Here is a 56,660-nt window from a genome sequence, read left to right on the forward strand (position 1 = left end):
GGCAGGACGGCCGCGCTCCTGACACGACGGCTATCGCCTGACGCCCGCCGCCAGCTCGGCGCCCAGCTCGCGGACCGACGCCAGACCGGAGGCCTCGTCGGGGGCGTCCAGGAGGCGGCGGATGAACGCCGATCCCACGATGACGCCGTCGGCGTAGCCGGCCACCTCGGCGGCCTGCTTGCCGGTGCCGACGCCCAGTCCGACGCAGACCGGCAGGTCGGTCTGGAGGCGGGTCCGCTCGACCAGCCCGTGGGCGGCCTCGCCGACCGACTCGCGGGCGCCGGTGACGCCCATCAGCGAGGCGGCGTAGACGAAGCCGGTGCAGCAGTCGACGACGGCCTTGATGCGGCTCTCGGGGGAGCTCGGCGCGACCAGGAAGACGGTGTCGATCCCGGCGCCGGCGCTGGCGGCGCGCCAGGGCTCGGACTCCTCCGGGGTCAGGTCGGGCGTGATGGTGCCCACCCCGCCCGCGGAGGCCAGGTCACGGGCGAACCGGTCGGCGCCGTAGCGGTCGATCGGGTTCCAGTAGGTCATGACCAGCGTGGCCGCGCCCGTCCTGGCCACGCCCTCGACGGTGCGCAGGACGTCGGCGATGCGGGTGCCGTTGGTCAGCGACCGGTGCACGGCGTCCTGGATCGTCGGGCCGTCCATGAGCGGATCGGAGTAGGGCAAGCCGATCTCGATCACGTCGCAGCCCGCCTCCACCATGGCGGCCGCGGCCGCGATCGCGCCGTCCTTCGTGGGGAACCCGGCGGGAAGGTATCCGATGAGAGCGGCGCGATCGTCCGCCTTCGCCTTGGCGAACACCGTCTGAAGAGTCGTCATGGTTGTTCCGTTGCGGTTCGTGGCCTCCGTCCCCCCCGGCGCGCCGGAGGGGAAGCAAGTCGGTCGTCAGAGGTTGAAGTACTTCATGGCGGTGCCCATGTCCTTGTCGCCACGGCCCGAGAGGTTGACCAGGATGGTCGCCTCGGGGCCCAGCTCGCGGCCGAGCTTGAGGGCTCCGGCGAGCGCGTGGGAGGACTCGATCGCCGGGATGATGCCCTCGGTGCGGGCCAGCAGCGCGAAGGCGTCCATCGCCTCGGCGTCGGTGATGCCGTGGTAGGTGGCCCGGCCGGTGTCCTTCAGCCAGGCGTGCTCGGGGCCGACGCCCGGATAGTCGAGGCCCGCGGAGATCGAGTGCGACTCGATCGTCTGGCCCTCCTCGTCCTGCAGGACGTAGGTGCGCGCGCCGTGCAGGACCCCGATGGAGCCCTCGGTGAGCGTCAGGGCGTGCTCGCCGGTCTCCAGGCCCCGGCCGGCGGCCTCGTAGCCGTGGAGCCGGACGTCCTCGTCGTCGAGGAAGGCGTGGAAGATGCCGATCGCGTTGGAACCGCCGCCGACCGCGGCGGCGACGGCGTCCGGCAGCCTGCCGGTGAGCTCCAGCATCTGCCTGCGCGCCTCGACGCCGATGATGCGGGCGAAGTCGCGGACGATCTCCGGGAACGGGTGCGGGCCGGCGATCGTGCCGAACAGGTAGTGGGTGCGGTCGACGTTGGCGACCCAGTCGCGGAAGGCCTCGTTGATGGCGTCCTTGAGGGTCTGGCTGCCGTTGGTGACCGGGACGACGGTGGCGCCGAGCAGCTTCATGCGGGCGACGTTGAGCGCCTGGCGCTCGCAGTCGACGGCCCCCATGTAGATGACGCACTCCAGGCCGAGCAGGGCCGCGGCGGTGGCGGTGGCCACGCCGTGCTGGCCCGCGCCGGTCTCGGCGATCACCCTCGTCTTGCCCAGGCGCCTGGTGAGCAGGGCCTGGCCGAGCACATTGTTGATCTTGTGGGCGCCGGTGTGGGTCAGGTCCTCGCGCTTGAGGATGATCCGGGCGCCGCCCGCCTGCTCGGCGAACCGGGGCACCTCGGTGAGCGTGGTCGGCCGCCCGGCGTAGGTGCGCAGCAGGTGGTCGAACTCGCGCAGGAACGCGACGTCGTTCTTGGCCTTCTCGTATTCGGCGGCCACCTCGTCCAGCGCCGGGATGAGCGCCTCGGGCACGTAACGCCCGCCGAACACGCCGAACTTGCCGTGGACGTCCGGGTCGTCGCCGCGGGTGCCGTTGCCGGCCAGGTCGGCCCGGGTGAGGAGGATTCCGTCTGTCGCTGTCACTGCTTACTGCCCCTCAGGTCGAGATGCGGGGTGGGCGCCGGCGGTGACCAGGTCGACCACTGCGGCCCGCGGGTCCTTGCCGGTGACGAGGCTCTCCCCGACCAGGACGGCGTCGGCGCCGGCCCTGGCGTAGGCGAGCAGGTCGTGCGGGCCGCGCACGCCCGACTCGGCGATCTTGATGACGCCGTCGGGGATCTTCGGGGCCAGCTTCGCGAACACCTCGCGGTCCACCTCAAGGGTCTTGAGGTTGCGCGCGTTGATGCCGATGATCTTCGCTCCGGCGGCGAGCGCCCGCTCGAGCTCCTCCTCGGTGTGCACCTCGACCAGCGGGGCCAGCCCGATCGACTCGGCCCGCTCGATGAGCGAGACCAGCGCGTTCTGCTCCAGCGCGGCCACGATCAGCAGCACCAGGTCGGCACCGTAGGCCCGGGCCTCCCAGAGCTGGTAGGAGGTGACGACGAAGTCCTTGCGCAGCACCGGGATGTCGACCACGGCGCGCACGGCCGCCAGGTCGTCGAGGCTGCCGCCGAAGCGGCGCCGCTCGGTCAGCACGCTGATGACGTGGGCGCCGCCCGACTCGTAGTCGCCGGCGAGCGCGGCGGGGTCGGCGATCGCGGCCAGCGCGCCCTTGGACGGGCTGGAACGCTTCACCTCGGCGATGACCGCCACCTGGTCGCCGCCCAGCGCCGCGTAGGCGTCACGGGGGGCGGGCGCCCGCCCGGCCCGCTCCTTGAGCTCGGCCAGCGACACCGCCTCCTGCCGCTCGGCCAGATCGGCGCGGACCCCTTCGAGGATTTCCTCCAGCACGCTCACTTGCCCTCCTCGCGAAACTCGGAGGTCAAGTTCGCGAACGCTGCCGTATCCCTGGTCCGCTCGCTCCACTCGCTCACGAGTAAGGCCCCTCCCGATCGATTGCTTGTCCCAGCCGATGCTATCGGCCTCGCCGAGGTCACCCCGCCACCGGGTGACGGCTAAAGGTGACTATGGGGCCAAGAATTCCCCAAAGGGCATATTTCGCACTATCCAAAAAACGATCATTAAAGCAAGAAATGCCCATACATAGACAGGACGTATGGATATCCCATCAGATGGCGCACCGCGCCAGGAACGCAGCGCCCAGCGTCCCCACAGGAAGGCCAGGACCGGGATCAGGGCCACGACGAGGGGATTGAGCCCCAGGGCCGTGGCAGGGTCGCCGTGGGCGAGCGCGTGGACGGCCCGCAGACCGCCGCAGCCCGGGCAGTAAAGTCCGGTGAGCACGAGGAACGGGCACGCGGGATAATGTCCCGGCTCGTTCGGGTCCACCGCGCGCACGTAGCCGAGCGCGGCCCCGGCGGCCAGCGCGGCGCCGAGCGGGGCCAGCACGGCCCGCGCCCGCCTCCCCCGCACACCCGCGGCCCTTCCCGTCAGCATCGGCCCGCCCGCACCTCTCCCACCGGTGACCGTCTTCACCGGCCACGATACTCAAAGCGGGCGCGGAATCCCGTCAGTAACCCGACAGCGAGGCGGAACCGGCCAGGACCCCGATCGCGACCAGCCAGATCACCAGCACGACCAGCCAGCACGCGACACCGAAGTAGGACAGGACCAGGCCGGCGATGCCCATCCCCCGGCCCTCCTCGCCCGTCCGCTTGATCTGGCCCAGCGAGATGTGGCCGAGCACGATGCCGACGATCGAGGTGACGCCGCAGCTGAACAGCCCGACGATGCCCAGGATCAGCGCGGCGATGGCCATGCCGTTGTTGCCGCGGGGCGGCTGCGCACCGTAGCCGTAGGGGTCGTAACCGCCGCCGGGGGGCGGCCCGTACCCGCCCGGGGAGCCGTACCCGCCACCCGGCGGCGGCCCGTAACCACCGGACTGATTGTCGTAGCTCATGGATGACTCCCCTTTGTGCGAGTTGCGGCGAAATCCTAGCGAAACCCGCGTCTCCCACGAGGGACAGCGCCTGCTCCGTGGGCAATTTGTGACCGGGTGGCCAGGTGACACGGACGGCGCCGCCGATCACCGCCGCGACCCCGGCGGTCAGCGCTCCCCGTCGTCCCGGCCCGCCGCCGGGTTCTCCTCCCACCCGGCCTCCCGCCTGGTCTCCCGGTCGATCTCCCGCCCGGCCGCCGGACCGTCGTCCGGCCCGACCGTCGGATCGGCGCCGAGATCGATCGCGTCCCACAGCGCCCGCTCGCTCGGGGCGCCGCCGGCGGCGGCCGCGCCGCCGGGGCCCGACCCGTGACGGTCGTAGCGGTCGGACATGCCGGGCCAGCCGGCGCCCTTGAGGACGGCCACGATCCCCGCGCCCACCAGCAGCAGCCCGCCCGCGCCGGCGGCCAGCGGCCAGGCGACGGCCGGGGCGAGGTCCAGGTCACCGGTCCGGGCCATCGGGATCTGCTGGGCCGCGACCTCCAGCGCCGCGCCGGCGCGGCTGCCCTGCCAGGCCCAGACGACCGCGCCCACGCCGCAGAGCGCCATCGCCACCCCGACGGCCCTGCGCCACACCCCGCGGGTGGCGAGCACGGCGACCACCGCGGCGAGCGCCGCCCAGGCCGCCGGGCCGAGCGCGGGCGCCAGCTCCGCGGCGGAGACCGCCACCTTGCGCGCGCCGTACGTCGCGGTGAACCAGTCGCGGCCGGCCGCCAGCAGCACGAGGGCGGTGCCCGCCACGCAGACGGCCACCCAGGTCCACAGCGCCCGCCCGGCCGTCACTCCGCCTCCACCGCCAGCTCGCCAGCGTCGAAGCAGGTCCGGTCACCGGTGTGGCAGGCGGCGCCCACCTGGTCGACCTTGAGCAGGATCGTGTCGCCGTCGCAGTCGAGGGCGGCGGACTTGACGTGCTGGACGTGACCGGAGGTGTCGCCCTTCACCCAGTAGGCGCCGCGGCTGCGCGACCAGTAGGTGGCGCGGCCGGTGGTGAGCGTGCGGTGCAGGGCCTCGTCGTCCATCCAGGCGAGCATCAGCACCTCGCCCGTGTCGTACTGCTGGACGATCGCGGGCACCAGCCCGTCACCGGTGCGCTTCAGCCGTGCCGCGACGGCGGGGTCAAGGGACATGCGGCAATTGTGCCGCAACCAGGGAGAGGGGTGACGTCCGGCATGGCCGGAGGGACATGCCGGGGGCGCCGCGGAAGACCGACCCGGCCAGCCATCTGGCGGTGGTGGAGGCCACCACCCGGCCGGAGGCGTTGACCAGGAAGGCCGGCCCCCCGATCCCGCGGAGCACCGGCGCGACGGCCACCTCGAAGCGGCGCACGAGCACGTCCGCCGCCGCCACCCCGATGAACTCCCCGCCCCTGAGCACGGGCACCGACAGGGTGAGGGAGTATTCGTCGGTGCACAGGAAGTCGACGTAGGGGCCGGCGAGCGTGTGCCCGGCGCCGGAGCGCGGACCGGCGAACCAGTCCCAGTGCGTGTAGTCGTAGAACGCGCTGCTGGCGGGGTCCATGTCCCTTATCAGCCGCACCGGCTCGCCCGAGGCGCTCTCCTGCCACCACTCCAGGTGCCACGGCGCGTCGGCCAGCAGGCCGGGCGCGGCGATGAACCCGATGCCGGAGACCAGGCCGCCCAGCAGCGGGAAGAGTACCGGGCGCAGCGCGGCCAGGTCGGCGCTGACCGGCGCCTGGCCCACGGCGCGGACCGCGGCCTCACGCACCCGGTGGAGCCGGGCGAAGACGCCCTCCACGATCTCGTCCACCGCCTCGGCCGCGGCGCCGGACGCCAGCAGCGTCCCCTGTTCGCTCACGTCGCCCCACCGCCCTAGACACGCTGACCGTCACGGCTGCCGCAGACGCAGTTCGATGAGGTGTTCCACCGCGTCGAGGACGTGCCGCTCGGCCAGGCTCCTGGCCTGGCCGTCGTCGCCCCGACTGATGGCCTCGGCGATGGCGTGGTGCCGAGCCGACGGCCCATCCTCTCCCACGTGGGCGAGCCAGAGCAACGGTCCGATGTCAGCCTGTAACCGGATCTCCTCCTGAGTGAGTCTCGCCGACTGCGACACGGCCGCCACCTCGATGTGGAAACGGCCGTGCAGCCTGCGCAGCTGCGCCTCGTCCCGAGCCTCGGACATCTCCCGCAGCGTCCGCCGCAGCGGCGCGAGGTCCTCCGGCAGCGCCCGCTGGGCGGCCAGCCTGGCCGCCGCCCCGGCGATGGCCGCGTAGTGGTCGCCCAGGTCGCGCAGCTCCTCCACCGTGAAGGCGCGCAGCCGCCCGGCCAGTCCGGGCGCCTCCTTGGGCACCCGCACGAAGCTGCCGCCGCCGCGCCCCCGCCGCGTCTCGACCATGCCCTGCTGCCGCAGGGCCATCAGGGCCTCGCGCAGCGTCACCGTGGAGACGCCGAGCTGGGCGGCGAGCTCGGCCTCGCTCGGGAGCTGCTCGCCGTCGGCGAGCAGGCCCAGGGCGATGGCGTCGGTGAGCCGTCTGACCACGGCGTCCACCCGCGCGGTGCTGTCCACCGGCGCGAACGCGGCCAGCCGGGCGCCCCCCGAGATGTCGGCCACGGTCGCACCCTCCGCCCCTCGACGGTCACGCGATCCCCGCCCGGGTGCAGGGACTGTCGCAAACGCCGCTTTTTTCTGGCGCTCGCACCAGTGATACCGGATCGGGCCTTGCAACAAAACATTTAACCCCATATGTTTTCGGCCATGTCAGACCCAGCTGTGAGGCTGAGCGGCCTCCGCAAGAGCTTCGGCGCCGTGGACGCGGTCACCGGTGTCGACCTCGACATCGCCGACGGCGAGTTCTTCGCCATGCTCGGGCCCTCGGGTTCGGGGAAGACGACCGTGCTGCGGATGATCGCCGGCTTCGAGTCCCCCACCGCGGGCACGGTCGAGCTCGGTGGCGTCGACGTCACCCGGCTCGCCCCCTTCGAGCGGGACGTCAACACCGTCTTCCAGGACTACGCGCTGTTCCCGCACATGAACGTGGTGGACAACGTCGAGTACGGCCTGCGCGTCAAGCGGGTCCCCAGGGCCGAGCGGCGCGAGCGGGCCCTGGCCGCGCTGGCCTCGGTCCGGCTGGAGGGCCTGGAGCGGCGCAGGCCCGGCCAGCTGTCGGGCGGCCAGCGCCAGCGGGTCGCCCTGGCCCGCGCCCTGGTCAACCGCCCCCGCGTGCTGCTGCTGGACGAGCCGCTCGGCGCGCTGGACCTCAAGCTCCGCGAGGAGATGCAGGTCGAGCTCAAGTCCATCCAGCGCGAGGTCGGCATCACCTTCCTGTTCGTCACCCACGACCAGGAGGAGGCGCTGACCATGAGCGACCGGGTGGCGGTGTTCGACCGGGGCCGGATCGAGCAGGTCGGCACCCCGGCCGAGATCTACGAGCAGCCGGCCAGCACGTTCGTCGCGGGGTTCGTCGGCACCTCCAACCTGATCTCCGGCGAGGCCGCGCGCGCCGTGCTCGGCAGAGAGGGCACCTTCAGCGTACGGCCGGAGAAACTACGCGTGGCCGGGCTCAGTGACGAGGTCGGCGACGCCGAGCACAGCGCGACGGGCACCGTCGGCGAGGTCGTCTACGCCGGGCCCGCCACCCGCTTCGTGGTCGATCTCGACGCGGGCGGACGGCTCATCGCGCTCCAGCAGAATCTGCAGGTCTCGTCCATGGACGTGATGGGCCTGCGCGGCACCAGGGTCCGGCTCGTCTGGAACCGCAGACACGAGTTCGCGATCGTCCCGTAAGAAAGGTCGTCATCACATGCGTCCCCGGATTCTCGTCAGGAACGGCGCGGTCGCCCTGTCCGCGCTCACCCTCGCCGCCGCCACCGCCTGCGGCGGCTCCTCCGCCCCGGAGCCCGGCACCGCCGCCGCGCCGGGCCGGAGCGGTTTCACCCCGCCCAAACTCGACGCGCCGAAGTCGCTCGGCGCGGGCGAGGGCCAGGTCAACCTGGTCCACTGGGCCGGCTACGCCGAAGACGGCACCAACGACCCCAAGGTCGACTGGGTCACCCCGTTCGAGAAGGCCACCGGCTGCCAGGTCAACTCCAAGACCGCCGGCACGTCCGACGAGATGGTCAACCTGATGAAGACCGGCGAGTACGACGCCGTCTCCGCCTCCGGTGACGCCTCGCTGCGCCTGATCGCCTCCGGGACGGTCGCGCCGGTCAACACCTCGCTGATCCCCAACTACGCCGGCGTCTTCGAGGGCCTGAAGAACAAGGCGTGGAACTCGGTCGGCGGGGTCGCCTACGGCGTGCCGCACGGCCGCGGGGCCAACCTGCTGATGTGGCGGACCGACACGGTCAAACCCGCGCCCGACTCCTGGAGCGTGGTGTTCGCCCCCGCCTCGCCGTACGCGGGGAAGGTCACCGCCTACGACTCGCCCATCTACATCGCCGACGCGGCCCTGTACCTGATGGCGACCAAGCCCGACCTCGGCATCAAGAACCCCTACGCGCTGGACGACGGGCAGTTCCAGGCCGCGGTGGACCTGCTCAAGCAGCAGCGCAAGATCGTCGGCGAATACTGGTCCGACTACACCAAGGAGGTCCAGGCCTTCAAGAGCGGCGACTCGGTGGTCGGCACCACCTGGCAGGTCATCGCCAACGTGGCCAAGGCCGACAAGGCGCCGGTCGAGGTGACCCTGCCCAAGGAGGGCGCGACCGGCTGGTCGGACACCTGGATGGTCGCCGCCGCGGCCAAGCACCCGAACTGCGCCTACAAGTGGATGGACTGGATCATCTCCCCCAAGGCCAACGCCCAGGTCGCCGAATACTTCGGGGAGGCTCCCGCCAACTCCGCCTCCTGTGAGCTGACCGCCGACCCCAAGCACTGCGAGACCTTCCACGCCACCGACGAGGCCTACTTCTCCAAGGTCTGGTTCTGGACCACGCCGATCGCCCAGTGCCTGGACGGCCGCACGGACGTCAAGTGCAAGGACTACTCCGAGTGGACCAGGGCCTGGACCGAGATCAAGGGCTGATCCCGGCGGCGGGCGTCCCGGCGCCCGCCGCACCGGCCGCCTCCCCCCACATGGCAAGGAGCCCACGCTGAACACCACCGCAACGGCGGGCCGCGCGCCGCGACGCAGGCTCGCCGCCTTCCTGCACCGGCACGCGGGCGTACGGCTGTCGCTGCTGCTGTCGGCCCCGATGCTCTGGCTCGGCGTCGCCTACCTCGGCGCCCTGGCCGCCCTGTTCGTCACGGCCTTCTGGAGCACCGACACCTTCACCGGCGACCTGGTCAAGGAGTTCACCTGGGCCAACTTCCAGGACCTGTTCACCGGCGAGGTATACCGGACGATCGCCCTGCGCTCGGTGGGGGTGGCCGCCGCGGTGACACTGATCGACCTGGTGATCGCGTTCCCGATGGCGTTCGCGATGGCCAAGCTGGCCTCCCCACGCGCGCAGCGCTGGCTGGTGATCGCGGTGCTGACCCCGCTGTGGGCCTCCTACCTGGTGAAGGCCTACGCCTGGCGGATCATGCTCTCCTCCGACGGCGTCCTCGGCTGGGGATACGGCCTGACCGCCACGGTCCTGACCCTGTCCTACCTGTGGCTGCCGTACATGATCCTGCCGATCTACGCCGGTCTCGAACGGCTGCCCGGCTCGCTGCTGGAGGCGGCGGGCGACCTGGGGGCGCGCGGCTGGCGGACGTTCCGGACGGTGGTGTGGCCGCTCACCTTCCCGGCCGCGGTCGCGGGCTCGGTCTTCACCTTCTCCCTGTCGCTCGGCGACTACATCGCCGTGAAGATCGTGGGCGGCAAGTCACAGCTCATCGGCAACGTCGTCTACGACAACATCGGCGCCGCCAACAACCTGCCGTTCGCCGCGGCGGTCGCCACCGTCCCCGTGATGATCATGCTGGTCTACCTCACCGCGGTCCGCCGCACCGGCGCCCTGGAGAACCTGTGAACCTGTCCCGCCCGGCCCGCGTGGCACTGTGGACCGCGCTGGCCGCCGGTCTCGGCGTCGTCTACGTGCCGCTGCTGATCGTGCTGCTCAACTCCTTCAACGCCGACCGCACCTTCGGCTGGCCGCCCACCGGGTTCACCGTCCGGTGGTGGGAGGCGGCCTGGAACTCCGCCGGCGTGCGCGAGGCGCTGTGGACCTCGGTCCAGGCGGGGGTGGGGGCCACCGCGATCGCCCTGGTGCTGGGCACGATGGTCGCCTTCGCGATCCAGCGTTACGCCTTCTTCGGCCGGAACACGGTCTCGCTGCTGATCGTGCTGCCGATCGCCCTGCCCGGCATCGTCACCGGCATCGCGCTGAACAACGCCTTCCGGACGGTGCTGGAGCCCTTCGGCGTGGGCCTGGGCCTGTTCACCGTGATCGTCGGGCACGCCACCTTCTGCGTGGTGACGGTCTACAACAACATGCTGGCCCGCCTGGGCCGCCTGGGCGCCTCCGTCGAGGAGGCCTCGGCCGACCTGGGGGCCGACACCTTCACCACCTTCCGGCTGGTCACCTTCCCGATGGTGCGCTCGGCGCTGCTCGCGGGCGGCCTGCTGTCCTTCGCCCTGTCCTTCGACGAGATCATCGTGACCACGTTCACCGCGGGGGCCGGGGTCAGGACCCTCCCGCTGTGGATCTTCGAGAACCTCTTCCGCCCGAACCAGGCCCCCGTGGTCAACGTGGTCGCCGCCGCACTGATCATCCTGTCGGTCGTCCCCATCTACCTCGCCCAGCGCCTGTCCGGCGGCGGTGCCGGGACCCGCTGACCGGGCGGCGGCCCCGGCGCCGCCGCTTCAGCGCGTGCGGTCGTCGTCGAACAGGTCGGCGGCCTGGACGACGATCCTGGGGTCGGGCTCGCCCACGACCTCGTGGTCCTTGTTGTCATACTCGAACTGGCTGAGCAGGTGGCGCATGGCCTCGATCCTGGCGCGCTTCTTGTCGTTGCTCTTGATCACCGTCCACGGCGCGTGCTCGGTGTCGGTGTAGAGGAACATGTCCTCCTTGGCCTCGGTGTAGTTCTCCCACTTGTCCAGCGACTGCAGGTCCATGGGCGACAGCTTCCACTGCCGCACCGGATCGACCTGACGGATCACGAACCGGGTGCGCTGCTCGGAGCGGGAGACCGAGAACCAGAACTTCACCAGCCGGATGCCGTCGCGCACGAGCATGCGCTCGAACTCGGGGGCCTGCTCCATGAACTCCAGATACTCCTCGGGCGAGCAGAAGCCCATCACCCGCTCCACCCCCGCGCGGTTGTACCAGGAGCGGTCGAAGAAGACCATCTCCCCCGCGGCCGGCAGGTGCGAGACGTAGCGCTGGAAGTACCACTGGGTGCTCTCGCGCTCGCTCGGCTTCTCCAGCGCGACCACGCTGGCCCCGCGCGGGTTGAGGTGCTCCATGAACCGCTTGATGGTGCCGCCCTTGCCCGCCGCGTCACGCCCCTCGAACAGGACGACCAGCCGCCCGCCGGTGTCCTTGATCCAGTACTGCAGCTTGAGCAGCTCGATCTGGAGCAGCCGCTTGAGCCGGTCGTACTCCGAGCGGTCCATCCGCTCGCCGTAGGGATATTTCTCCCGCCAGGTGTCCACCGGTGTGCCGTCCAGCCGTACCAGGACGGGATCGTCGTCGTCATCGTCCAGGACCCGCAGGTTCGGCAGTTCCTCCAGCAGATCGCTGCGGGCCACGGCCGTGCGCACGTCGAGCACGGGGAACCGCCCCTCTGCGGGCTCCTCGCCCAGCACGCCTGTCATGAATCCCCACCCCCGGAAAGGTCCGTGCCTCACTCCTGCCACCTACCTCCGCGTGCGGGCGCTAATCCTCCCGCCGAGCAGGCTCTTCGATCCTCTCTCCCGGCGCGGCGCGACCCTCCGGCGGCCCTCTCCCAGCGCCCGGCGGGGGGTGGTCCCGGGGGGCACACTAAAAACCCACTAAACAAGTAGGTCTTGACGGAATTGAATGCCTGTGTTGGAGTGAAGGCCATGCAGGCCGGGCTCCGACCGGCGGCCCGCGTCGCATCGGCCCGCGCCACCTGTGCCGCACCGCGGCGCCGCCGGCCCTCCCGGCGCCCGCCGCCCCCAACCCCCCAGACGACCTGCGGAGAGGCTTCGACCATGGCTGTGGAGTTCCTGGACGTAGGTGACACGCACGACGGAGCGCGACCGGCGCCCGCCCCCGGCCGGCGGGCGGGACCCGCGGGCGACGGCGCCCCCGCGCCGAAGGTGGTCACCACCAGGCATCCGGGACGATGGGCGGCCGCCGTGGCGGTGGCCGTGCTGCTGGCCATGGCGGCCAGCGCACTGATCACCAACCCCGCGTGGGAGTGGGAGGTGGTCGGGGAGTTCCTCTTCGCCCCCTCCGTGCTGCGCTCGGTGCTGTTCACCCTGGAGCTGACCGCGCTCGGGATCGTCTTCGGCTTCCTGCTGGGCACCGTGCTGGCGCTGATGCGCATGTCGGGCAACCCGCTGCTGTCGTCGGTGGCCTGGGGCTACATCGCGCTGTTCCGGTCGATCCCGCTCATCCTGCAGCTGCTGTTCTGGTACAACCTGGCACTGCTGTACCCGCGGCTCTCCTTCGGCGTCCCGTTCGGCCCGGCGTTCTTCGACATCGGCACCATGGACCTGATCGGCCCGGTCACCGCCGCCGCGCTCGGCCTCGCCCTCCACCAGGCCGCCTACGCCGCGGAGATCGTCAGGGCGGGGCTGCTGTCGGTGGACCACGGCCAGCGGGAGGCGGCCGCCGCGCTGGGCATCCCCAGGACCAGGCAGCTGATGCGGATCATCCTGCCGCAGGCCATGCGCTCGATCGTGCCCACCGCCGGCAACGAGATCATCGGCCTGGTCAAGGGCACCTCGGTGGTCTACATCATGGCCCTGCCCGAGCTCTTCTACCAGGTCCAGGTGATCTACAACCGCAACGGCCGGGTCATCGCGCTGCTGCTGGTCGCGACCATCTGGTACCTGGTGATGACCACGGTCATGTCCGTCGTCCAGCACTACCTCGAGCGCCACTACGGGAAGGGCCGCGCATGAGCAGCGCGATGGTCGACCTGCGGGAGGTGCACAAGAGCTTCGGACCGCTGGAGGTGCTGCGCGGGGTGGACCTCCAGGTCGCCGCCGGCGAGGTCACGGTGATCATCGGCCCCTCCGGGTCGGGCAAGTCGACCCTGCTGCGCACCGTCAACCACCTGGAGAAGGTGGACAGCGGGTCGGTCAGCGTGGACGGAGAGCTCGTCGGCTACCGCCGGGTCGGCGACCGACTGCACGAGCTGCCCGAGCGCGAGATCCTCCGGCAGCGGACCAAGATCGGCTTCGTCTTCCAGAACTTCAACCTGTTCCCGCATCTGACGGTGCGGCAGAACGTCACCGAGGCTCCCCTGGCCGCCCAGCGCAGGCCGAGGGCCGAGGTCGACGCGCTGGCCGGCCGGCTGCTGGAGCGCGTCGGGCTGGCCGACAAGGCCGGCGCCTACCCCCGGCAGCTGTCCGGCGGCCAGCAACAGCGGGTCGCCATCGCCCGGGCCCTGGCCCTGGAGCCCAAGGTCATCCTCTTCGACGAGCCGACCTCCGCCCTGGACCCCGAACTCGTCGGGGAGGTGCTCGACGTGGTGAAGGACCTCGCGCGGAGCGGCACCACCATGATCGTTGTCACCCACGAGATCGGCTTCGCCCGCGAGGTCGCCGACACGGTCGTGTTCATGGACGGGGGCCGCGTCGTCGAGCGGGGCACCCCCGCGCAGGTGCTGGACGCCCCCCGGCACGGGCGCACCCGACTGTTCCTCAGCAAAGTCCTCTGACCCCTTCCACGGAGCCTCCCGTCACCGGACGGGGCTCCCGTCACCATGCAAGGAACGACATGTCCCTGTTATCAAGGTTCGCCCCCGTCGCAGCCTCGCTCCCCCTCCTGCTGGCCGTGGCCTGCGGCGCCTCCGGGACCGCCGCCGGGACCGAGGCCGGGACCGAGGCCGCACCCGCCGCCGCCCCGTCCGGGAGCGGCGGGCTGAGGATCAACATCTCCGCCGAGCAGAACCGGATCCGCGCCGACAAGGTCGACTCCATCGCCACGCAGGTCCCCGCGGCGATCCGCGCCAAGGGCGAGCTCACCGCCGGCTTCGACGGCGAGGGCACTCCGCCGCTGGTCTCCCTGGCCGACGACGACGCCACGCTGATCGGCGTCGAGACCGACATCGCCCATCTCGTCGCCGACGTCCTGGGCCTGAAGCTCAAGGAGGAGAACACCTCCTGGGAGAACCTGTTCCTGGCGGTGAGGTCCGGCAAGTACGACCTGGTCTTCAACAACGTCACGGTGACCGAGGAGCGCAAGGACATCTACGACTTCGCCACCTACCGGGTGGACCAGCTGGCCTGGCAGACGGCCAGGAACAGCCCGATCACCAAGATCGAGAAAGCCGCCGACATCGCCGGCCTGAACGTGTCGGTCGGGTCGGGCACCAACCAGGAGAAGATCCTGCTGGAGTGGGACGCCCAGAACCGGAAGGCCGGACTCAAGGCCGCCCGGATCCAGTACTACCAGAAGTACGGCGACGTCCTGCTCGCCCTGAAGTCCGGCCGCGTCCAGGCCTACCTCGGCCCCAACCCGCCCATCGCCTACCAGGTGGCCGTCGGCGGCGACAGCAGGATCGTCGGAACGCTCTCGGGCGGCGGCTCGGTCGGGGGCCTGATCGCGGCCATGACCCTCAAGGGGAACGGCCTCGTCAAGCCGGTCAACGAGGCGCTGAACACGCTGATCGACAACGGCAAGTACGCCGAGGCGCTCAAGCGCTGGGGTCTTGGGAACGAGGCCGTGACCGAGTCCCGGATCAACCCGCCCGGCCTGCCCCGGCAGGCCAAGTGAGCGTCGGAGCCGTCGAGGTGCGGCACGTCTCGGTCCGCGATCCCGAGGTCAGGCCGCTCCTGGAGGACCTGCACCACGAGTACACCAGCCGCTACGGCCCCAACCAGGAGCTCAGCCGCTATCCCGACGAGCAGTTCGCCCCGGCGCAGGGGGGCGCCTTCCTGGTCCTCGTCGAGGGCGGCCGGACCGTCGCCGGAGGCGCGTTCCGCCGCTACGACGAGGAGACCGCCGAGCTCAAGCGGATCTGGACCCACCCCGACCACCGGCGGCGCGGTCTCGGCCTGGCCGTGGTGCGCGAGCTGGAGCGGGAGGCCGGGCGGCAGGGCTACCGCAGGATCTACCTGACCACCGGCCCCCGCCAGCCCGAGGCCGCCGGACTCTACCTGGCGGGCGGGTACGTCCCCCTCTACGACCTGGGGGCCGACCCCGAGACGGTCGGCCCCCACCCCTTCGAGAAGATCCTCCGGGACCCGCCCGGGAGGGCCCTCCAGGTCTGTTCCGCCGGCCGCCGGCCGCCGGGCGCGGCCGGGTCCGCGGAGCGGAGCTAGGAGCGGGCCGCCGAGACCCAGGAGGCGTGCAGGTCGGCGTAGACGCCGGGCTCCTCGACGAGCTCGGCGTGCGGGCCCCGCTGCACGATCCGGCCCCGGTCGAAGACGAGCACCTCGTCGGCGGCCTCGGCGGTGGACAGCCGGTGGGCGATGGAGATGGCGGTGCGGCCCCGGGTGACGCCCTCCAGCGCGCGGGCCAGCCGTACCTCTGTCGCCGGGTCCACCGCGGAGGTGGCCTCGTCCAGCAGGAGCAGATCGGGGTCGGCCAGGTAGGCGCGGGCCAGCGCCACGAGCTGGCGCTCGCCCGCCGACAGCGACTCCCCGCGCTGGCCGACCTGGGTGGACAGGCCCGCGGGCAGGCCCTCCAGCCAGTCGGCGAGCCCCAGCTCGGTCATGGCCAGCCGGATCTCCGCCTCGGTCGCCGACGGGCGGCCGAAGCGGATGTTGTCCTCCAGGGTGCCGTCGAACAGGAAGCCGTCCTGCGGCACCATGACGATCCGCTCGCGCAGCGAGGAGAAGCGGACCGTGCGCAGGTCCGCACCGTCCACGGTGACCCGGCCGGAGACGGGGTCCATCAGCCGGGTGAGCAGCTTGGCGAAGGTCGTCTTGCCCGAACCCGTCTCGCCCACCACCGCGATCCGCGAGCGCGGCGGGATGTCCACCGACACCTCCCGGAGCACCGGGGCCCCGCCGGGGTAGGCGAAGCCGACCTCCTCGAAGGAGACCGAGATGGGGCCGCGCGGCAGCTCGACGCCATCCTGGCCGGGGTCGGCGACGTCGGGCGGGGTGTCGAGGACGCCGAGGACGCGCCGCCAGCCGGCGACCGCGTTCTGCGCCTCGTTGAGCACCTCGGTGGCGATCTGCAGGGGCGAGACGAACAGCGTGATCAGGAACAGGAAGGCGATCAGGCGCCCGGCGGTGATCTCGCCTCCGATGCCCAGCCGCACGCCGAGCAGCACCACCCCGGCGATGGCCACCGACGCGACGATCTCGGTCAGCGGGAACACCGTCGCGACGATCCGCTGCGTGCGGGCCTGCGCGGCCCGGTTGGCGTCGATCGCGCTGTCCAGCCGCCCCGCCGTACGGGACTCCGAGCCGTGGGCCCGGATCACCGCCGCGCCCACGACCGACTCGCTGACGGCGGCGAGCATGTCGCCGGTGCGCTCGCGGACCAGCGTGTAGGCGCCCGACAGCCAACGCTGGAAGCGTGGCAGCACGACGATGAGCGGCAGGAAGCAGAGCCAGACCAGCAGGGCGAGCTGCCAGGAGTAGACGAACATCAGCACGGTGGCGACCAGGAGCTGCCCCAGGGCGATGATGATCATCAGTCCGCCCCACTGCATGAACACGCTGATCTGGTCCACGTCGCCGGTGACCCGGGAGACCAGGGCGCCGCGCCGCTCGGAGTTCTGGGTGAGCACCGACAGGTCGTGCACGTGCCGGAAACCGCGCACCCGCAGCCCGGCCAGGGAGGTCTCGGTGGCCTTGTAGAGGCGGACGTTCATCAGGTACGCGCACAGCGCGGTGAGCACCACGGCCGCGGCGCACAGCAGCACGGCGGCGCGGATGTAGGGCAGGTCCGGGACCGTCCCCTTGAGTCCCCGGTCGATGGTCTGCTGGACGGCGATCGGCACGATCACCTTGCCCAGCGTGGCCAGCACGGCCAGCACGAGCGTCCCGGCCAGTCCTTTACGGAACTCCGGCGTGAGCGACAGCCCGTGCCGGACGGTGGCCAGCGCCGACCGTTCGATCCCCTGCAGCGAGCTCACGCGCGCACCTCGCCCAGCGGCCCGCCGCCCCGGGGGCCCTGCGGACCGCTGTGTTGACCGACTAGCTCGCTCACGCGCTGACCTCTTCCTCTTCCTCTGCCCCGAGCGCCTCGCGCTCGGCCTCTTCGCGTTCGTAGGCGGTGACCAGGTTGCGGTAGCCCTCGCAGCGGGCGAGCAGCAGGTCGTGGGGTCCCCGGTCGACGACGCTGCCGTGCTCCAGGTAGACGACCTCGTCGGCCAGGGCGATGGTGGCCATCCGGTAGGCCACGACCACCACGGTCGAGGCCTGGGCCGCGTCCCGCAGGCCGTACAGGATCTTGGCCTCGACCTGCGGGTCCACGCTGGAGGTGGCGTCGTCCAGGATGAGCAGCCGGGGGCGGCGGACCAGCGCGCGGGCCAGGGCCAGGCGCTGCCGCTGGCCGCCGGACAGGGTGGTGCCGCGCTCGCCGACCTTGGTGTCGAGCCCGGAGGGGAGGGCGCTGACGAAGCCGTCGGCCTGGGCCAGGCGCAGCGCCGCCCAGACGTCCTCGTCGCCCACCGGCAGGCCGAGGGTGACGTTGCCGCGCACGGTGTCGTCGAACAGGAACGTCTGCTGGGGCACCAGCGCCACCGTGTCGCTGACCCCGCCCCGGGCGACCTCGCGCAGGTCCACCCCGTCCACGGACACGGCCCCCGCCGCCGGGTCGACCAGCCGGACGAAGGTCTGGGTGAGCGTGGACTTGCCGGAGCCGGTGGGCCCGACCAGCGCGACCGTGCGGCCCGGCTCGGCGGTGAGGCTCACCCCGCGCAGGACCGGGAAGTCGTCGTAGGCGTAGTCGAGGTCGCGCACCTCCAGCCTGGCCGGGGACGCGCCGGACAGCGTGGCGGTGCCGTAGTCCATCGAGCCCGTCGCGGCGAGCACGGCCTGGACCCGCTCGTAGCCGACGACGGCGCGGGGCAGCTCGGCGAGCACCCAGCCGAGCGCGCGGATCGGGAAGGCCAGCAGGGTGAACAGGTAGGCGACCTGGACCAGGACGCCCGAGGCGATCGCGCCGCTCTCCAGCCGCGCCGCGCCGACCAGCAGCACGGCGAGCACGCCCAGGGTGGGCAGGGCCTCCAGCATCGGGTCGAACAGGCCGCGGATGCGGCCGACGGCGACGTTGGCGTCGCGCAGCTCCTGGGCCTTGGCCTGGAACCTGAGGGTCTCCTCGTCCTCGCGGCCGAGGGTCTTGACGACGAGGGCGCCGTCGAAGCTCTCGTGCGCGATCTCGCTGACCTCGGCGCGCAGCTGCTGGGCCCGGGTGGCCAGCGGGCTGAGCTTGCGCTGGTAGACGAGGTTCAGGACGGCGATCGCCGGGAAGATCAGGAAGCCGACCAGGGCCAGGACGGGGTCGGTCAGCACCAGCGCGACCGCCGCGGTGACCAGCATGACGACCACGCCGACCGCCATCGGCAGCGGCGCGAGCGGGGCCCAGGCGGCCTCGGCGTCGGAGCTGGCGTTGGACAGCAGCTGGCCGGTCGGGTGCCGGTGGTGCCAGGCCAGGGGGAGCTTGAGGTACTGCCGGGTGACCTCCCGGCGCGACCGGGCCTGCATCCGGTACTGCATGACTCCGGCGAAGAAGCGCCGCCCGGCCACGCCCAGCGCCTTGAGCAGCGCCACGCCGAGGATCAGCAGCGTCCCGGCGACGAGCGCGCCGGTGGTCACCTCCCCCTTCTCGAACGCGGGCAGCACGAGGTGCTCGGTGGCCCAGCCGAGCGCCCACGCCGATCCGACCGTCATGACGCCGTACAGCCCGCTGGACAGGGTGGCGGCGGCGAAGACCGCCTTCTCGGCCCGGATGGCCACCCCGAGCACGCGGAGTCCCTTACGCATGACGGCGGAAGTCACCTTGCTCGCCACTCGGGGGGTGTCCTTTCAGAGAGGAACATTGCTACTTAAGTCCCTATCACGCTGGATCATGTCCTTATTCCCCCGACTCTCCGGCGGAACAGTTTCCCCAGGTCAGGAAGGATCAGGGTCATGATCCGTTGAGAAACCGTGACTCTCGCCGCGTCGCGCCCAGGTGGTTGACCAAATAATCGGCCTCCCTCGCGTAGGCCAGCGACGACGGCAAGGAGCCCCCTCGCATGTCCGAGAACACGGTGGTCCCGTTCACCAGACCCGACCGTCCCCGCCGCACCCGCCGTCCTCTTCGGAGGGCGGCGGGGCGTTTTCGCGTTGTCCTCCGGCAGGATGATCTTCCCGCATCACCCCTCCGTGAAGGACAGCCCCCATGAGACGATGGCTCGCCCTCGCGGCCGCCACGCTGATCGCCTCCGTCGCCGCTGCGGTCCCTGCCGGCGCGCAGACCGGCCCGCCCGACCCGGCGCAGGCGGTCAAACGGCAACTGCGGGCGGAAACCAACGAACTGTTGGCCGACCTGACAAGCCCGGCTTATATGACCGTCGTCGGCGGGTACCTATACGCCTCCGGCCTCTACTCGCTACCTCAAGGCAAGACCTGGGCGAGGTCGGCGGCGCCGAGGCCCGACGCCCAGTACGCCACCGAGGCCGCCACCCAGCAGACGGCGGTCAACTCGTCGGACCGGCGGGGTGTTTTTGCACGTCAGGGTGGATCTACTCACAGTTGATCCAGTCGGCCCGGGTCGAGTTGCAGGAGCAGGAGTCGATCAGCCGCGCGGAGGAGTTGCGGATGTAGGCGGTGTCCGTGTCGTTGTTCCAGACGTAGGCCCTCCGGCCCCGGAACACGGAACTGGTGCCGTCGTTGCCCTGTCCGCTGCGGATGGTGAGCTTCTTGCCGGCGCCGAGGAGGACGTCGTCGTTGAAGGTGTAGGTGTAGCCGGTCTTGTCCCTCAGCGTCCAGCCGGCCAGGTCGATCGCGCGCTGCGTGGATGGCGCTGCAGAAAGCCGCCAAAACCCGAGACCGGTCGTCGACGGCCCCCGCGACCACCCGCAGCCAAACATTTAAGTTTATAAGATCGGCCATGAGGAGATTTGTGGTCGACATGGCAAACCTCATGGAATCAGCTGCCACGGGTAACGAGAAATTACATGGGAAAGATTTTAGGCGGGCAGGGCAGCATACTCGCCCGGCGTTTCGGGTATCAGCGAGAATGTTGTCGCCCGCCTGCGTGCGCAAGCGGGTCCGATGTAATTTTCGAGGGGGCACCGCATGGCGGTCACGAACATCACCATCCTGGACGGAAATAACCAGCCTCCGCCACCCGGCTGGGAAAAGGACCCCACCGACCTCAACATGGGGGCCGGCGGCGACTATCTGTATCTGGCGTACGAGCTGAACGGACAGAGCCTTCCGGTCACGGACATCTACTTCCTGCTGAGCAAGGACGACTCCCCGCCGCCGGGATACACGAAGATCGACGTCGACCTGAACAAGGGGGCGGGTGGGAAATACATCTACCTGTGCTTCACCCGCAACAGCGGGGACCCCTACCAGGATCTGAAGGTGATTGCCAGCTCCGACCCCGGGGCCAACCCGCCGAGCGGATACAAGAGGATCGACGTCGACCTGAACATGGGGGCCGGCGGAAAGTACATCTACCTCTGCTACCGCACCTGAGAACAATCGTGGGCCGGAACGCCGGTTCATGGCCTGGCGCCCACGCCAGGCCATGAACGTGGCGACGCGTTCCGGCCCTCGATCCCAGGGGCCTTAATGTCCCGACGCCCCGGAGTCGCGCGGCGGCACCGGTCAACGACCGAGACAAAAAATTCACGAATCACGGCGGGCGATCAAAAGAACGACATTTCTTAAGAGTTTCCGGCCGTACCGCAGGCTTGACCTCTTCTCCTCTCCGAACCGACGCCTTTCTCTCCCCACCGAGACTCCGAACTCGGCGCGTAGGAGCGATGCCACCTGCTGTTTTCCTCGTCCTAACTGGCTCACCCCAGCGTCGGGTCAGCCGAACGTCTCGTGGAACGCGCACTGGGGACGGTGCCTGCCTGTACACGGAGGGCGGGCCGTTTCTGCGTTGTCATAGGTCAGCCTGCGCGGTACTCCACCCACGCCCGGCCGGCAGCAGCAGCATGGGCGCGCGAGGCCCTGATGCGCTCGGGGCCGTTGCGGGCCACGTACTCGCGGGACAGGCTCCACACCGCGGCGAGGCCGGTGACTGCGGCCTCTGGTGCGGCCTTCCAGGCGGGCACCTGCTCGGCCAGCCGCTCGGCCTCAGCCGGAGTATGGTCGGCGAGGATCAGCCGGGGGATCAGGAGGGCGGTCTCGACCCAGGCGGCGCCCTGGCAGGCGAGACCCCAGTCGATGAGCCGCACACCGCTGGTGGTGGCGAGGAGGTCGCCTTCATGGAAATCGGCGTGTAGCAGCGTGTCGCCGGCCAGACTGTCGAGGTTCAGGCCCGCGCGGGCGGCCCGGTAGGCGGGCAGGCTCTGCAGGTCGGCGGGCGGGGCGGCGAGGAGCGCGTCGGCGCGGCGGGCCAGGAACGTCACGTTGTCGGTGACGGGCGGCACCTCGCCGGCCGGGTTCGGGGAGAGTGTCTCGCCCAGGATCTGGGCGATGTCGATGACGTCGGCCACGTCCGGCGAGCCGGGCGAGAGGTCCACGGGCCGCTGGGTGGCAACGTGCTCGAACGCCAACCAGAGCCAGCCTGCGGTGTGCCCGCTCCACAGCATGCGCGGAGCGGGCACACCCTCAGGTAGTACAGCGCCTACGAGGCGCTCGCGCTGGCAGAGCGGCGCGGACGGTGAATCCGCGGGCAGGGCTTTGACGAACACCGGCCCGCGGGTCGTGTCCAGGCGGACGGCGGCGCCGGCGGTGAGACCGCCCAGCAGCGAGGTGGTGTGTCGGATCGGGCCACACTCGGCTGCGATCGCGTCGTGCACCTCGGCGGGGAGGTCGTCCCATCGGTATCCGGTCACGTCTCGCACTGTACGCCGCTCCTACCTGGGTGACCTGCTACTTGGCCGGGCTGTCGGTGCATCCCTGGTGGCACTGGGAGCAACTGCCGGTGCCGCTGCCGGTGCAGTCGGCGGGGTAGGCCCACAGGTCGTTGGTGACGGGCAGTCCGCGGCGGATGCCTCAGCACGGGTCGCGGCCCGGTCAGTGCGTCCCAGGGCCAGCCACGCCTCGGAACGGAGCAGGCGCTTGCGTTCCTCACCGCGTGCGCCGCTCGGCCGGACGCCCGCCTCAGTGCGGGATCTGCATGAGCGTGTGCGGACTCTTCCGCCGCCCATCGACATTCACGGCCGCAGTACTGCCTGAGTGACCCCGTTTAGCCCTGGTTCCCCTCGCCGGAGTTGGGGTTGTTTCGCGTTGTACGGCTACTGCTCGGACTACTCGCCGTCGCGCTGCATCACGTAGATCCCCATGCCGCTCACCGTCTCAACGAGTCCCTCATCCTTCAATACCTGAACGGCTGAATGGCGTTCGCGATTTGCCGGTACGGCGGGACCGGTCCCTCTCTGTCAAGCATGCCCAGAGGCTATGTGACCAGCGTAAACGGGCCATGGCTACCCCAGGGGACAGACGGGGGTAGTACACCTCACGTACGGCACCGTCAGAGGCAACTAAAAGTGACGGGCTCGCCACGATGCTGTGAACGTCGAGACGAGCCCTTGATCAGGAATCGAGGTCCTGACCCATGACGCAGCCTACGGCCGGTGATATCGCCGACGCCACGCCCCCAACGTTACCCGGCACCTGATCGGCCGGTGGCCCCGCTCGTGAAGGGCGAACGGGGCCACCGGCGTTTTCCGGGCCTTGCGTCCGCCGGTAGCGCAGTGGCCGTACCGTACGGAACACGTACGCCCGCCTTACGGCCCGTACGGGCCCCTCTTCCTCCGTACAGGCCCGTACGGTCCTCCCCCGGGGCAATCCCGTACCGGCGCTCCCACGCCGCCGTCCAAGCGCCCTCAGCCGTACGGTGAGCTCCCACAGGCCGACGCCGAGCAGGGACGCCGGGGCGAGCACGGCGCCGCGCTGCGGCCCGCTGGCCGAGGTGGCGCCGTGCCAGAAGTTCATGGCGGCTGTGGTGGCGGCGAGCACCCACGCCCACGCCCGGTAGATGCCGGTGGGCAGTCCGAGCTGGGCGACCCGACGATCCGGGCCGCCGACGACCGCACGGGTATCGGCTGTTCCCGAACCTCGCCGGTCCGCGTCAGTATCCGTCTGACCAGGCGGTCCATGCCGCTCCGTCATTCCCACGTGATTCCGCTTTTTTACATGGGTAGCAGCCGACCAGGACGGACTATGATTCGCGCACTGGTGAGCGCGGTAAGTCACTATCACGCTGGATCATGTCCTTATTCCCCCAAGATTCCCCCAAGCCCCTTCCTCGGAGTGTCGTTTCCCGCCCCGATCCGCCGTGACATGCCTCGATTGTCCGGACAACAATGTTGTTAGGATCATCAGATGACTCACGCCCGCGCCGAACGCCTCGCGCTCAGCGACCTGTTCGTCCAGCTCGGCCCGGACGCTCCCACGCTCTGCGAGGGCTGGACCACCTTCGACCTCGCCGCCCACCTCGTCCTGCGCGAGCGCCGCCCCGACGCCGCCGGCGGCATCGCGCTCCGGCCGCTGGCCCGCCACACCGCCTCGGTGCAGGAGTCCCTGAAGGCCAGGCACGGCTACGCGAGCCTCGTCGAGCTGATCCGCTCCGGCCCGGCCGGGATCTACGGTCTGGTGCCCGGCATGGACCAGGCGGTCAACACCCTGGAGTTCTTCGTCCACCACGAGGACGTACGGCGCGCGCAGCGGGTCTGGGAGCCGCGCGAGCTCCCGGCCGACCTGGAGGAGACCTTCTGGAAGCGGGTCCGCACCGGCCGGCGCCTGTTCCTGCGCAGGTCACCGGTGGGCGTCGTGCTGCACCGCATCGGCGGCGGCGTCGCCCTCGGCGGCGCCAAGAACTCGCCCAGGGTCGAGGTGACCGGCCCGGCGAGCGAGCTGCTGCTGTTCTGCTTCGGCCGCCAGTCCCACGCACGGGCCGAGGTCACCGGCCCCGACGAGGCCGTGGCCCGGCTGATGGACGCCCCGCTGGGCGTCTGAGGCGGCCGGGGTCGGCGTGCCCTCCTGGGCGCATGGCCGGCGGACGGGCGGGCGGGATCAGGACAGCGTGGGCGGGTCTGGCCATATGGGGCCCCTCGGGTCGTTCTGATCTCTTGTCCGGAGCCGCCGGGGATCCGGATGCCCTCCTTGCCGAGAGCCCTCGGTTTCCCTGGGGAAGGCCGCCGGAGCCTCCCGGGCCGGCCGTCCACCCGGCCCCGTGCCCCCTCCCGGCCCCCTCCCGGCCCCCTCCCGCGCGGGCCGCCCCCGGCGGGGCGGCGACTCCGACAGTGCGGCGATCGCCCGGGGCGCCGGCCCCGGCAGGGCGGTGACCTGGCCGCCTCCCTAGCCCCGGCGGTACATCTGGCAGTAGGGGTTGGACAGGAGCCCGCATCCCCCGCACGATGGCGTGGGGGGACTCATGCCAATCCGCGGTCTGGCCATGGATCGCCCCGGCCGGACAGGTATGATCATCAAAATCCGGGAGCCACCCGGGCCGAAGATGCCAAAGATCCTTAAAATCCGGGTATATAAGGCTGGGACTGGAACTGCAGGAGGCCCCCATGCAGGTCAAGAAGGTCGCTACCTACGTAGCGGTGGCGTTCGTGGCCTTTTATCTGTTCACCAAACCCGCGGAGGCGGCGAACGCGGTGAACGGAGTCTTCGACGGGATCGTGAGGGGAGCGGACCAACTGGCCCTGTTCTTCACACGTGTGCTGAGCTGACCGCCGGCGGGGCCGGCCCCCGCCCATGACCTTTTGCCGTTCTCTCACCCGGCGCTCCCGTCCGATCCACGCGGGAGCGCGGGACCACCGCATCCCCGTGACGCCGAGCCCCGCGCGATGTGCTTCCACTGTCCCCGAGGACGTGTTACGCAGAGAGCATGGGAGATCGTCACAACGTCACCGGGGTTCATCGGCTCGACCCGGCGGGTCTTCGCGTCGTCGAACACGCCGAGACGGAGCACGTGGAGCTGGTCCGTTTCCTCTACGCCGACCACGGCGGGGTGATCCGGGGCAAGGCCACCTCGCGCTCCCGGCTGGCCGAACGGCTCGTCTCCGGCATCGGGCACACCGTGGCGATGATGGCGATGAACATGCTCGACCAGCTCCAGGAGGTCGAGCATCTCGGCCCGGTCGGTGAGGTCCGCCTCGTCCCCGACCCGGCCACCTTCGTCACCCTCCCCTACGCCCCCGGCGCCGCGGCCATGCTGTCGGACCTGCGCCAGATCGACGGCTCCCCCTGGGCCGCCTGTCCCCGCACCTTCCTGCGCGAGGCGATCGCCGCCCTGGCCGACGAGGGCCATGTCGCCGTCGCCGCCTACGAGCCCGAGTTCACCCTCGGCCGCCGGGTGCCCGGCCCCGACGGGGGACTGGACCGGCTGGTCCCGGTCGACGACAGCCTCTGCTACGCCACCACCGGCTTCGACCAGGCCCACGACTACACGATGCGCCTGGTCCACGCCCTGGAGACGCAGGGGCTGCGGGTCGAGCACTACCACCCCGAGCTCGGCCACGGCCAGCAGGAGCTGTCCATCCGCCACGCCTCCGCCATGCGGGCCGCCGACAACCAGATGATCTACCGCGAGACCGTCCGCGGCGTCGCCTCCCGCATGTCGCTGTGGGCCTCCCTCGCCCCCAAGCCGCTGGCCGACCAGGCCGGCAACGGCGCCCACCTCCATCTGTCCCTGTGGGACCCCGCGCTGCGGGTCAACGCCTTCGGCGACGCCTCCGACCGCTACGGCCTGTCGGCCACGGCCTACTGCTTCATCGGCGGCCTGATCGCCCATCTCCCGGCGCTCACCGCGCTGACCTGCGGCTCGGTGAACAGCTTCCGGCGGCTGGCGCCGAGGATGTGGTCGAGCGCCTACGCCTGCTACGGCATGGACAACCGGGAGGCGGCGGTGCGGATCTGCTCCCCGGTGGGAGAGGACGCCGAGGCGTCGGCCAACCTGGAGATCAAGCCCTCCGACTCCTCGGCGAACCCCTACCTGTCGCTCGGCGCCGTCATCCACGCGGGCCTGGACGGCATCCGCCGCGGGCTCGACCCCGGCGAGGCCGTCAACGTCGACCCCGCCACCCTCACCGAGAGCCGGCTGGCCGCCCTGGGCGTGCGCCGCCTGCCCGCGACCCTGGACGAGGCCCTGGGCGCCCTGGAGGCCGACGATGTCCTCATGGACGCCCTCGGCCCCCTCCGCTCCTCCGCCTACCTGGCCGTCAAACGCTCCGAGGCCCGGGCCTTCGCCGCCGAGGACGCCTCCTACGAGCTGTTCCACCACTTCCGCGTCTTCTAGGACCTCGGCCGGGCGCCCCACCTGTCCGGCCCCGTCCGAGCCCACGGCACCGGCGCCGGGGCGGTGAGCTGGGAGCCACCTGGGCGGGTGGGGTCCTGATCGGTTGTAGCGGCCAGTGACCTCCTCTAGGGTCACACCATGAAGATCGGGCAAGCGCGAGCGGTGGCGGCGCGCTGGGTGGCGGGCCACCAGGTCCCCGGTTTCGCCGGCGCCTACGTCAGCGGCTCGGCCGCCTGGCTCCCGGCCGAGGCGGAGCTCCCGACCTCCTCCGACGTGGATCTGGTCATCATGGTGGACGGCGAGGTCCCGCCCAAGCTGGGCAAGTTCCGGCATGAGGGCGTGCTGCTCGAGGTCAGCTACGCGCCGTTGCAGCCCGCGGAGACCATACTCGCCTCGCCGGCCCTGGCACCCGGGTTGAGCAGAGGCGTCCTCCTGGCCGACCCGGACGGATCGCTGGCCGCACTGCAGACCGCCGTGGCAAGGGAGTTCGCCCGCCCGCATTGGGTCCGCACCCGATGCGCGGCGCTGGAGGACCGCATCGCCACCCTGACCCAGCTCGATGTCAGCCGACCGCTCGCCGAGCGGGTCCTCTCCTGGGCGTTCCCGGCGAGCCTGCCCACGCTGGTGATCCTCACGGCCGCCCGCGCCAACCCAACTGTCCGCCGCCGCTACGTGGCGGCCCGAGAGGTCCTCCTGAGGTGCGGCGGAGCCGACTTCCACGAGGAACTGCTCGACTGGCTCGGGTGCGCCCACTTCTCCAGGTCCCAGGTCGCCGCGCACCTGCGGCGGCTGACCGACGTCTACGACCGCGTGCCGTACGACCCGGCAAGGCCGTACGGGACCGATCTCACCCCCGAGGCCCGGCAGATCTCCATCGACGGCACCCACGACCTCATCGAGCAGGGCCTGCACCGGGAGGCGACCTGGTGGATAGTGGTCACCTTCGCGCGATGTCTGACATTCGACCCCTACGGCACCGCCGCCCTGCAGGAATTGCTCGATGATCTGGGCGTCGGCACACCGGCGGCGATGCAGCGGAAGGCCAGGACGGTGGTGGCCGGCTTCCCCAGACTCCGGCAGGCGTCCGAGGCGCTCATAGCCGCACACGATGCCCCGGAAACGATGGACGGACACACGTGATCTTGGTTCTTCGCATTTCATGACCGCCACCCGCACCGTGCCACTGCTCCGCAGTGATCGCGGAAAATCCACCGGACATACCCCTGGACCGCTCCGATGGAGGACACCGCGGGGGTGGCGTGCCGGCCGTGCGGTTCCTCGCGGTCCGTCCACGTGGGCATAAGATCGGCGGCATGACGTTGCGGCTTGTTCAGATCGCGATGAATGCTCAGGATGACTCCGTGGTCGGCCGGTTCTGGGCGGAGGCGCTCGGCTGGGGTGTCTCCAGCGAGGGACCCGGCGTGACCAACCTCGAACCCGTGGGCTTCACCTATCCCGACCCCGTCGCCGTCTGTATCGACGTCCTTCGCGTCCCGGAACCCAAAACGGTGAAGAACCGGGTGCACGTCGACCTCGCCACCACCTCCGCGGCCCATCAGGCGGACCTGGTCGCGCGCCTCCAGGATCTCGGCGCGACGCCCGCCGACGTGGGCCAGGGCGACGTCCCGTGGACGGTCCTCGCCGACCCGGAGGGCAACGAGTTCTGTGTGCTGGAGCCCCGGGAGATCCACCGGGACACCGGGCCGATCGCCACGCTGGTGGTCGACTGCGCGGACCCGCGGGCCATGGCCCGGTTCTGGGGCGAGGCGATGGACTGGACCCTGCACGAGGTGACCGACGATCACGCGGTGCTGCGCTCCGCCAAGGGCGTCGGCCCGTATCTCGAGTTCCTCCGCACGCCCGGCGCGGAGACCGCGAAGACCGTGAAGAACCGCATTCATCTCGACCTCCGGCCGTACCCCGGTGACGATCAAGCGGCGGAGGTTGCCCGGCTGAAGGCCCTCGGCGCGACGCCCGCCGACGTGGGCCAGGGCGACGTCCCGTGGACGGTCCTCGCCGACCCGGAGGGCAACGAGTTCTGCGTCCTCACCCCGGCCTGACGCGGAGCCTCCCCGCCTGTGTGCCGGACAGCGGCAAGCCGCCTGCCAGGTGCTCGATCTCCAGGCGCTGAAAGAGTCGTGAACAGTTACGGGACAACAAGTACTTCAAGTTGAGCTCCTCCGAGAACCGCGAAGTATCGCAGGTCACGCAGGCGGATGCCCATAACGGACGGTTATCACAGCGGATATTGGACACGCCAGATATCGGTGCAGCATGATCCTCGTGCCCGGTGGGAGCACCGGTGACCGATTATCCGAGGAGTGAATCATGAGCCGCGTCGAGGACCGCCTGGCGATCATCGAGGTCTGTACCCGGATGGGCTGGCACGCCGACCAACGCGAGTGGGACCGGCTGAGGACGATCTTCTCTGACACGGTGACGCTGGACTACACCAGTCTCAACGGCGGCGAGCCCGCGACGCTCACCCCCGAGCAGATCGTCGGCGCCTGGTCGGTGGTGCTGGGCGGCTTCGACGCCACCCAGCATCTGATCACCAACCATCTGGTGGCCGTGGACGGCGACACCGCGGTCTGCACCGCGTCCTTCCAGGCCACCCACCGCCTGGCGAACCCTTTCGGGTCACCCTTGTGGACGCTGGGCGGCACCTACCGCTTCGACCTGGTCCGCGCCGACGGTGATTGGCGGATCAGCGGTGTGGTGATGACCGCCACCTGGGCCGACGGCAACAAGGACCTGATGGCCCTGGCCGCGGGCACATCGTGATCGTGCTGGTGACCGGTGCGAACCGGGGCATCGGGCGGGAGGTCTGCCGGCAGCTCGCCGCCCTCGGCCACACCGTGCTGCTCACCGCCCGATCGGCGGAGGCGGCCACCGCCGCGGCCGCGGAGCTCGGACCGGAGGTGCATCCCGTGCGGCTCGACGTCACCTCCGAGGACGACGCCGTACGGGTGGCCGGAGAGGTCGCCGGACGGTTCGGACGGCTGGACGTGCTGGTCAACAACGCCGCCATCACCTACGACACCTGGCAGCGCGCCTCGACCGCGGACCTGGACGTCGTACGGCGGGCGGCCGAGACCAACCTGTACGGCCCGTGGCGGCTGACCCAGGCGCTGCTGCCGCTGCTGCGCGAGAGCGCCCATCCCCGGATCGTCAACGTCTCCAGCGAGGCCGCGTCGCTGACCAACATGGGCGGCGGCACCCCCGCCTACACCTCGTCCAAGGTCGCCCTCAACGCCCTGACCCGGATGCTCGCCGCCGAGCTGCGCTCCGACCGGATCCTGGTCAACGCCGTCTGCCCGGGATGGGTCGCCACCGACATGGGCGGGCCCGGCGGCCGCCCCGTCCCCGAGGGCGCCGCGAGCGTCGTGTGGGCCGCCACCCTGCCCGACGGCGGCCCCACCGGCGGTTTCTTCCGCGACGGCCGTCCGCTCCCCTGGTGAGCGCCGCTCCACGGAGCGGAATTCAATGATCTCGGTAATGGGCGGCACGGGGAACGTGGGCGCCGAGCCGGTCCGAGCGGCCCGACGCCCCGCCCCGGACGCCGCACTCGTCAGCGGACGGGGTGACCCGCCGCGCGCAGCGTTTCCTTGACCTCGCCGATCTTGAGCTGGCCGAAGTGGAACACCGACGCGGCCAGGACCGCGTCCGCCCCCGCCTCGACGGCCGGGGGGAAGTCCTCCAGCGCCCCGGCGCCGCCGCTGGCGATCACCGGGACCGACACCGCGGCCCGGACGGCGCGGATCATCTCCAGGTCGTAGCCGTGCCGGGTGCCGTCGCCGTCCATGGAGTTGAGCAGGATCTCCCCCGCGCCCAGCTCCTCGCCACGGCGGGCCCACTCGACCGCGTCGATGCCGGTGCCGCGGCGGCCGCCGTGGGTGGTCACCTCGTAGCCGGAGGGGGTCGGCGGGCCGTCGACCACCCGGCGGGCGTCCACCGACAGCACGACGCACTGCGCGCCGTAGCGCTGCGACGCCTCGGTCAGCAGCTCCGGCCGGGCGATCGCGGCGGTGTTCAGGCCCACCTTGTCCGCCCCCGCGCGCAGCAGCAGGTTGACGTCCTCGACCGAGCGCACTCCCCCGCCCACGGTCAGCGGGATGAACACCTGCTCGGCCGTCCGGCGGACCATGTCGTAGGTCGTCGACCGGTCGGAGCTGGAGGCCGTGATGTCGAGGAACGTCAGCTCGTCGGCCCCCTCCGCGTCGTAGCGGCGGGCCAGCTCGACCGGGTCGCCGGCGTCACGGAGGTTCTCGAAGTTGACACCCTTGACGACCCGCCCGGCGTCCACGTCCAGGCAGGGGATCACTCTTACCGCGACACTCATCTTCTACAGCTCCTCATTCACGGTAGGCCTCGACCTCGGCCTCGACAAGCATGCGCGGGTCGATCAGGCCCGCCACCCGGACCCCGGTGCAGGTGGGACGGACCTCGCCGAACAGCTCGGCGTGCGCGCGGCCCACCTCGTCGTAATGCTCGTCGTCGACCACGAAGTAACGGACCCGGACCACGTCGTGGCGGGACAGGCCGGCCTTCTCGATGGCGTCCAGCGCGACGCCGAAGGCGGTCAGCGACTGCCGGTAGGCGTCGCCGACGTGCTGGACCTCACCTCCGACGGTGGCGGTGCACCCCGAGACGATCACCCATGGCCCCGCCACCACCGCGCGGGCGTAGCCGTAGCGCTCCTCCCAGACGCCACCGCTGAACACCCGGGTGCCCGAGCGGTGGCTCACCGCGTCTCCTCTCACCGGCCGCAACCTACGAGCTCACCGCGGCCAGGGCCTCTTCGAGGGTGAAGGCCTGCGCGTAGAGGGCCTTGCCGACGATCGCGCCCTCGACCCCGATCGGGACCAGCTCCGCCAGGGCGCGCAGGTCGTCGAGGGAGGACACACCGCCGCTGGCGACCACCGGCCGGTCGGTGCGGGCGCAGACCTCACGGAGCAGGTCGAGGTTGGGGCCGCGCAGCGTGCCGTCCTTGGTGACGTCGGTGACGACGTAACGGGAGCAGCCGTCGGCCTCAAGGCGCTCCAGCACCTCCCACAGGTCGCCGCCCTCCTTCGTCCAGCCGCGGGCGGCGAGGGTGGTGCCGCGGACGTCGAGGCCGATCGCGACCCGGTCGCCGTACTCAGCGATGATCTTGGAGCACCAGGCGGGGTTCTCCAGGGCGGCGGTGCCGATGTTCACCCGGCGGCAGCCGGTGGCCAGCGCGGCCTCCAGGGAGGCGTCGTCGCGGATACCGCCGGACATCTCCACCTTGACGTCGAGGGCCTCCACGACGGAGGCCAGCAGCTCGCGGTTGGAGCCGCGGCCGAAGGCGGCGTCGAGGTCGACCAGGTGGATCCACTCGGCGCCGGCCTCCTGCCAGGCGAGCGCCGCGGACAGGGGGTCGCCGTAGGAGGTCTCGGTGCCGGCCGCCCCCTGGACCAGGCGGACCGCCTGGCCGTCGGCGACGTCCACGGCGGGCAGCAACTCTAGCGACATCTGATCAGGACCTCCGGTCGAAGACGAGGGTGACGAAAAGCGGCACGAAGAGCACCGAGAGAACGAACACGCCGAACCGCGCGGCCCACGAGGACCACAGCAGCCAGGCGATCACCTGGACGATGAAGAACAGGACGGCCACGAGGCCGTTCTGCGCACGGCGACGGCGGGCGACGATGCCGCCCTGGACGGCGATCCGGACCGGCCTGCGGGGCAGCAGCGCGGTGACCCGCCCGACCCGCTCGCGCCGCCGGGCCAGCCGGGCCTCGCGCTCGGCGCGCAGGGCCGCCTGACGCGCCCGCTCGGCCTCACGCTCGGCCCTGCGCCTGGCACGTTCCTTGCTCACCGGCGGCTCACTTGAGGGTGCCGAGCCAGTTGGCGAGCAGCCGAGCTCCGGCGTCACCCGACTTCTCCGGGTGGAACTGGGTCGCCATGAGCGGGCCGTTCTCCACCGCCGCGACGAACGGGACGCCGTGCTCGGACCAGGTGACCAGGGGGTCTCTGAAGCCCGGCCCGGCGTCCAGCTCCCACTTCCGCACGCCGTAGGAGTGGACGAAGTAGAAGCGCGTGTCGGGGTCGATCCCGTCGAACAGCACGCTGCCCTCGGGCGCGCTGACCGTGTTCCAGCCCATGTGGGGCAGGACCGGCGCGTCGAGACGCTCGACCGTGCCGGGCCACTCGCCGCATCCCTCGGTCGTGACGCCGTGCTCGACGCCCGTGCCGAACAGGATCTGCATGCCGACGCAGATGCCCAGGACCGGCCGGCCGGCCGCCAGGCGCCGGTCGATGATGCGCTCCCCGCGCACGGCGCGCAGCCCGGCCATGCAGGCGGCGAACGCGCCGACGCCGGGGACGACGAGGCCGTCGGCCTCCATCGCCGCCGTGTAGTCGGAGGTCACCGTGACCTCGGCCCCGACCCTGGCCAGGGCGCGCTCCGCCGAGCGGAGGTTGCCGGATCCGTAGTCAAGAACGGTTACGTTCACCACCAGAGCACCGCCGCGGTAGTCGCCAGGGCCGCCAGGACGGCCAGCAGCAGCGCGCCGACCTTCAGCCCCTGTTTGAAGAAGGAGATGATCCCGCCGACCAGGAAGAGTGCCACGAAGGCCATGGCGACGGCGGTCCAGTTGTCGCTCACGTCTGTCTCCGGCCCGGGCGGACGGGCAGGCCGCCGCGCCCGCTCACAGGACACCCTTGGTGCTCGGCACGCCGGTGGCGCGGGGGTCGAGCTCGGAGGCCTCGCGCAGCGCCCGGGCCAGGGCCTTGAACTGGGCCTCGACGATGTGGTGGGCGTTGCGGCCGTAGGGGACGTGGACGTGCAGGCAGATGGCGGCCTGGGCGACGAACGACTCCAGGATGTGCCTGGTCATCGTCGTGTCGTATTCGGCGCCGATCATCGGGGCCATGCCCTCGGGCTCGGTGTGCACCAGGTAGGGCCGGCCGGACAGGTCGACCGTGACCTGGGCGAGGGCCTCGTCGAGCGGGCAGGACGCGCTGCCGAACCGGCGGATGCCCGACTTGTCACCCAGGGCCTCGCGGAACGCCGCCCCCAGCGCGAGCGAGGTGTCCTCGATCGTGTGGTGGGAGTCGATGTGGAGGTCGCCCTCGGTCTTGACGGTCAGGTCGAACAGGCCGTGCTTGCCGAGCTGGTTCAGCATGTGGTCGTAGAACCCGACGCCCGTGGACACCTCGACCTGCCCGGTGCCGTCGAGGTCGACCTCGACCAGCACCGAGGTCTCCTTGGTGACGCGCTCGACGCGGCCCAAGCGCTTGGCGGGCCCGTCTCCGGCGGGACTGCTCACAGGATTCCCTCCAGGGCGGCGCGGAAGGCCGCCATCTCCTCGGTCGTTCCGATCGAAACTCTCAGCCACTCCGGCGGCCCCACCTCGCGGATCAGCACCCCGCGGTCGAGGACGGCCTGCCAGACCGCGTGCCGGTCGGCGAACCGGCCGAACAGCACGAAGTTGGCGTCGGAGTCGGCGACCTGCAGCCCCTTGCCGCGCAGCCACTCCACCGTGGCGTCCCGCTCGGCCCGCAGCGTGTCGACGGTGCCGAGCAGCTCGGCCCGGTGGGCGAGCGCGACGCGCGCCGCCGCCTGGGTGAGCGTGGACAGGTGGTACGGCAGGCGGACCAGGAGCAGTGCCTCGATCACCGACGGGTGGGCGGCGAGATAGCCGAGCCGGGTGCCCGCCATGGCGAACGCCTTGGACATGGTCCGCGTGACGATGAGCCGGGGGTTGTCCGGCAGCAGGGTCAGCGCGGACGGGGTGCCGGTGCGGGCGAACTCGAAGTATGCCTCGTCCACGACGACCATGCCGGGCGCGGCCTCGACGATCCGGGCGATCACGGCCGGGTCGAGCGCGGTGCCGGTGGGGTTGTTGGGCGAGGTCAGGAACACGACGTCGGGCCGGTGCTCCTCGATCGCGGCGATGGCCTTACCGGGGTCGAGCCCGAAGTCCTCCTCGCGCGCCCCGGAGATCCACTCGGTCGAGGCGCCGGTGGTGATGATCGGGTGCATGGAGTAGGACGGCTCGAAGCCGAGCGCGCTGCGGCCGGGGCCGCCGAAGACCTGCAGGATCTGCTGGAGCACCTCGTTGGAGCCGTTGGCCGCCCAGACCTGCTCGACGGTCAGGCCGTGGCCCAGATAGGAGGCCAGGTCACGGCGGAGGGCCAGGGCGTCGCGGTCGGGGTAGCGGTTGAGGCCGGCCGCGCCGTGCCGTACGGCCTCGGCGAGGTCGGCGACCAGGGACGCCGAGGGCCCGTAGGGGTTCTCGTTGGTGTTGAGCCGGACCGGGACGTCGATCTGGGGCGCGCCGTAGGGCGACCGTCCCCGGAGGTCGTCGCGGATCGGCAGGTCCTCAAGCCTCATCGAGATCTCTCCCGGTCGGAACGGTCACGGGTCGCCGCGCGCCCGGTGAGCACGGGCCGGCAGGTCCTCATGAGGGGACCTCCCAGTCGAATCTCGCGCGGATCGCCGCGCCGTGCGCCGGCAGGTCCTCGGCGTCGGCCAGGACGCACACGTGGGCGGCGGCGCCGGCGAGGGCCTCGCGGCTGTAGTCGACGACGTGGATGCCGCGCAGGAAGGTCTGCACCGACAGCCCGGAGGAGTGGCAGGCGCAGCCGCCGGTGGGCAGCACGTGGTTGGACCCGGCGAGGTAGTCGCCGAGCGAGACCGGCGCGTAGGTGCCGACGAAGATGGCTCCGGCGTTGCGGACCCGGGCCGCCAGCGCGGGCGCGTCGGCGGTGTGGATCTCCAGGTGCTCGGCGGCGTAGACGTCGACGACGCGCAGGCCGGCCTCCATGTCGTCGACGAGGATGATGCCGGACTGGCGGCCGGACAGGGCCTCGGCGATGCGCTCACTGTGCTTGGTGGCGGCGACCTGGCGGGGCAGCTCCCGCTCGACGGCCTCGGCCAGCTCGACGGAGTCGGTGACGAGGACGGCGGCGGCGATCGTGTCGTGCTCGGCCTGGCTGATCAGGTCGGCGGCGACGTGCACGGGGTCGGCCGTGGAGTCGGCGAGGATCGCGATCTCGGTGGGCCCGGCCTCGGAGTCGATGCCGATGCGGCCCTTGAGCAGCCGCTTGGCGGCGGCGACCCAGATGTTGCCGGGGCCGGTGACCATGGTGACCGGCGCGCACTCCTCGGTGCCGTAGGCGAACATGGCCACGGCCTGGGCGCCGCCGACGGCGTAGACCTCCTCCACGCCGAGCAGCGCGCACGCGGCCAGGATGGTGGGGTGCGGCAGTCCGCCGAACTCCTTCTGCGCGGGTGAGGTGACGGCCAGCGAGGCCACCCCCGCCTCCTGGGCGGGGACGACGTTCATGACCACGCTGGAGGGGTAGACCGCGCGGCCGCCGGGGACGTAGAGGCCCACCCGGTCGACGGGGACCCAGCGCTCGGTGACGGTGCCGCCGGGCACGACCTGGGTGGTGACGTCGGTGCGCCGCTGGTCGCGGTGGACGAGGCGGGCGCGGCGGATCGACTCCTCCAGCGCCGCCCGGATCCTGGGGTCGAGCTCCTCCAGCGCGCCGGCGACGGCCTCGGCGGGGACGCGGGTGGACTCCAGCTCGACGCCGTCGAACCTGGCGGTCAGCTCCCGCACCGCCTCGACCCCGCGATGATGCACGTCCTCGCAGATCGGCCGCACTTTCTCCAGGGCGGCTTCGACGTCGAGTTCGGCACGGGGCAGCACGTGGCGCAGGTCCTCGGGGAGGGCTCCGCGCAGGTCGGTACGGGAAATCACCCGTCCAGTCTACGGAGGTCCGGCACCCGGTCACGTTCCGTCCGCCATCCGGACATGCCCTTTACAAAGTAGATTTTAACCGGCCACTAAGCTTCCCCTGTGAGCAAGAGCAAGAACAAGGGTGGTCAGGGGACACCGGCGACGGTGGCGCTTACCCAGGCGAAGGTGGATTTCACTCTCCACCCCTACACACACGACGCCGGCTCCCAGGCCTACGGCGAGGAGGCCGCCGACGCGCTCGGCGTGCCGTACGGGCAGATCTTCAAGACCCTCGTGGCCGAGGTGGAGGGCGGGCTGGCCGTCGCGGTGGTGCCGGTGGCGGGCAAGCTCGACCTGAAGGCGTTCGCGGCGGCGCTCAGCAGCAAGCGGGCGGCGATGGCCGACGCGGCGAAGGTGGAGCGGGTCACCGGCTACGTGGTGGGCGGGATCAGCCCGCTGGGTCAGCGCAGGCGGCTGCCGACCGTGATCGACGCCTCCGCGCTGGACCACCCGACGATCTACTTCTCGGCCGGGCGGCGCGGGCTGCAGATCGAGACCGCCCCGGCGGAGCTGATCAGGCTGACGCAGGCGATCACCGCCCCCATCGGCAAGACAGGCTGATCTCCCCGGCCATCCTGTTGTCGAAGGTTGCCGACGCGGCCGGCGGCGGCCTTCGGCGAGACTCGGCGCAGGCCGTAACCTCGATCGGGGGGAGCAGATGTTTTACCTGACCGCTACCGAGATGCTCGAACTCCTGCGCACCAGGCAGGTCAGCGCGGTCGAGCTGCTGGAGGCGCACCTGCGCCGGATCGAGGAGATCAACCCGCGGGTCAACGCGATCGTCACCCTGGTGGCCGAGCGCGCCCGGCGGGAGGCCGAGGAGGCGGACCGCGACCTGGCCAGGGGGCGGTGGCGGGGGCCCCTGCACGGCCTGCCGGTCGCGCACAAGGACCTGGCCGACACCGCCGGGATCCGCACCACCTACGGCTCGCCGCTCTTCGCCGACCACGTCCCCGGCGCCGACTCCCCGATCGTGCGGCGGATGCGCGAGGCCGGGGCGATCATGGTCGGCAAGACCAACACCCCGGAGTTCGGCACCGGCTCGCACACCGTCAACGAGCTGTTCGGCGCCACCCGCAACCCCTACGACCTGTCGAAGTCGGCCGGCGGCAGCAGTGGCGGGGCCGCGGCGGCGCTGGCGTCCGGGATGGTGGCCCTGGCCGACGGCTCGGACATGGGCGGGTCGCTGCGCAACCCGGCCTCCTTCTGCAACGTGGTCGGGCTGCGGCCGACCCCGGGACGGGTGCCCTCGCCGTCCGCGACGGCGGCGTGGTTCACCCTCGGCGTGCCGGGCCCGATGGCCCGCACCGTGGAGGACCTGGCGCTGCTGATGAGCGTGATCTCCGGGTTCGACGCCGCCTCCCCCCTGTCGATCGCCGAGGGCGGGGCGGTCTTCGCCGCGCCGCTGGAGCTGGACCTGACCGGGCTGCGCATCGCGTGGAGCCCCGACCTGGGCGGGCTGCCGGTGGACGCGGAGACGGCGAAGGTCACCGCCGACGCCCCCGCGGTGCTCGCGGGGCTGGGCGCGCGGGTGGAGCGGGTCGAACTGGACCTGTCGGACGCCGAGGACGCCTTCCGGATCTACCGGGCGTGGTACTACGCGCTGTCCTACGGCGACCTCCCCCAGGACCGCCTGGGGGAGAACGTGCGCTGGAACGTCGAGCGGGGACGCGCGGTGACCGGGGCGGACCTGGCCAGGGCGGAGCGGCTGCGCAGCGGCCTCTACCAGCGGATGGCCGGGTTCTTCGGCACCTACGACTTCCTGATCGCGCCGGTCAGCCAGGTGCCGCCGTTCCCGGTGGACGCGCCGCACGTCTCGGAGATCAACGGGCAGGCGCTGCCCGACTACCTGGCCTGGATGCGCTCGGCCTACTGGATCAGCGTGCTGCACGCCCCCGCGGCGTCGGTGCCGTGCGGCTTCACCTCCGGCGGGCTGCCGGTGGGCGTGCAGATCGTCGGGCGCCCCTTCGGCGACCTGGACGTGCTGCGGCTGGCCCACGCCTTCGAGCGGGCCACCGGGCACGGCACCCGCAGACCTACCTGCCGCTGATGTCGTAGGTCGACAGCGGCCCGTAGGGGTCCTGCCCGCCGAACGGGCGGCGCAGCGGCGAGTCGCGGTAGCCGGCGACGCCCTCCAGGGCGAAGAACAGGCCGACGGCGAGCAGCGGCCAGGCGCACATCACCCCCTGCGCGGTCAGGCCCAGCGGGCCGGGGATCAGGGTCACGGCCGTGCCGGCGGCGGTGACGCTCTGCGTGCCGAGATTGACCGCCCGGCCGACCTCCAGCGTGAGGTAGGCGCCGAGCAGGCCGCCGGCGGCCAGGCCCAGCACCACCGCGAGCGGGCGCCCCCGGCGCGACAGGGTGTAGCCGACGGCGCCGCAGGCCAGCCCGAGCACACCGGTGACGACGGCGAACCAGCCGTCGGCCGCGATGAGCGTCTGGGTGGAGGGGTCGGCGAGCAGCGGGCCCTGCTTGGTCATGACGTACGGCGGGCGCGGCGCGAGGAGCGACCACAGGACACCGGCGACCACTCCCAGGAGGCCGAGCACGAGCACTGTGACGGTGAAGTCGCGCGCATGCCGCAATGTGTTTCCCCTCACCCTCTGTACTGATGTGCCCGATGTTACCGATCCCCCGGCCCGTGCTCCCCGAGACTTCGACCGAATCCCGTTAGTCTGTCCGGGTGAACGAAGAGGTATGGCTGATCGAACCCTCCGGGCCGCTACGCGGCGACGTCGAGGTCCGCGGCTCCAAGAACGGCGTCTCCAAGCACATGGTCGCCGCGATGCTGGGCACCGGCGAGAGCACTATCCACAACGCCCCCGACGTGGGCGAGGTCGGGATCACCGCGCAGATGCTGCGGGCGCTCGGCATCGACGTGGAGATCACGCCCCGCGAGATCAGCATCGCCCAGGGACCGCAGATCAACCCGCACGTGCCGGCGGCGTTCACCGGTCTCAACCGGATCCCCATCCTGATGCTGGGCCCGCTGCTGCACCTGGCGGGCGAGGCGTTCGTGCCGCTGGTGGGCGGCGACCCGATCGGACGCCGGCCCGTCGACTTCCACGTCGAGGCCCTGCGCGCCATGGGGGCCGAGGTCGAGGTGAGCGACACCGGCGTCTACGCCAAGGCCAAGCGGCTGCGCGGGACCCGGCTGGAGCTGCCCTACCCGAGCGTGGGCGCGACCGAGACGATCCTGATGTCGGCGGTGCTGGCCGAGGGCAAGACCGTGCTCAAGGGCGCGGCCATGGAGCCCGAGGTGGTGGAGCTCGCCCTGTTCCTGCAGCGCATGGGCGCGCGCATCGAGCTCAGCCCCGACCGGCGCATCGTGATCGAGGGCGTGGAGCGGCTGCGCGGCGCCTCCACCTGGCTCAACGGCGACCGGATCGAGGCGTTCTCCTACCTGGCGGCGGGCCTGATCACCGGCGGCGAGGTGCGGGTGCACGGCTGCCCGCAGGACCGGCTGGTCACCGCGATCACCACCCTGGCCCGGATGGGCGCCGAGATGGACATCACCGACGACTACGTGTCGGCGTCCGCGCCGGACGGGCTGCGGGCGGCGGCGGTGCAGACCGACACCCACCCGGGCTTCATGACCGACTGGCAGACCCCGCTGATGGTGCTGTTCACGCAGGCCCAGGGCATGTCCGTGCTGCACGAGACGGTCTTCGAGAACCGGCTGGTCTACGTGCCCGCCCTGCAGCGGATGGGGTGCGAGATCGAGGTCTTCGACGTGTGCCTCGGCGGCCCGGCCTGCCGCTACCACGACACCAACGCCAAGCACTCGGCGGTCGTGCGGGGAGTTTCGAAGCTGCGCGGCGCCGACGTGACGCTGCCCGACATCCGCGCCGGCTTCTCCGCCGTGCTCGCGGCCGCGGCCGCGGAGGGCACCTCCACACTGCGCGGGGTGCACCACATCGAGCGGGGCTACCACCGTCCCTTCGAGCAGTTCGCCTCGCTGGGCCTGAAGATCAGCAGGGAGATCGTCGGACCGGAGGGCCAGTAGCGGACAGGCTCCCGAAAGTAAAAAATCCCGCCCGGACGTTTGTGCCTGATCGTCCGGTCGCACCTTACTATCTGTGACATCGCGACGACATGAGGTGAGACGTGGCCCCGCCGCGTGCCTGCGCGGGCTGATGGCCTGCGGTGTGCTCGGCGGGCTGCTGGCCGCGGTCGCGGCCCTGCCGCTGGCCGGCACCGCCGGGATCACCGCCCACAACGTCGCGCGCACGGTGACCGACCTGCCCCCCAGCCCGCGGGAGGACCCCCTCCCCCAGCGCACGGTGCTGCTCGACCGCAACGGCAGGCAGTTCGCCCAGTTCTACACGGAGAACCGGACGGTCGTGCCGCTCGGCAAGGTCGCCCCGATCATGCGCCAGGCGATCGTGGCGATCGAGGACTCCCGGTTCTACGAGCACGCGGGGCTCGACATCAAGGGGACGATCCGGGCCCTGGTGACCAACACCCAGGCGGGCGGGGTACGGCAGGGCGGGTCCTCCCTCACCCAGCAGCTCGTCAAGAACATCCTGGTCGAGAACGCCCAGACCAGCGCCGAGCGCGCCCAGGCCCGGGCGCCGAGCCTCCGGCGCAAGATCACCGAGCTGCGGTACGCCCTGGCGCTGGAGAAGAAGTACAGCAAGGCCGAGATCCTGGAGCGCTACCTCAACATCGCCTACTTCGGCGCCGGAGCCTTCGGGATCGAGGCGGCGGCCCAGCGGTTCTTCTCGGTCCCGGCCTCGCGGCTGTCCCTGCAGCAGGCGGCGACGCTGGCCGGCGCGGTGCGCACGCCGTACGCGACGGACCCGTCGCTGGGCCCGCAGCGCCGCGCCCGCCTGCAGGAGCGCAGGGACACCGTGCTGGACCGGATGGCCCAGGTGGGCGACATCACCCAGGTCCAGGCCGACGCCACCAAGCGGGCCCCCCTGAACATCCGGCTGAAGCCGGAGCCCGGCGGCTGCGCCGAGAGCGCCTACCCCTATTTCTGTCTCTACGTCCACAAGGAGCTGCTGACCAACCCGGTGTTCGGCAACACCCGCGCCGAGCGGGAGCGCCGCCTGGCCAGGGGCGGCATCGTGCTGCGCACCACCGTGGACCCGGTCGCGCAGCGGGCGGCGCAGCGGGCCATCTCCTCGCGGGTCGCCCCGGCCGACACCGAGGTCGCGGCCGAGGCCATGATCGAGCCGGGGACCGGCCGGATCCGGGCGATGGCCGCCAGCAAGAAGTACGGCCGCAACTCCGGCAACACCGACAACGGCCCCAGGACCACCTTCAACCTGCCCGCCGACGTGGCGCACGGCGGCGGGCAGGGGTTCCAGGCCGGCTCCACGTTCAAGGTGTTCACCCTGACCACCGCGCTGGGCAAGGGCTGGCGGTTCGACGAGGGCTTCATGACGCCGGGCCGCTACGTGCCCGCCTCGGGCTACGTCGACTGCCGGGGCCGCCGGGTCAACGACCCCGGCGCCGAGATCTTCAACGCCAGCGGCGAGGGCAAGGGCGGCCCGCAGAGCATCTCCACCGGCACCTGGAAGTCGGTGAACATCTTCTACATGATGCTGGAGCGGCGCGTGGGCCTGTGCCCGGTGGTCAGGACCGCCAGGGCGCTCGGCATCGTCCGGGCCGACGGCAGGCCGCTGCGCGAGGTCCCCACCTTCACCCTCGGGGTCAACGAGATGGACCCGGTGACGGTGGCCGGGGCGTTCGCCGCGCTGGGCGCGCGGGGCCGCTACTGCCGCCCGATGGCCATCACCGACATCGTCGAGCGCGACGGCAGGCGGGTCCAGGTGCCGCCGAGCTGCGAGCAGGCCGTCGAGCGCGAGGTGGCCGACGCGGTCAACCACGTCCTGTCCGGGGTGTTCACCAAGGGGACGATGACGGGCCAGGGCATCGGCCGCGACGCGGCGGGCAAGACCGGCACCAACAACGGCTACACCTCGGCGTGGTTCGCCGGATACACCCCCGACCTGGCCGCGGCGGTCAGCGTGGGCGACATCCGCGGCTCCTACCGCCATCCGCTGCGCGACGTGACGATCGGCGGCGAATACTACGGCGCGGTGCAGGGCGCCTCCCTGCCCGGCCCGATCTGGGTGTCGTCCATGTCCGCCGCCCTGGAGGACGTCGAGCCGTCCTCCTTCCACCACCCGGACATGGGCCGCTTCGGCGGTGGCTTCACCCCCGGCATGGAGAAGGACAAGGACGACAAGGACCGGGACGGCGAGCGCAGCGCCGCCGGGCGGCGCGGCGGCTGGGGGCACGCGACCGGGCGGCGTACGGACGCCCGCCCGCACCAGCGGAACGTGCGTGACCAGGCCGGGTACGGCGACCGCGGCCACGGCCCGTACCGGGGGTGGCGGGACGGGCCGTACCGGGAGTGGCGGGACGGGCCGTACCGCGGCCGCCGCTGAGCCGGTGACGGGCGGGTCCCGTCCCGGCGGGGAGTTCGGGAGATCTCCCGAGGGCTCCGGTCTCCACGGGTGAGCCCTCGGACGATCTCCCGGGGAACTCAGCCGCCGGCGGGCGCCTCGGTGGCCTTCCCCGCGTCCCCGCCGTCGGCGGCGGGCGCCTGTCCGGTCTTCCCCGGGTCCCCGTCGGTGGCGGTAAGGCCCTGGGCGATCTTCCGCAGCTCGCGCTCGACCGCTTCCGGGGTGCCCAGATCCTTGACGAAGGCCGGGCTGAGCATGATCTCGGCCATCCGTTCGGGGCCCATGTGGAGGAACATCGTGGGGGTGCCCCTGCCGCCGTCCTCACCGACCCACCGGGTGACCAGATAACCGGTCCGGTCGCCGATGGTCACTTCCTCGCCGTCGGACTTGTCGCGGTAGGACTGCACGGCCTCGCGGGGCTCCTGAACGGCCTGCCCCTCGAAGACGTGGATCTGGACGCAGTAGAAGCCGTTCTTGTCGCCGTCGTAGTTCCACGAGGTCGTGTACTGGTCACCCCCGTCGATCGACCAGTGGGACCACTGCAGGCCGTCGGGCAGGTATCCCACCTTGACGCGTCCGAAGGCCTTTCCGTCGCCCAGGTCTCCGAAGTCGAGGGTGGGCGACGGGGTGGGCAGCGGGGGCGGCTCGAAGGGCTGCGGCACAGCGGATCCGGTGCTGTCGGGTGACACCACCGCGGCCGCGGGCCCCGGCACGGCCGTGTGCCCGGAGGCGAGGGTCAGACCGGTGGGCACCGTGATCCCCACGACGGCCACCGCGGCGGCCACCGCGGCGTACCTGGTCCGCACCGTCCTGCGCCGTGAGGAGCGGATGACCCGGTCCACCAGGTCGGGCGCGGCGCGCAGCCGCGCCGTCTCGTCCGCCATGATCTGGCGGAGGTCGTCCTCAAGCATGGACATTCCTGATCAGCCCTTCCACTGATTCGGCGCCGAGCGCCGACCGGAGCTTGGTGAGCGCTTTCGACGCCTGGCTTTTCACGGTGCCCACCGAGCAGCCGAGGATCTCCGCGGTCTGGGTCTCGCCGAGGTCCTCCCAGTAACGCAGGACGACCACCGCGCGCTGCCGGGGAGGCAGGGCCCGCAGGGCGTCCATGAGCACGTGGCGCAGGTCGACGTCGGTCTCCCCGACCGGCAGCTCGGGCGGGGTGTGCGTCGGGAGGATCCGCAGGATCGCCCGGCGGCGGGCGCGGCTGATGGCGGTGTTGACGATGACGCGGCGGACATAGGGCTCGGGGCTGTCGTGACGCACCCGGTCCCACTTGCGGTAGGTGCGCTCCAGCGCCGTCTGCAGCAGATCCTCCGCGTCCCGTTCGTCACCGCACGCGAGGTAGGCGACCCGCAGCAGGCTGGTGCCACGCGCGGCGACGAACGCGCCGAACCCGTCGTCCTCCGGGCCGCTCACGCCTGTTCATCCGATTTCATGCCCTCTAATACGCCTGGACCGGACAGACCGTTGCCCGCATCGACCTCCCTGATTCCGGGAGACTCATGGATTCGGCGGGCAACGTCCCGGACGGCCCAGGCGTATTAGGTGGCATGCGAACTGATCATTCGAGGGACCGGACAACGCGCCCGGCCACGCCGATCCGCCGGTTGACCGCGACAGGGATCGGTCTGGCCGTGGTGGGCGCCATCGCGCTGTCGAGTCCGCAGCCCGTACCGGCTCTCCGGCCCGCGGCCGCCTCTCAGGCGGTGACGGCTCCGGCGGAGGGCGCCTACTGGCATACCCGGACGCTCTGGAAGGGCACCTACTCCCACCAGCTCGGGCGTGGGAAGAACCGCTACTGGGTGGAGCAGCAGTCCGTCGCGGAGAGATGGACCGCGCTCGACGGCAGGACCTGGCGGGGATTCCGGGATCTCGGCGTGCGTCCGAAGAGCGCCGCGGACGAGCGGGCATGGCGCCGCGACGGCTCCCCGACCACCTGGACCCGCACCGCGAACGGCATGACGGCCTCCCTGTCCACCAAGCCGGACAAGGGCATGGTCATTCTCGACAAGGGCGCAAAAGGCGCTCCCCTGATCGGGTTCGACCTGGTCGACCGGATGCTGTCGTACGAGCAGGCCCAGGCTCTGCCCACGGACCCGGCTGGGCTGAAGGCCTGGATCGACAAGGCGTCGCGGGATCCGAACGCCCACGTCTCCGACGACTTCCGCGAGAGCTATGTGAGGGGGCAGCTGGTCGGCATACTGTCCGAAGCCCCGGTGAAGGAGGTCCGCGCCGCGGCGTACGAGGCGCTGCCGACGATGCCCGGCGTCCGTTCCCTGGGGAAGGTCGAGGACCCGCGGGGCAGGACCGGCCAGGGCTTCCTCGTCGACGTCGACTCGGGCAAGGGCTCCGGCGGATCACGGCAGAAGCAGTTCACCGTCACTGAGCGGCTGATCGTCGACACCGGCACGATGACGCCCCTGGCCTCCGACGTGAAGACCATGGTGGACGGCGAGCCGTTCCCCGCCAAGACCTCCACCACGATCACGCTCCAGGCCGGTTGGACCGACGGCGAGCCGGCGGTGCCCGCCCTCCCGTGAAGGACTCCGGCGTTCCCGGGACCGGGGAGGTCCTGGGAACGCGTCATGAGACGGGACGGCCATTCGGGCGGGGCCTTCGATCTGGCCCCCGTCGCCGGCGTGTGCGCGGGCTCGGCTCCGGCCGCGGGGGCCTGGAGCGGAGCCCGCGCACGCGTCTGGGCGGCGGTCACGGCACGGCGTCCACGTGCCCGGCCGGCATGCGACGGGCGCCCACCCCAGCCGGAGATCCGGGCGGGCCGGCCACGGGAGCGTGCGGCTATCTCTTGACCAGGACCTGCTGGGTCGGGAAGGGCGTGAGCGGCCGCCCGCCCTTCGCCAGGGGCGCGGTGGGGCCGCACAGGGCCTGGACCATGTGGTCCCCGAGCGCGAGATCGATCGCGTGGGGCTGGAGAACGCCGTTCTCGTCGAAGCGCTGGTACTTCATCAGGTTTATCCCCAAGGAGAGCTGGCGGCGGCCGTCCGGGCTGGACAGCGAGAACGTGCCCATCCCGAACACCCCTCCGTCGTGGCCCCAGAACCGGCCGCACGGCAGGTCCTGGGCGTAGAGGCCGAGCCCGTAGTTCATCAGGACGTTGCCCTGGCCGTCGGTGACCGGCACCGTGGTCTGCATCTGGGCGAGCTGCGCGGAGCCGAGGAGCCTGCCGCCCAGCAGCGCCCGGTAGAACCGGTTGAGGTCGTCCATCGTCGAGACGACCGCGCCCGCCGTGCCCGCCCAGGACATGTCGTAGACGCTGTAGTCGCGCGGCGGGTCGATGTAGCCGTAGAACGACTCGTAGGCCCTGGAGTGCGGCCCGGGGATCAGCGGCGTGCGCGGGAAGGAGGTGTCACGCAGCCCGGCCCTGCGGATCACGTGCCGGGTGATGTACGGCTCGGCGGCGGTGCCGGTCACCTTCTCCAGCAGCAGGCCGGCGATGATGTAGTTGGTGTTGGAGTAGGACCAGTTCTGGCCCGGCTCCCCCGTGGACGGCGCCTCCAGGCCGAACCCCACCAGCTCCTCGGGGGAGAAGGCGCGGAAGCGGTTGTCGTCCAGGCTGGCGGTGGAGCCCTGCTGGAGGGAGGGGAAGGCGCCGAGGACGTAGTCGCCGATGCCGCTGGTGTGGTTGAGCAGCATCCGCACCGTGATCTTCTGGCCGCGCTCCCCCGGGATCAGCTCGGGCAGGTAGCGCGCGACGGGCGCGTCCAGCTCGATCCGCCCCCGCTCGACCTGCTGGAGGATCGCGACCGCCGTGAAGGTCTTGGTGATGCTGCCGACCCGGTGGAGCATCCCGGGGCGGACCGGCCGCTTGGTGCGCACGTCGGCGACCCCGGCCGCCCCGCTCCAGTCCGCGCCGGCGTCCCGCACGGCGGAGTAGGCGCCGTACATCCCGGCCTCGCGGATCGCGTCGAGGCCGCGCCGGAGCGCCTCGCGGTCGAGTCCGGCCGGGGGGCCGGCCGTCGCGGCCGTCGCGGCGGGCGTGGTGGGCACGGCGGCCCAGGTGGCGGGTGCGGCGGCCCAGGTCACGAGCACCGCGCTCAGCCCGAGTCCGGCGATCGTCCGTCCACGGTGGTGGGGTCGCGCGAGAGGCATCGCCCGTCAGCTCCTCAGGTCCGGAAAAATACGACATGACGATCATCGCAATCCGGTCCCGGCCCTCCCTCCTCTCTCTGGATGATCCAGCCTTCATCCGCCGGGACGAAGCCGCCTCGATGTCACATGACAACCGTCATCCGGCCGGCATGACGGCCGTCACCGGACGGCCACCGGGGAGGAGGCCCCGCGCACCAGCCGGGTGGGGGCGCCGGAGCCGTCGGCGGGCACCGACCAGACGTCCCCGGCCCTGCCGTACATCACCGTGCGCCCGTCGAGCCACGCCACCTGGTCGTCGACGCTGGCCCGCTCGGCCAGCGGCGTCTCCCGCATGGTGGCCAGGTCCAGCAGGTGGAGCCGCCACATCCGGGCGGGGTCGGCCGAGACCCGCTTCTTGAACACCAGGCGCGTCCCGTCGGGCGACAGCGACGGGCACTCGGCGTTCTCCCGCAGCGCGCGGGCCTGCCACCTGCCGTAGTCGCCCTCCACGAGGTAGGTCTTCCCGCCGGTGGCCACCGTCGCGTAGAACCGGTTGTCGTCGGCGGCGAAGGTCACGCCCCAGTAGTTCACGTCGGGGGCGTGGTAGCGGCGGCCGTTCAGGGTCAGCGGGATGTCCTCGATGTTGGTCACGGCGTAGCCGGTGCGGGTGTCCAGGATGCCGGTCCAGGTGGAGAAGCCTCCCTCGCTGTAGGAGTCTCCGGTGACGAACACCGTCCACGACGCCATCCGGCCGCTCTGCGACATCCTGGCCCGGTTCGGGATGCCGGCCAGCTTGATCCGGCGCGTCTCCCGCATCGAGCGGTCGAGGATCACCGCGTGCGTGGTGGCCACCGGCCCCGGCCGGGCCACCAGGCAGATCGAGGTCCCGCCGCCCGTGGAGAAGCGGTCGCAGGCCGGGCCGCCGGCCTCGGGCACGGCCGAGGTCGCGGTCAGCGGCACCCCGGCGACCCGGCCGGCCGCCGTACGGAACATCAGCTGCCCGGGACGGAGCGCGCTCTCCCGCCCCGCCTCCTCCTGGACCGGGGCGGGGTCGCGGCGCGCGGCCCAGGCCGCGTAGCCGGCCGCCGCGCCGCCGAGGACGGCAAGGGCGGCCAGCAGCACCAGCAGGCGCCGTACCGGGGTCATGGCCTCCTCCCCGTCACCGGCCGGGGACCGGATGCCCGTGTCACCGTCACCGTCATGGTCATGGTCATGGCCTCCTCCTCGGCGCCCGGCGCCCACGTCATCGGCGGTGTCATGCGTGCCTCCGCACGACGGACCAGGCCCCCAGCAGGCACACCGCGAGCCCGGCGGCCATGACGGCGAGCCCCTGGGCGCTCCCCCACACCGTCCAGACGGCGCCGAACAGGATCGAGGAGAGCAGCCGGGCGCCCGCCTGGCCGGTCTGGAGCAGGGCCAGGCCGCTGGTGCGCAGGTGGGCCGGGAGCATCGGACCCGCCACGGCCATCAGCACGCCGTCGGTGGCGGCGTAGAAGGCCCCCTGCAGGACCAGCACGGCGACGAGCCATCCCGGCCCGATCAGCACCAGGTAGGCGGCGATCAGCGCCACATGCCCGGCCAGGAAGACCGGTACGCGGCCCAGCCGGTCGGCCAGCCGCCCGACGGGCACGGCCAGCAGCAGGTAGGCGGCGGCGGTGCCCAGGGGCAGCAGCGGGAAGTATTCGGCGCCGAACCCGCCGCGCTTCTGCAGGAGCAGGTAGACGAAGGCGTCGCTGAGCGTGACCAGCCCGAGGAGCGCGGCCACCACGCACACCCGCCGGAACGCCGCCTCGCGCAGCAGCGCGGCCACCGCGCGCGGCGAGGTCGCCGGGCGCGGGCCCGGCAGCGGCGGCCGCGGGTCGCGGACGTACATGACCAGCAGCAGCACGCCGAGCACCGCCACGCAGAAGCTGACCACGAACACCGCGTCGTAGGCTCCGCCGGTGCCCGTCAGGACGGCGAAGGCCACCAGCGGGCCGAGCAGCGCGCCGAAGGTGTCCATGGCCCGGTGCACGCCGAACGCCTGCCCGAGGCCGTCCGGCGGGACGCTCAGCGAGATCAGCGCGTCCCGCGGGGCCGTGCGCAGCCCCTTGCCCGTCCGGTCCGCGGCGATCACCGCGCCCAGCGCCGTGACGGAGCCGCCGGCCGCGAGCAGGGCGAGCCTGCACAGCGCCGACAGGCCGTATCCGAGGCCGGCGACCAGCTTGCGCCGCTGCCACCGGTCGGCGAGGTTGCCGCCGGCCAGGCGGACCAGCGCGGTCACCCCGAAGGAGAGCCCGTCCAGCAGGCCGAACTGCAGCAGGTTGAGCCCGAGGGAGAGCGTCAGGTAGAGCGGGAGCACGGCCGTGACCATCTCCGAGGAGATGTCGGTGACCAGGCTGACCGCCCCGAGCGCGAGCACGTTCCCGGGGACTGCGAAGGAGAGCCGGGACCGCGGGCGTGCTCCGTCCGCGGCCCGGCTTGCCGAGATGTACATCTAGTGGCAGGTGTAGGTGGGGCTGCTGTCCTTGACCGCGCCGTCGGTCCCGATGAGCTGCGAGGAGAAGGAGTCGGGGCCGAACTTCAGCTTGAGCACTCCGTAGATGTCCTGCAGCCGCTTCTGGCTGTTGGGCTGGACGTTCTCGATGTTGTACGGCGAGGCGCCGCCCATGCCGCCGAGGATCTCCACGATGCCCTCGGGGTCGGCCTGGGCGTCGGGGTTCTGCGGGGCGAACCGCTCGTAGTGGTGGTCGTGGCCGTTGAGCACCAGGTCGGCCCGGGCGTCATAGAGGATCTTCCAGACCGGCTTGCTCACCGGGTCGTTGCCGTGCTCGCCGGAGCTGAACAGCGGGTGGTGCCAGTAGGCGGCGATGCAGCCCTTGGTGTTGGCGGCCAGGTCGGCCTTGAGCCAGTTGATCTGGGCCGTCTGGTCGAAGTAGTTGGAGTCGAGGGCGACGAAGTGCCAGTTGCCCCGGTCGTAGCTGTAGTAGGTCTTGCCCTGCGGGGTGGCGATGGAGCCGAAGTAGCCCTTGTACCCGGCGTAGGTGCCGGCCGGGTCGTAGGTCTCGTGGTTGCCGGCGACCGGGCGCGTCTTGCTCTTGAACTTGCCCCAGGTCTTGTCGTAGTAGTTCTGGAAGTCCGAGAGCCGGGCGTCGTCGTACTGGTTGTCGCCCATGGTGATGACGAACTCGGGGTTCATCGCCTGGACCTGCGCCGCCGTCTTGGGGTGGGCGCAGGAGCTGGAGCTCGCGGTGCACTGGGCGGCGATGTCACCGGCCGCCGCGACGACGAAGGTGTCGCCCGGGGGCACGGTCGGGGTCACCGTCGGGGTGGGGCTGGGCGTGGCGGTGTCGCCGCCGAACACCTGGAACTCATACAGGGAGTAGCCGTACTCGGTGCCCCGGGCCGTGCCGTACATGCGCACGTAGCGGCCCGAGCCCGACAGGCCCGTCAGGTCGTCCTGACCACCGTCGCCGCTGGTGGTGGAGTAGATGGTCGTCCAGCTCGCGGCGTCGGCGGAGACCTGGATCTTGTAGGCCCTGCCGTAGGCGGCCTCCCAGAACAGTTTGACCCGGGAGATCGGGGTGACCGCGCCCAGGTCGACGCGGATCCACTGCGGGTCGCTGCCCTCCAGGGAGGCCCAGCGGGTCGAGGTGAGGTCGCCGTCGACCGCCTTGCCCGAGCTGTAGGAGGAACCCTCCTTGGACGAGGAGGAGGCGGGCTTGCCCTGCGACAGCAGGGTCTCGGCCGCTTCGGCGCGGCCGGCGGCGACGAGGAGGCCCGCGATGAGGGCGGCGACCGCCACGAGGGCCGGTAAGAGGAGGCGGGGGGCGGGACGAGGCGTCGTTGAAGACACAGGCTGTCTCCTGAGGGGTGAGAGGAGAAGATCACGGCACCGACCACGGCGCCGTGCGACACGCGGCCGGGGCAGCACATCTCTTACTGAGCACGTCACGTCCTCCGGGGGACGCCGTGCCAAGCCGCTCACCGGCATCCTGGCAAGCGGCCAGTACGGTGTCAACGGAAGTTAGGAAGGTTTCCTAACTTGTCTCCAGCCGGCCCCCGGGAAGACCCCCGCCGGAAACGCGCCCCGCGGACGCCCGGACGGGTGGCGCTCAGCCCTCGGCGCGCACGGCCTCGAGGTAGGCGGTGATGGCGTCGCGGTTCCTGGCCAGGCAGGCGATGCGCTCGTCCATGCGGTCACGCTCCCGCTCCAGGAGCGCGAGCAGCTCGGGCGTGGCGTCCGAGAACAGGATCGTGCACGGCCTGTCCAGGAACGGCAGGATCTGGCGGATGACCCGGGTGGGCAGGCCGACCTCGAGCAGGCCGCGGATCTGCTGGACCCGGTCGACCAGGCACTCGCCGTAGTCCCGGTAGCCGTTGTCCCGCCGGGCCGGGGTGATGAGCCCCTGCTCCTCGTAGTAGCGCAGGAGCCTCGTCGGGGTGCCGGTACGGCGGGAGAGCTCGCCGATGCGCATGTGACCACTCTCGATTCCGGTCCTGGACGCCGGGACTTGACCTTCACATCAGTGTGAAGCTTGATGATCCCGTCATGACGTGCGAGACACCGTGCTCCCGTGTCGACGACAGTCCGTGCATCCATGACAGGAACTCCCGTGAACAACGCGCCGACCTCCACCGATCCGGCGACGGTCCGCAGCCCGGCGGCCCTCGCCGTGCTCTCGGTGGCGCAATTCCTCATCGCCCTCGACTACTCGATCGTCTATGTCGCCCTGCCCAGCCTCGCCCGTGACCTGCACCTCACCCCGGCCGTCGCCCAGTGGGTGGTCAGCGCCTACGCGGTCCTGTTCGCCGGGTTCCTGATGGTCGGGGGCCGCCTCACCGACCGGGTGGGGGCCAGGCGGCTCCTCATCGTCGCGGTCACCCTCTTCGGCGCCGCGAGCGTCGTCGGCGGCGCGGCCCAGGACGGGACGGCCCTGCTGCTCGCACGCGGCGCGCAGGGGTTCTGCACGGCGCTGCTGCAGCCGGCCGTGCTCGGTCTCATCGGGACGACCTTCCCGGCGGGGCCGTCCCGGAGCAGGGCCCTGGCGATATGGGGCGCGGTCGGCGCGTCGGGGCTCGCCGTCGGCGTCGTCCTCGGCGGCCTGCTCACCACGGTGTCGTGGCGGCTGACGTTCTTCATCAACGTCCCGCTGACGCTGCTGTGCGCACTGGGGGCGGCCAGGTGGTTCGGCCGGGCCCACGACCGGGACCGCACGGACCGGATCCCGGTGCTCGCCTCCGTCCTCGGCACCGGCGCCATGCTCTGCCTGGTCGTGGGACTCACCCTCAGCGCCGACCAGGGCTGGGACTCGGCGCCGGCGCTCGTCTCGCTCGGCCTCGCCCTGCTGCTGTCCCTCGGGTTCGCGCTGAACGAGAACAGGCCGCGGGGCGTCCTGATCGAGCCGGTCCTGCGGCGGACCCGATCGCTCCGGACGGGGGCGGCGGCGACCGCGCTCTACATGGCGAGCGTGGGCTCGGAGTTCTACCTCGTGACCCTTCTCCTGCAGTCCACGAAGGGCTACCCGCCGTTGCAGGCGGGACTCGCCTTCCTGCCGCTCGCCGTCATGGTCACCGTCGGGAGCATGGCGGCCGGCCGCGCGGTCCGGAGGTTCAGCGCTCCGGCCGTGCTCGCCGGCGGATTCGGCACGGCCGCCGCCGGTCTCGGCTGGCTCTCCTTCGCCCTGCACGGAGACTCCTACGTCGCCGACCTGCTCGGCGGGCTGATCGCCAGCGGCTTCGGGCACGGGGTCATCTACACCTCGATGTTCGTCATCGGCACCCGGGACGTGCCTTCCGAGCACCAGGGCACCGCCGGAGCGCTGCTGACGACCTCCCAGTATCTCTCGGCGGCCGTCACGGTCGCCGTCCTCACGCTCGTGCTCGGCGCGTCGCCGGACGACGGGAGCTTCCGGGCGGCTTTCCTGATCACCACCGCGGCCGCGGCGGCCGGGGCCGTACTGGCAGCGGTACGGCGCCGCCGGCTCGCGCCCGCCGGGCGGTGAGGGAGACCGGTCGCGGCCGGTCCCCGCACCGCCCGGGGCGGCCGGTCTCCGGGCTCAGGCCCCCAGGCAGGCGGGGCCCAGCAGCTGCTTCAGGTCGCCCATCAGCGCCGGGGAGGGCGCCACGCGCAGGCGGTCGTCCAGCCGGACGACGGTGGTCTTCGGGCCGTTGTGGACCTGGAGGTGGACCTCGGTGGTGCCGGGGTGGGCGGTCAGGACCTCCTTGAGGCGGCCGACCACCGGAGGGGTGCAGCGGGTGAGGGGGAGGCTGACCGCCAGGGGACCGCCGCTCTCGCGCGTCAGGTCGGGGGCGGTCACCTCCATGGCGATGATCTTCCCGACGTCCTCGCGCTTGTCCAGGCGGCCCTTGACGAAGACGATGGCGTCCTCGGCCAGGACCGTCGCGCAGAGCTGGTACGCCGAGGGGAAGATCATCACCTCGATGGCGCCCTCCAGGTCCTCCAGCATGGTCAGGACCCAGGTGTCGCCCTTCTTGGTGACCTTGCGCTGGACGCCGCTCAGGATGCCGCCCACCGTGACGATCTGGCCGTCGGGGCGGTTCTCGTCCTGGAGCGCGGCGACCGAGCAGTCGGCGCCGGAGGCGAGGATGTGCTCCACGCCGAAGAGCGGGTGGTCGGAGACGTAGAGGCCGAGCATCTCCCGCTCGAACTGGAGCAGGGTGGTCTTGTCCCACTCCCCGGGCGGGATCTGCACGTCGAAGGTCTGGTCCTCGGCGCCCTCGATGGCCCCGAACAGGGAGTCCTGCCCCTGCGCCTCGTTCTTCTTGATGCCGATGATGCTGTCGACGGCCTGCTCGTGGACCATCACCAGGCCCTTGCGCTCGTGCGCGAACGAGTCGAAGGCCCCCGCCTTGATCAGCGACTCGATGACCCGCTTGTTGCAGACCACCATCGGGACCTTGCGCAGGAAGTCCTTGAAGTCGGCGAAGCGGGTCTTCTCCCTGCGGGCGGCGATGATCCCGTCGACCACGTTGCCGCCGACGTTGCGGATGGCCGACAGGCCGAACCGGACGTCGCTGCCGCGCGGGGTGAAGTCGAAGTCGGAGTCGTTGACGTCCGGCGGGAGCACCTTGATGCCCATGCGCCGGCACTCGTTGAGGTAGAGGGCCGACTTGTCCTTGTCGTCCTTGACGGAGGTCAGCAGGCCGGCCATGTACTCGGCCGGGTAGTTGGCCTTGAGGTAGCCGGTCCAGTAGCAGACCAGGCCGTAGGCGGCGGTGTGGGCCTTGTTGAAGGCGTAGTCGGAGAAGGGGAGCAGGATGTCCCACAGGGCCTTGATCGCGGCGGCCGAGTAGCCGTTGTCCTTCATGCCCTGCTCGAAGAACTCGTACTGCTTGTCCAGCTCCGACTTCTTCTTCTTGCCCATCGCGCGGCGCAGCAGGTCGGCCTTGCCGAGGGAGAACCCGGCGACCTTCTGCGCGATGGCCATGACCTGCTCCTGGTAGACGATCAGACCGTAGGTCGTGTCGAGGATCTCCTTGAGCGGCTCCTCCAGCTCGGGATGGATCGGGGTGATCTCCTGCTGGCCGTTCTTGCGCATCGCGTAGTTGGTGTGGGAGTTGGCTCCCATCGGGCCCGGCCGGTAGAGCGCGAGCGCCGCCGAGATGTCCTCGAAGTTGTCGGGACGCATCAACCGCAGCAGCGAGCGCATGCCGCCGCCGTCGACCTGGAACACGCCGAGGGTGTCGCCGCGGGCCAGCAGCTCGTAGGTCTTGGCGTCGTCGAGGGGCAGTTCGAGCAGGTCGATCTTGGTGCCGGTGTTGGCCTCGATGGCGTTCAGGCAGTCGTCGATGATCGTGAGGTTGCGCAGGCCCAGGAAGTCCATCTTGAGCAGGCCGAGCGTCTCGCAGGTCGGGTAGTCGAACTGCGTGATGATCACGCCGTCGGAGTCGCGGCGCATGATCGGGATGTAGTCGGTCAGCACCTCCGAGGACATGATCACACCGGCGGCGTGCACGCCGGTCTGCCGGATCAGGCCCTCCAGGCCCCTGCCCAGGTCGATGGCCGACTTGACGTCGACGTCCTCGTCGTACAGCTTGCGCAGCTCACCGGCCTCGTTGTAGCGCGGGTGGTCCTTGTCGAAGATGCCCGACAGCGGGATGTCCTTGCCCATCACCGCGGGCGGGAACGCCTTGGAGACCTTGTCGCCCAGCGCGTACGGGTGGCCGAGGACGCGGGCGGCGTCCTTGATGGCCGCCTTCGCCTTGATGGTGCCGAAGGTGGCGATCATGGCGACCTTGTCGGCGCCGTACTTCTCGGTCACGTAGCGGATCACGTCGCCGCGCCGGCGCTCGTCGAAGTCGATGTCGACGTCGGGCATGGAGACGCGGTCGGGGTTGAGGAACCGCTCGAAGATCAGGCCGTGCGGCAGCGGGTCGAGGTCGGTGATGCCCAGCGCGTACGCCGCCAGCGAGCCGGCCGCCGAGCCACGGCCGGGACCGACCCGGATGCCGTTGTTCTTGGCCCACATGATGAAGTCGGCGACCACGAGGAAGTAGGAGGGGAACCCCATCTGCAGGATGACGTCCATCTCGAAGTCGATCTGCCTGCGGTGCTCGTCGTCGATGCCCTGGGGGAAGCGGCGCTCCATGCCCCGCTGGATCTCCTTGCGGAACCAGCTCTCCTCGGTCTCCCCCTCGGGCACCGGGAAGGTCGGCATCAGGTTCTTGAAGCCGAACATGCCGGTCGGGTCGACCTTCTCGGCGACCAGCAGCGTGTTGCGGCAGCCCTCGGCCCACAGGTCGGAGGAGTCGACCGCGCGCATCTCGTCGGCGGTCTTGATGTAGTAGCCGCTGCCGTCGAAGCGGAACCGGTCGGGGTCGGACAGCTGCTTGCCGGTCTGGATGCACAGCAGCGCGTCGTGGGAGGTCGCGTCCGACTCGTAGGTGTAGTGGGAGTCGTTGGTGACCAGCGGCGGGATGTTCAGCTCCCGGGAGATGCGGGTCAGGCCGTCGCGGACCCGGCGCTCGATGTCGAGCCCGTGGTCCATGATCTCCAGGTAGTAGTTGTCCTTGCCGAACAGCTCCTGGAACTTCGCCGCCGCCGCCAGCGCCTCGTCGTACTGGCCCAGGCGCAGCCGGGTCTGCACCTCGCCCGACGGGCAGCCGGTCGTGGCCATCAGCCCCTCGGCGTGCTCGGCGAGGGTCTCGGCGTCCATCCGGGCCCACTTGCGCACGAAGCCCTCGGTGTAGGCGCGCGAGGAGAGCTTCATCAGGTTGCTCAGACCCTTGGCGTTCTTCGCCCAGATCGTCATGTGGGTGTAGTAGCCACCCGCCGACACGTCGTCCCGCTTCTGGTGCGGCTCGCCCCACAGCACCGGCTTCTTCTGGTGCCGGGAGGCGGGGGCGACGTAGGCCTCGATGCCGATGACCGGCTTGATCCCGGCCCCGGTGGCCTGCTTGTAGAAGTCGTAGGCGCCGTGCATGTTGCCGTGGTCGGTGATCGCGATGGCGGGCATGCCCAGGTCGCCGACCTGTTTGAACATCTGCTTCAGGCGAGCGGCCCCATCGAGCATGGAGTACTCGGTGTGAACGTGAAGATGCACAAACGAGTCGGACATGCGGCCTCGTTCCTCCCCCTAGTCGCGTGTCGGCGTGGGAAGCCTACGCGTGTTTGCCCCCCGCTGTGGCCCCCCGCGGCCCCACACTTCGCCACCTTTCGCAGCGCCCGCCGTCGAGCACTCAGAGTGGCGATCGGCTACTTTGGGTAATGATGTTTCCGGGGCGGGCATACGGGGGGAACGCGTGAAGACCGACGAGGGCTACAGCCACGCGCTCGGCAACCGCCAGGTGCAGATGATCGCGATCGGCGGCGCGATCGGCGTCGGGCTGTTCCTCGGGGCCGGCGGACGGCTCCAGGCCGCCGGTCCGGCGCTGGTGCTGTCGTACGCGGCCGCCGGGCTCGCGGCCTTCTTCGTCATGC

57 protein-coding genes (1 of these 57 running past the window's edge) are annotated in these 56,660 nt (G+C 71.3%); 25 read left to right on the forward strand and 32 right to left on the reverse strand.

What is annotated here, in order from left to right; all coding sequences use genetic code 11:
• Positions 1-30: 30 nt before the first annotated feature.
• From trpA to ACWDS7_RS06075, 9 genes are all read right to left on the reverse strand, one after another.
• The gene (gene trpA / locus ACWDS7_RS06035; protein WP_306857870.1) at positions 31-825 is read right to left on the reverse strand and encodes a tryptophan synthase subunit alpha; all 795 of its coding nucleotides are present in this window, start codon (positions 823-825) and stop codon (positions 31-33) included.
• A 66-nt stretch (positions 826-891) separates the two neighbouring features.
• On the reverse strand, positions 892-2,097 hold the full coding sequence (gene trpB / locus ACWDS7_RS06040; protein WP_451928367.1) for a tryptophan synthase subunit beta: 1,206 nt from the start codon (positions 2,095-2,097) through the stop codon (positions 892-894).
• A 42-nt stretch (positions 2,098-2,139) separates the two neighbouring features.
• Positions 2,140-2,949, reverse strand: a complete 810-nt coding sequence (gene trpC / locus ACWDS7_RS06045; protein WP_306857868.1) for an indole-3-glycerol phosphate synthase TrpC — start codon at positions 2,947-2,949, stop codon at positions 2,140-2,142.
• Between the two features lie 168 nt (positions 2,950-3,117).
• Positions 3,118-3,549 (reverse strand): DUF2752 domain-containing protein, encoded by a 432-nt coding sequence (locus ACWDS7_RS06050; RefSeq protein WP_451928368.1) that lies wholly within the window; start codon positions 3,547-3,549, stop codon positions 3,118-3,120.
• A gap of 73 nt (positions 3,550-3,622) precedes the next feature.
• Positions 3,623-4,012: a DUF4190 domain-containing protein gene (locus ACWDS7_RS06055; RefSeq protein WP_451928331.1), complete on the reverse strand. Its 390-nt coding sequence runs from the start codon at positions 4,010-4,012 to the stop codon at positions 3,623-3,625.
• A gap of 147 nt (positions 4,013-4,159) precedes the next feature.
• Positions 4,160-4,834, reverse strand: a complete 675-nt coding sequence (locus tag ACWDS7_RS06060; protein ID WP_451928332.1) for a Trp biosynthesis-associated membrane protein — start codon at positions 4,832-4,834, stop codon at positions 4,160-4,162.
• A complete protein-coding gene (hisI, locus tag ACWDS7_RS06065) occupies positions 4,831-5,178 on the reverse strand; it encodes a phosphoribosyl-AMP cyclohydrolase (RefSeq protein WP_306857860.1) in 348 nt (115 codons plus the stop codon). Before hisI ends, ACWDS7_RS06060 begins: the two co-directional genes overlap by 4 nt.
• On the reverse strand, positions 5,168-5,866 hold the full coding sequence (locus ACWDS7_RS06070; protein ID WP_451928333.1) for a cache domain-containing protein: 699 nt from the start codon (positions 5,864-5,866) through the stop codon (positions 5,168-5,170). The genes hisI and ACWDS7_RS06070 overlap by 11 nt, the downstream gene beginning before the upstream one ends.
• Before the next feature lie 30 nt (positions 5,867-5,896).
• Entirely contained in the window at positions 5,897-6,619 is a 723-nt protein-coding gene (locus ACWDS7_RS06075; RefSeq protein ID WP_306857856.1) for a FadR/GntR family transcriptional regulator, read from the reverse strand.
• A gap of 144 nt (positions 6,620-6,763) precedes the next feature.
• Here ACWDS7_RS06075 and ACWDS7_RS06080 point away from each other — a divergent pair, with 144 nt between their 5' ends.
• The 4 genes from ACWDS7_RS06080 (at position 6,764) to ACWDS7_RS06095 (ending at position 10,769) form a co-directional block, all read left to right on the forward strand.
• Positions 6,764-7,792, forward strand: coding sequence for an ABC transporter ATP-binding protein (locus ACWDS7_RS06080; protein WP_451928334.1), 1,029 nt, complete (start codon positions 6,764-6,766; stop codon positions 7,790-7,792).
• A 16-nt stretch (positions 7,793-7,808) separates the two neighbouring features.
• Positions 7,809-9,032, forward strand: a complete 1,224-nt coding sequence (locus ACWDS7_RS06085) for an ABC transporter substrate-binding protein (protein WP_451928335.1) — start codon at positions 7,809-7,811, stop codon at positions 9,030-9,032.
• A 169-nt stretch (positions 9,033-9,201) separates the two neighbouring features.
• A complete protein-coding gene (locus ACWDS7_RS06090; protein WP_451928336.1) occupies positions 9,202-9,963 on the forward strand; it encodes an ABC transporter permease in 762 nt (253 codons plus the stop codon).
• Positions 9,960-10,769 carry an ABC transporter permease gene (locus ACWDS7_RS06095; RefSeq protein WP_306857849.1) on the forward strand — a complete coding sequence of 270 codons (810 nt, stop codon included), beginning with the start codon at positions 9,960-9,962 and terminating at the stop codon, positions 10,767-10,769. Before ACWDS7_RS06090 ends, ACWDS7_RS06095 begins: the two co-directional genes overlap by 4 nt.
• A gap of 27 nt (positions 10,770-10,796) precedes the next feature.
• Here the strand turns inward: ACWDS7_RS06095 and ppk2 are convergent, their stop codons facing one another.
• Positions 10,797-11,753 (reverse strand): polyphosphate kinase 2, encoded by a 957-nt coding sequence (gene ppk2 / locus ACWDS7_RS06100; RefSeq protein ID WP_306857847.1) that lies wholly within the window; start codon positions 11,751-11,753, stop codon positions 10,797-10,799.
• Between the two features lie 360 nt (positions 11,754-12,113).
• Here ppk2 and ACWDS7_RS06105 point away from each other — a divergent pair, with 360 nt between their 5' ends.
• The 4 genes from ACWDS7_RS06105 to ACWDS7_RS06120 are packed head-to-tail and all read left to right on the forward strand — an operon-like array spanning position 12,114 to position 15,398.
• Complete coding sequence (locus tag ACWDS7_RS06105) at positions 12,114-13,031, forward strand: amino acid ABC transporter permease (RefSeq protein WP_306857845.1); 918 nt, start codon at positions 12,114-12,116, stop codon at positions 13,029-13,031.
• Positions 13,028-13,792, forward strand: a complete 765-nt coding sequence (locus tag ACWDS7_RS06110) for an amino acid ABC transporter ATP-binding protein (RefSeq protein WP_451928337.1) — start codon at positions 13,028-13,030, stop codon at positions 13,790-13,792. Before ACWDS7_RS06105 ends, ACWDS7_RS06110 begins: the two co-directional genes overlap by 4 nt.
• Positions 13,793-13,851: 59 nt before the next feature.
• Positions 13,852-14,850 (forward strand): transporter substrate-binding domain-containing protein, encoded by a 999-nt coding sequence (locus ACWDS7_RS06115; RefSeq protein WP_451928338.1) that lies wholly within the window; start codon positions 13,852-13,854, stop codon positions 14,848-14,850.
• Positions 14,847-15,398, forward strand: coding sequence for a GNAT family N-acetyltransferase (locus tag ACWDS7_RS06120; RefSeq protein ID WP_451928339.1), 552 nt, complete (start codon positions 14,847-14,849; stop codon positions 15,396-15,398). Before ACWDS7_RS06115 ends, ACWDS7_RS06120 begins: the two co-directional genes overlap by 4 nt.
• Here the strand turns inward: ACWDS7_RS06120 and ACWDS7_RS06125 are convergent.
• Entirely contained in the window at positions 15,395-17,167 is a 1,773-nt protein-coding gene (locus ACWDS7_RS06125) for an ABC transporter ATP-binding protein (protein ID WP_306857836.1), read from the reverse strand. The two genes, ACWDS7_RS06120 and ACWDS7_RS06125, sit on opposite strands and share 4 nt — an antisense overlap.
• Positions 17,168-17,237: 70 nt before the next feature.
• Complete coding sequence (locus tag ACWDS7_RS06130; protein WP_306857834.1) at positions 17,238-19,019, reverse strand: ABC transporter ATP-binding protein; 1,782 nt, start codon at positions 19,017-19,019, stop codon at positions 17,238-17,240.
• A gap of 400 nt (positions 19,020-19,419) precedes the next feature.
• Here ACWDS7_RS06130 and ACWDS7_RS06135 point away from each other — a divergent pair, with 400 nt between their 5' ends.
• Positions 19,420-19,776: a hypothetical protein gene (locus tag ACWDS7_RS06135; RefSeq protein WP_451928340.1), complete on the forward strand. Its 357-nt coding sequence runs from the start codon at positions 19,420-19,422 to the stop codon at positions 19,774-19,776.
• On the opposite strand, the gene ACWDS7_RS06140 is transcribed toward ACWDS7_RS06135, so the two are convergent.
• Positions 19,763-20,110 (reverse strand): lamin tail domain-containing protein, encoded by a 348-nt coding sequence (locus ACWDS7_RS06140; protein WP_451928341.1) that lies wholly within the window; start codon positions 20,108-20,110, stop codon positions 19,763-19,765. The genes ACWDS7_RS06135 and ACWDS7_RS06140 overlap by 14 nt on opposite strands.
• A gap of 208 nt (positions 20,111-20,318) precedes the next feature.
• Here ACWDS7_RS06140 and ACWDS7_RS06145 point away from each other — a divergent pair, with 208 nt between their 5' ends.
• Positions 20,319-20,726: a hypothetical protein gene (locus ACWDS7_RS06145; RefSeq protein WP_451928342.1), complete on the forward strand. Its 408-nt coding sequence runs from the start codon at positions 20,319-20,321 to the stop codon at positions 20,724-20,726.
• 422 nt (positions 20,727-21,148) lie between these two features.
• Here ACWDS7_RS06145 and ACWDS7_RS06150 read toward each other — a convergent pair whose 3' ends face one another.
• Positions 21,149-22,039: a hypothetical protein gene (locus tag ACWDS7_RS06150; protein ID WP_451928343.1), complete on the reverse strand. Its 891-nt coding sequence runs from the start codon at positions 22,037-22,039 to the stop codon at positions 21,149-21,151.
• A gap of 1,004 nt (positions 22,040-23,043) precedes the next feature.
• Here ACWDS7_RS06150 and ACWDS7_RS06155 point away from each other — a divergent pair.
• The 8 genes from ACWDS7_RS06155 (at position 23,044) to ACWDS7_RS06190 (ending at position 29,915) form a co-directional block, all read left to right on the forward strand.
• A complete protein-coding gene (locus ACWDS7_RS06155) occupies positions 23,044-23,184 on the forward strand; it encodes a hypothetical protein (protein ID WP_451928344.1) in 141 nt (46 codons plus the stop codon).
• Between the two features lie 347 nt (positions 23,185-23,531).
• Positions 23,532-24,164, forward strand: coding sequence for a TIGR03085 family metal-binding protein (locus ACWDS7_RS06160; RefSeq protein ID WP_451928345.1), 633 nt, complete (start codon positions 23,532-23,534; stop codon positions 24,162-24,164).
• Positions 24,165-24,724: 560 nt separating this feature from the next.
• Positions 24,725-24,886 carry a hypothetical protein gene (locus tag ACWDS7_RS06165; RefSeq protein ID WP_306857830.1) on the forward strand — a complete coding sequence of 54 codons (162 nt, stop codon included), beginning with the start codon at positions 24,725-24,727 and terminating at the stop codon, positions 24,884-24,886.
• A 158-nt stretch (positions 24,887-25,044) separates the two neighbouring features.
• The gene (locus ACWDS7_RS06170) at positions 25,045-26,454 is read left to right on the forward strand and encodes a glutamine synthetase family protein (protein ID WP_451928346.1); all 1,410 of its coding nucleotides are present in this window, start codon (positions 25,045-25,047) and stop codon (positions 26,452-26,454) included.
• A 138-nt stretch (positions 26,455-26,592) separates the two neighbouring features.
• On the forward strand, positions 26,593-27,594 hold the full coding sequence (locus ACWDS7_RS06175) for a hypothetical protein (RefSeq protein ID WP_451928347.1): 1,002 nt from the start codon (positions 26,593-26,595) through the stop codon (positions 27,592-27,594).
• Positions 27,595-27,767: 173 nt separating this feature from the next.
• Positions 27,768-28,514, forward strand: coding sequence for a VOC family protein (locus ACWDS7_RS06180; protein WP_451928348.1), 747 nt, complete (start codon positions 27,768-27,770; stop codon positions 28,512-28,514).
• Positions 28,515-28,782: 268 nt separating this feature from the next.
• Entirely contained in the window at positions 28,783-29,238 is a 456-nt protein-coding gene (locus tag ACWDS7_RS06185; RefSeq protein ID WP_451928349.1) for a nuclear transport factor 2 family protein, read from the forward strand.
• 2 nt (positions 29,239-29,240) lie between these two features.
• The gene (locus ACWDS7_RS06190) at positions 29,241-29,915 is read left to right on the forward strand and encodes an SDR family NAD(P)-dependent oxidoreductase (protein WP_451928350.1); all 675 of its coding nucleotides are present in this window, start codon (positions 29,241-29,243) and stop codon (positions 29,913-29,915) included.
• 110 nt (positions 29,916-30,025) lie between these two features.
• Here ACWDS7_RS06190 and hisF read toward each other — a convergent pair whose 3' ends face one another.
• The 9 genes from hisF to hisD form a co-directional block, all read right to left on the reverse strand.
• Entirely contained in the window at positions 30,026-30,796 is a 771-nt protein-coding gene (hisF, locus tag ACWDS7_RS06195; protein WP_451928351.1) for an imidazole glycerol phosphate synthase subunit HisF, read from the reverse strand.
• A gap of 13 nt (positions 30,797-30,809) precedes the next feature.
• Positions 30,810-31,202: a RidA family protein gene (locus ACWDS7_RS06200; protein WP_148269081.1), complete on the reverse strand. Its 393-nt coding sequence runs from the start codon at positions 31,200-31,202 to the stop codon at positions 30,810-30,812.
• A gap of 25 nt (positions 31,203-31,227) precedes the next feature.
• Positions 31,228-31,950 (reverse strand): bifunctional 1-(5-phosphoribosyl)-5-((5-phosphoribosylamino)methylideneamino)imidazole-4-carboxamide isomerase/phosphoribosylanthranilate isomerase PriA, encoded by a 723-nt coding sequence (gene priA / locus ACWDS7_RS06205; RefSeq protein ID WP_306857815.1) that lies wholly within the window; start codon positions 31,948-31,950, stop codon positions 31,228-31,230.
• A gap of 4 nt (positions 31,951-31,954) precedes the next feature.
• Positions 31,955-32,296, reverse strand: a complete 342-nt coding sequence (locus ACWDS7_RS06210; protein ID WP_451928352.1) for a hypothetical protein — start codon at positions 32,294-32,296, stop codon at positions 31,955-31,957.
• A 7-nt stretch (positions 32,297-32,303) separates the two neighbouring features.
• A complete protein-coding gene (gene hisH, locus ACWDS7_RS06215; RefSeq protein ID WP_451928369.1) occupies positions 32,304-32,933 on the reverse strand; it encodes an imidazole glycerol phosphate synthase subunit HisH in 630 nt (209 codons plus the stop codon).
• Complete coding sequence (locus ACWDS7_RS06220) at positions 32,930-33,085, reverse strand: hypothetical protein (protein ID WP_306857811.1); 156 nt, start codon at positions 33,083-33,085, stop codon at positions 32,930-32,932. Before ACWDS7_RS06220 ends, hisH begins: the two co-directional genes overlap by 4 nt.
• A 43-nt stretch (positions 33,086-33,128) precedes the next feature.
• Positions 33,129-33,749, reverse strand: coding sequence for an imidazoleglycerol-phosphate dehydratase HisB (gene hisB, locus ACWDS7_RS06225; protein WP_306857810.1), 621 nt, complete (start codon positions 33,747-33,749; stop codon positions 33,129-33,131).
• Entirely contained in the window at positions 33,746-34,822 is a 1,077-nt protein-coding gene (locus ACWDS7_RS06230; RefSeq protein ID WP_306858565.1) for a histidinol-phosphate transaminase, read from the reverse strand. Before ACWDS7_RS06230 ends, hisB begins: the two co-directional genes overlap by 4 nt.
• Before the next feature lie 61 nt (positions 34,823-34,883).
• Positions 34,884-36,191, reverse strand: coding sequence for a histidinol dehydrogenase (gene hisD / locus ACWDS7_RS06235; RefSeq protein WP_306857809.1), 1,308 nt, complete (start codon positions 36,189-36,191; stop codon positions 34,884-34,886).
• A 99-nt stretch (positions 36,192-36,290) separates the two neighbouring features.
• Between hisD and ybaK the strand changes: the two genes are divergently transcribed.
• Complete coding sequence (ybaK, locus tag ACWDS7_RS06240; RefSeq protein ID WP_306857808.1) at positions 36,291-36,791, forward strand: Cys-tRNA(Pro) deacylase; 501 nt, start codon at positions 36,291-36,293, stop codon at positions 36,789-36,791.
• 97 nt (positions 36,792-36,888) lie between these two features.
• Positions 36,889-38,280 carry an amidase gene (locus ACWDS7_RS06245; protein ID WP_451928353.1) on the forward strand — a complete coding sequence of 464 codons (1,392 nt, stop codon included), beginning with the start codon at positions 36,889-36,891 and terminating at the stop codon, positions 38,278-38,280.
• On the opposite strand, the gene ACWDS7_RS06250 is transcribed toward ACWDS7_RS06245, so the two are convergent.
• A complete protein-coding gene (locus ACWDS7_RS06250) occupies positions 38,267-38,815 on the reverse strand; it encodes a hypothetical protein (RefSeq protein ID WP_306857806.1) in 549 nt (182 codons plus the stop codon). The genes ACWDS7_RS06245 and ACWDS7_RS06250 overlap by 14 nt on opposite strands.
• 98 nt (positions 38,816-38,913) lie before the next feature.
• Between ACWDS7_RS06250 and murA the strand changes: the two genes are divergently transcribed.
• Both murA and ACWDS7_RS06260 read left to right on the forward strand, forming a co-directional pair.
• Positions 38,914-40,236 (forward strand): UDP-N-acetylglucosamine 1-carboxyvinyltransferase, encoded by a 1,323-nt coding sequence (gene murA / locus ACWDS7_RS06255; RefSeq protein ID WP_306857805.1) that lies wholly within the window; start codon positions 38,914-38,916, stop codon positions 40,234-40,236.
• Positions 40,237-40,330: 94 nt separating this feature from the next.
• Complete coding sequence (locus ACWDS7_RS06260; RefSeq protein WP_451928354.1) at positions 40,331-42,631, forward strand: transglycosylase domain-containing protein; 2,301 nt, start codon at positions 40,331-40,333, stop codon at positions 42,629-42,631.
• Positions 42,632-42,729: 98 nt separating this feature from the next.
• Here ACWDS7_RS06260 and ACWDS7_RS06265 read toward each other — a convergent pair whose 3' ends face one another.
• On the reverse strand, positions 42,730-43,560 hold the full coding sequence (locus tag ACWDS7_RS06265; protein ID WP_451928355.1) for a hypothetical protein: 831 nt from the start codon (positions 43,558-43,560) through the stop codon (positions 42,730-42,732).
• On the reverse strand, positions 43,553-44,068 hold the full coding sequence (locus tag ACWDS7_RS06270) for a SigE family RNA polymerase sigma factor (protein ID WP_306857801.1): 516 nt from the start codon (positions 44,066-44,068) through the stop codon (positions 43,553-43,555). Before ACWDS7_RS06270 ends, ACWDS7_RS06265 begins: the two co-directional genes overlap by 8 nt.
• Positions 44,069-44,259: 191 nt before the next feature.
• Here ACWDS7_RS06270 and ACWDS7_RS06275 point away from each other — a divergent pair, with 191 nt between their 5' ends.
• Entirely contained in the window at positions 44,260-45,192 is a 933-nt protein-coding gene (locus ACWDS7_RS06275) for a hypothetical protein (protein ID WP_451928356.1), read from the forward strand.
• Between the two features lie 256 nt (positions 45,193-45,448).
• On the opposite strand, the gene ACWDS7_RS06280 is transcribed toward ACWDS7_RS06275, so the two are convergent.
• The 5 genes from ACWDS7_RS06280 to ACWDS7_RS06300 all read right to left on the reverse strand — a co-directional run bounded on the left by ACWDS7_RS06280 (position 45,449) and on the right by ACWDS7_RS06300 (position 51,195).
• Positions 45,449-46,759 carry a serine hydrolase domain-containing protein gene (locus tag ACWDS7_RS06280; protein WP_451928357.1) on the reverse strand — a complete coding sequence of 437 codons (1,311 nt, stop codon included), beginning with the start codon at positions 46,757-46,759 and terminating at the stop codon, positions 45,449-45,451.
• Positions 46,760-46,918: 159 nt separating this feature from the next.
• On the reverse strand, positions 46,919-47,884 hold the full coding sequence (locus ACWDS7_RS06285) for a TolB family protein (protein WP_451928358.1): 966 nt from the start codon (positions 47,882-47,884) through the stop codon (positions 46,919-46,921).
• A 109-nt stretch (positions 47,885-47,993) separates the two neighbouring features.
• Positions 47,994-49,139 carry an MFS transporter gene (locus ACWDS7_RS06290; RefSeq protein ID WP_451928359.1) on the reverse strand — a complete coding sequence of 382 codons (1,146 nt, stop codon included), beginning with the start codon at positions 49,137-49,139 and terminating at the stop codon, positions 47,994-47,996.
• Positions 49,140-49,214: 75 nt separating this feature from the next.
• The gene (locus ACWDS7_RS06295; RefSeq protein ID WP_451928360.1) at positions 49,215-50,573 is read right to left on the reverse strand and encodes a galactose-binding domain-containing protein; all 1,359 of its coding nucleotides are present in this window, start codon (positions 50,571-50,573) and stop codon (positions 49,215-49,217) included.
• A gap of 259 nt (positions 50,574-50,832) precedes the next feature.
• A complete protein-coding gene (locus ACWDS7_RS06300; RefSeq protein WP_451928361.1) occupies positions 50,833-51,195 on the reverse strand; it encodes a MerR family transcriptional regulator in 363 nt (120 codons plus the stop codon).
• A gap of 138 nt (positions 51,196-51,333) precedes the next feature.
• Between ACWDS7_RS06300 and ACWDS7_RS06305 the strand changes: the two genes are divergently transcribed.
• Entirely contained in the window at positions 51,334-52,722 is a 1,389-nt protein-coding gene (locus ACWDS7_RS06305; protein WP_451928362.1) for an MFS transporter, read from the forward strand.
• Between the two features lie 54 nt (positions 52,723-52,776).
• Here ACWDS7_RS06305 and dnaE read toward each other — a convergent pair whose 3' ends face one another.
• On the reverse strand, positions 52,777-56,298 hold the full coding sequence (gene dnaE / locus ACWDS7_RS06310) for a DNA polymerase III subunit alpha (RefSeq protein WP_451928363.1): 3,522 nt from the start codon (positions 56,296-56,298) through the stop codon (positions 52,777-52,779).
• Positions 56,299-56,482: 184 nt separating this feature from the next.
• Between dnaE and ACWDS7_RS06315 the strand changes: the two genes are divergently transcribed.
• On the forward strand, positions 56,483-56,660 hold the beginning of the coding sequence (locus ACWDS7_RS06315; protein ID WP_451928364.1) for an amino acid permease. It continues 1,199 nt past the right edge of the window; only the first 178 of its 1,377 coding nucleotides appear in the window; it begins with the start codon at positions 56,483-56,485; its stop codon lies off the right edge, out of view.

This window comes from Streptosporangium sp. NPDC003464, from assembly GCF_053588315.1.

Bases quoted from the DNA above. Each gene is read 5' to 3' on its own strand.
- trpA (WP_306857870.1), bottom strand. From the start codon at position 825: ATGACGACTCTTCAGACGGTGTTCGCCAAGGCGAAGGCGGACGATCGC.
- ACWDS7_RS06050 (WP_451928368.1), bottom strand. From the start codon at position 3,549: ATGCTGACGGGAAGGGCCGCGGGTGTGCGGGGGAGGCGGGCGCGGGCC.
- ACWDS7_RS06055 (WP_451928331.1), bottom strand. From the start codon at position 4,012: ATGAGCTACGACAATCAGTCCGGTGGTTACGGGCCGCCGCCGGGTGGC.
- hisI (WP_306857860.1), bottom strand. From the start codon at position 5,178: ATGTCCCTTGACCCCGCCGTCGCGGCACGGCTGAAGCGCACCGGTGAC.
- ACWDS7_RS06080 (WP_451928334.1), top strand. From the start codon at position 6,764: ATGTCAGACCCAGCTGTGAGGCTGAGCGGCCTCCGCAAGAGCTTCGGC.
- ACWDS7_RS06085 (WP_451928335.1), top strand. From the start codon at position 7,809: ATGCGTCCCCGGATTCTCGTCAGGAACGGCGCGGTCGCCCTGTCCGCG.
- ACWDS7_RS06090 (WP_451928336.1), top strand. From the start codon at position 9,202: ATGCTCTGGCTCGGCGTCGCCTACCTCGGCGCCCTGGCCGCCCTGTTC.
- ppk2 (WP_306857847.1), bottom strand. From the start codon at position 11,753: ATGACAGGCGTGCTGGGCGAGGAGCCCGCAGAGGGGCGGTTCCCCGTG.
- ACWDS7_RS06105 (WP_306857845.1), top strand. From the start codon at position 12,114: ATGGCTGTGGAGTTCCTGGACGTAGGTGACACGCACGACGGAGCGCGA.
- ACWDS7_RS06110 (WP_451928337.1), top strand. From the start codon at position 13,028: ATGAGCAGCGCGATGGTCGACCTGCGGGAGGTGCACAAGAGCTTCGGA.
- ACWDS7_RS06115 (WP_451928338.1), top strand. From the start codon at position 13,852: ATGTCCCTGTTATCAAGGTTCGCCCCCGTCGCAGCCTCGCTCCCCCTC.
- ACWDS7_RS06130 (WP_306857834.1), bottom strand. From the start codon at position 19,019: ATGCGTAAGGGACTCCGCGTGCTCGGGGTGGCCATCCGGGCCGAGAAG.
- ACWDS7_RS06135 (WP_451928340.1), top strand. From the start codon at position 19,420: ATGAGACGATGGCTCGCCCTCGCGGCCGCCACGCTGATCGCCTCCGTC.
- ACWDS7_RS06140 (WP_451928341.1), bottom strand. From the start codon at position 20,110: ATGTTTGGCTGCGGGTGGTCGCGGGGGCCGTCGACGACCGGTCTCGGG.
- ACWDS7_RS06145 (WP_451928342.1), top strand. From the start codon at position 20,319: ATGGCGGTCACGAACATCACCATCCTGGACGGAAATAACCAGCCTCCG.
- ACWDS7_RS06160 (WP_451928345.1), top strand. From the start codon at position 23,532: ATGACTCACGCCCGCGCCGAACGCCTCGCGCTCAGCGACCTGTTCGTC.
- ACWDS7_RS06165 (WP_306857830.1), top strand. From the start codon at position 24,725: ATGCAGGTCAAGAAGGTCGCTACCTACGTAGCGGTGGCGTTCGTGGCC.
- ACWDS7_RS06170 (WP_451928346.1), top strand. From the start codon at position 25,045: ATGGGAGATCGTCACAACGTCACCGGGGTTCATCGGCTCGACCCGGCG.
- ACWDS7_RS06175 (WP_451928347.1), top strand. From the start codon at position 26,593: ATGAAGATCGGGCAAGCGCGAGCGGTGGCGGCGCGCTGGGTGGCGGGC.
- ACWDS7_RS06180 (WP_451928348.1), top strand. From the start codon at position 27,768: ATGACGTTGCGGCTTGTTCAGATCGCGATGAATGCTCAGGATGACTCC.
- ACWDS7_RS06185 (WP_451928349.1), top strand. From the start codon at position 28,783: ATGAGCCGCGTCGAGGACCGCCTGGCGATCATCGAGGTCTGTACCCGG.
- hisF (WP_451928351.1), bottom strand. From the start codon at position 30,796: ATGAGTGTCGCGGTAAGAGTGATCCCCTGCCTGGACGTGGACGCCGGG.
- priA (WP_306857815.1), bottom strand. From the start codon at position 31,950: ATGTCGCTAGAGTTGCTGCCCGCCGTGGACGTCGCCGACGGCCAGGCG.
- ACWDS7_RS06245 (WP_451928353.1), top strand. From the start codon at position 36,889: ATGTTTTACCTGACCGCTACCGAGATGCTCGAACTCCTGCGCACCAGG.
- ACWDS7_RS06265 (WP_451928355.1), bottom strand. From the start codon at position 43,560: ATGCTTGAGGACGACCTCCGCCAGATCATGGCGGACGAGACGGCGCGG.
- ACWDS7_RS06280 (WP_451928357.1), bottom strand. From the start codon at position 46,759: ATGCCTCTCGCGCGACCCCACCACCGTGGACGGACGATCGCCGGACTC.
- ACWDS7_RS06285 (WP_451928358.1), bottom strand. From the start codon at position 47,884: ATGACCCCGGTACGGCGCCTGCTGGTGCTGCTGGCCGCCCTTGCCGTC.
- ACWDS7_RS06300 (WP_451928361.1), bottom strand. From the start codon at position 51,195: ATGCGCATCGGCGAGCTCTCCCGCCGTACCGGCACCCCGACGAGGCTC.
- dnaE (WP_451928363.1), bottom strand. From the start codon at position 56,298: ATGTCCGACTCGTTTGTGCATCTTCACGTTCACACCGAGTACTCCATG.